General features: G+C 62.8%; 56 protein-coding genes, 2 tRNA genes and 2 riboswitches (1 of these 60 only partly in view). Of the genes, 23 read left to right on the forward strand and 35 right to left on the reverse strand.

Features of this window, described 5'->3' with window-relative positions; all coding sequences use genetic code 11:
* Positions 1-82 precede the first annotated feature (82 nt).
* The 5 genes from MRY75_RS18050 to MRY75_RS18070 form a co-directional block, all read right to left on the reverse strand.
* Positions 83-157: transfer RNA gene (locus MRY75_RS18050), tRNA-Glu, on the reverse strand.
* A gap of 141 nt (positions 158-298) precedes the next feature.
* Positions 299-2,044 carry a single-stranded-DNA-specific exonuclease RecJ gene (recJ, locus tag MRY75_RS18055; protein ID WP_292309399.1) on the reverse strand — a complete coding sequence of 582 codons (1,746 nt, stop codon included), beginning with the start codon at positions 2,042-2,044 and terminating at the stop codon, positions 299-301.
* A gap of 10 nt (positions 2,045-2,054) precedes the next feature.
* Positions 2,055-3,020: a class II fructose-bisphosphatase gene (gene glpX, locus MRY75_RS18060; RefSeq protein WP_292309400.1), complete on the reverse strand. Its 966-nt coding sequence runs from the start codon at positions 3,018-3,020 to the stop codon at positions 2,055-2,057.
* Between the two features lie 86 nt (positions 3,021-3,106).
* Complete coding sequence (locus MRY75_RS18065) at positions 3,107-4,393, reverse strand: homoserine dehydrogenase (protein WP_292309401.1); 1,287 nt, start codon at positions 4,391-4,393, stop codon at positions 3,107-3,109.
* Between the two features lie 75 nt (positions 4,394-4,468).
* Positions 4,469-4,750, reverse strand: a complete 282-nt coding sequence (locus MRY75_RS18070; RefSeq protein WP_292309402.1) for a hypothetical protein — start codon at positions 4,748-4,750, stop codon at positions 4,469-4,471.
* Positions 4,751-4,846: 96 nt separating this feature from the next.
* On the opposite strand from MRY75_RS18070, the gene MRY75_RS18075 reads away from it, so the two are divergent.
* Positions 4,847-5,431, forward strand: coding sequence for a TetR/AcrR family transcriptional regulator (locus MRY75_RS18075; protein ID WP_292309490.1), 585 nt, complete (start codon positions 4,847-4,849; stop codon positions 5,429-5,431).
* A 101-nt stretch (positions 5,432-5,532) separates the two neighbouring features.
* Here the strand turns inward: MRY75_RS18075 and MRY75_RS18080 are convergent, their stop codons facing one another.
* Genes MRY75_RS18080 through MRY75_RS18090 form a run of 3 tightly spaced genes read right to left on the reverse strand, consistent with a single transcriptional unit; the run spans position 5,533 to position 7,422 of the window.
* Entirely contained in the window at positions 5,533-5,889 is a 357-nt protein-coding gene (locus tag MRY75_RS18080; protein WP_292309403.1) for a carboxymuconolactone decarboxylase family protein, read from the reverse strand.
* An 11-nt stretch (positions 5,890-5,900) separates the two neighbouring features.
* Complete coding sequence (locus MRY75_RS18085) at positions 5,901-6,644, reverse strand: amino acid ABC transporter permease (protein WP_292309491.1); 744 nt, start codon at positions 6,642-6,644, stop codon at positions 5,901-5,903.
* Between the two features lie 37 nt (positions 6,645-6,681).
* Positions 6,682-7,422: an amino acid ABC transporter ATP-binding protein gene (locus MRY75_RS18090; protein ID WP_292309404.1), complete on the reverse strand. Its 741-nt coding sequence runs from the start codon at positions 7,420-7,422 to the stop codon at positions 6,682-6,684.
* A gap of 129 nt (positions 7,423-7,551) precedes the next feature.
* Here MRY75_RS18090 and MRY75_RS18095 point away from each other — a divergent pair, with 129 nt between their 5' ends.
* Positions 7,552-8,328 (forward strand): transporter substrate-binding domain-containing protein, encoded by a 777-nt coding sequence (locus tag MRY75_RS18095; protein WP_292309405.1) that lies wholly within the window; start codon positions 7,552-7,554, stop codon positions 8,326-8,328.
* A gap of 69 nt (positions 8,329-8,397) precedes the next feature.
* Here MRY75_RS18095 and MRY75_RS18100 read toward each other — a convergent pair whose 3' ends face one another.
* The gene (locus MRY75_RS18100; protein WP_292309406.1) at positions 8,398-8,589 is read right to left on the reverse strand and encodes a hypothetical protein; all 192 of its coding nucleotides are present in this window, start codon (positions 8,587-8,589) and stop codon (positions 8,398-8,400) included.
* 119 nt (positions 8,590-8,708) lie between these two features.
* Between MRY75_RS18100 and MRY75_RS18105 the strand changes: the two genes are divergently transcribed.
* Genes MRY75_RS18105 through MRY75_RS18115 form a run of 3 tightly spaced genes read left to right on the forward strand, consistent with a single transcriptional unit; the run spans position 8,709 to position 13,579 of the window.
* Positions 8,709-10,364 carry a hypothetical protein gene (locus MRY75_RS18105; RefSeq protein ID WP_292309407.1) on the forward strand — a complete coding sequence of 552 codons (1,656 nt, stop codon included), beginning with the start codon at positions 8,709-8,711 and terminating at the stop codon, positions 10,362-10,364.
* Positions 10,365-10,390: 26 nt separating this feature from the next.
* Positions 10,391-11,509, forward strand: a complete 1,119-nt coding sequence (locus MRY75_RS18110; RefSeq protein ID WP_292309408.1) for a phosphatase PAP2 family protein — start codon at positions 10,391-10,393, stop codon at positions 11,507-11,509.
* 3 nt (positions 11,510-11,512) lie between these two features.
* The gene (locus tag MRY75_RS18115) at positions 11,513-13,579 is read left to right on the forward strand and encodes a S8 family serine peptidase (RefSeq protein ID WP_292309409.1); all 2,067 of its coding nucleotides are present in this window, start codon (positions 11,513-11,515) and stop codon (positions 13,577-13,579) included.
* A 49-nt stretch (positions 13,580-13,628) separates the two neighbouring features.
* Here MRY75_RS18115 and MRY75_RS18120 read toward each other — a convergent pair whose 3' ends face one another.
* From MRY75_RS18120 to MRY75_RS18185, 14 genes are all read right to left on the reverse strand, one after another.
* Entirely contained in the window at positions 13,629-14,504 is an 876-nt protein-coding gene (locus MRY75_RS18120) for an ABC transporter permease (protein WP_292309410.1), read from the reverse strand.
* Positions 14,501-15,571, reverse strand: a complete 1,071-nt coding sequence (locus MRY75_RS18125; protein ID WP_292309411.1) for an ABC transporter permease — start codon at positions 15,569-15,571, stop codon at positions 14,501-14,503. Before MRY75_RS18125 ends, MRY75_RS18120 begins: the two co-directional genes overlap by 4 nt.
* Entirely contained in the window at positions 15,568-17,067 is a 1,500-nt protein-coding gene (locus MRY75_RS18130) for an ABC transporter ATP-binding protein (RefSeq protein WP_292309412.1), read from the reverse strand. The genes MRY75_RS18125 and MRY75_RS18130 overlap by 4 nt, the downstream gene beginning before the upstream one ends.
* The gene (locus MRY75_RS18135; protein ID WP_292309413.1) at positions 17,064-18,158 is read right to left on the reverse strand and encodes a BMP family ABC transporter substrate-binding protein; all 1,095 of its coding nucleotides are present in this window, start codon (positions 18,156-18,158) and stop codon (positions 17,064-17,066) included. Before MRY75_RS18135 ends, MRY75_RS18130 begins: the two co-directional genes overlap by 4 nt.
* Complete coding sequence (locus MRY75_RS18140) at positions 18,151-19,548, reverse strand: amidohydrolase (RefSeq protein WP_292309414.1); 1,398 nt, start codon at positions 19,546-19,548, stop codon at positions 18,151-18,153. The genes MRY75_RS18135 and MRY75_RS18140 overlap by 8 nt, the downstream gene beginning before the upstream one ends.
* Complete coding sequence (locus tag MRY75_RS18145) at positions 19,545-20,159, reverse strand: glutathione S-transferase N-terminal domain-containing protein (protein WP_292309415.1); 615 nt, start codon at positions 20,157-20,159, stop codon at positions 19,545-19,547. The genes MRY75_RS18140 and MRY75_RS18145 overlap by 4 nt, the downstream gene beginning before the upstream one ends.
* Positions 20,156-20,992, reverse strand: coding sequence for an aromatic ring-hydroxylating dioxygenase subunit alpha (locus tag MRY75_RS18150; protein WP_292309416.1), 837 nt, complete (start codon positions 20,990-20,992; stop codon positions 20,156-20,158). The genes MRY75_RS18145 and MRY75_RS18150 overlap by 4 nt, the downstream gene beginning before the upstream one ends.
* Positions 20,989-21,591: a Rieske (2Fe-2S) protein gene (locus MRY75_RS18155; protein WP_292309417.1), complete on the reverse strand. Its 603-nt coding sequence runs from the start codon at positions 21,589-21,591 to the stop codon at positions 20,989-20,991. The genes MRY75_RS18150 and MRY75_RS18155 overlap by 4 nt, the downstream gene beginning before the upstream one ends.
* Before the next feature lie 138 nt (positions 21,592-21,729).
* The gene (locus MRY75_RS18160; protein ID WP_292309418.1) at positions 21,730-21,981 is read right to left on the reverse strand and encodes an acylphosphatase; all 252 of its coding nucleotides are present in this window, start codon (positions 21,979-21,981) and stop codon (positions 21,730-21,732) included.
* Between the two features lie 21 nt (positions 21,982-22,002).
* The gene (locus MRY75_RS18165) at positions 22,003-22,929 is read right to left on the reverse strand and encodes an acetamidase/formamidase family protein (RefSeq protein WP_292309419.1); all 927 of its coding nucleotides are present in this window, start codon (positions 22,927-22,929) and stop codon (positions 22,003-22,005) included.
* Entirely contained in the window at positions 22,926-24,092 is a 1,167-nt protein-coding gene (locus MRY75_RS18170; RefSeq protein WP_292309420.1) for a M20 aminoacylase family protein, read from the reverse strand. Before MRY75_RS18170 ends, MRY75_RS18165 begins: the two co-directional genes overlap by 4 nt.
* An 81-nt stretch (positions 24,093-24,173) precedes the next feature.
* Positions 24,174-24,258, reverse strand: a tRNA-Leu gene (locus tag MRY75_RS18175).
* Positions 24,259-24,343: 85 nt separating this feature from the next.
* The gene (locus tag MRY75_RS18180; protein WP_292309421.1) at positions 24,344-24,889 is read right to left on the reverse strand and encodes a tetratricopeptide repeat protein; all 546 of its coding nucleotides are present in this window, start codon (positions 24,887-24,889) and stop codon (positions 24,344-24,346) included.
* A 31-nt stretch (positions 24,890-24,920) separates the two neighbouring features.
* On the reverse strand, positions 24,921-25,391 hold the full coding sequence (locus MRY75_RS18185; RefSeq protein WP_292309422.1) for an Lrp/AsnC ligand binding domain-containing protein: 471 nt from the start codon (positions 25,389-25,391) through the stop codon (positions 24,921-24,923).
* A 111-nt stretch (positions 25,392-25,502) separates the two neighbouring features.
* Between MRY75_RS18185 and putA the strand changes: the two genes are divergently transcribed.
* The 4 genes from putA to ettA all read left to right on the forward strand — a co-directional run bounded on the left by putA (position 25,503) and on the right by ettA (position 31,830).
* Positions 25,503-28,925: a bifunctional proline dehydrogenase/L-glutamate gamma-semialdehyde dehydrogenase PutA gene (gene putA / locus MRY75_RS18190; protein ID WP_292309423.1), complete on the forward strand. Its 3,423-nt coding sequence runs from the start codon at positions 25,503-25,505 to the stop codon at positions 28,923-28,925.
* Positions 28,926-28,956: 31 nt separating this feature from the next.
* Entirely contained in the window at positions 28,957-29,700 is a 744-nt protein-coding gene (locus MRY75_RS18195) for a rhomboid family intramembrane serine protease (RefSeq protein WP_292309424.1), read from the forward strand.
* Positions 29,697-30,065 carry a GFA family protein gene (locus MRY75_RS18200; RefSeq protein WP_292309425.1) on the forward strand — a complete coding sequence of 123 codons (369 nt, stop codon included), beginning with the start codon at positions 29,697-29,699 and terminating at the stop codon, positions 30,063-30,065. Before MRY75_RS18195 ends, MRY75_RS18200 begins: the two co-directional genes overlap by 4 nt.
* A gap of 109 nt (positions 30,066-30,174) precedes the next feature.
* Positions 30,175-31,830: an energy-dependent translational throttle protein EttA gene (ettA, locus tag MRY75_RS18205; protein ID WP_292309426.1), complete on the forward strand. Its 1,656-nt coding sequence runs from the start codon at positions 30,175-30,177 to the stop codon at positions 31,828-31,830.
* Positions 31,831-31,911: 81 nt separating this feature from the next.
* Here the strand turns inward: ettA and MRY75_RS18210 are convergent, their stop codons facing one another.
* Positions 31,912-32,334 (reverse strand): thioredoxin domain-containing protein, encoded by a 423-nt coding sequence (locus MRY75_RS18210; RefSeq protein ID WP_292309427.1) that lies wholly within the window; start codon positions 32,332-32,334, stop codon positions 31,912-31,914.
* 247 nt (positions 32,335-32,581) lie between these two features.
* Here MRY75_RS18210 and MRY75_RS18215 point away from each other — a divergent pair, with 247 nt between their 5' ends.
* From MRY75_RS18215 to MRY75_RS18225, 3 genes are all read left to right on the forward strand, one after another.
* Entirely contained in the window at positions 32,582-32,788 is a 207-nt protein-coding gene (locus tag MRY75_RS18215; protein ID WP_292309428.1) for a cold-shock protein, read from the forward strand.
* Positions 32,789-33,037: 249 nt separating this feature from the next.
* The gene (locus tag MRY75_RS18220) at positions 33,038-33,598 is read left to right on the forward strand and encodes a L,D-transpeptidase (protein ID WP_292309429.1); all 561 of its coding nucleotides are present in this window, start codon (positions 33,038-33,040) and stop codon (positions 33,596-33,598) included.
* A gap of 137 nt (positions 33,599-33,735) precedes the next feature.
* Positions 33,736-33,912 (forward strand): hypothetical protein, encoded by a 177-nt coding sequence (locus tag MRY75_RS18225; RefSeq protein WP_292309430.1) that lies wholly within the window; start codon positions 33,736-33,738, stop codon positions 33,910-33,912.
* Between the two features lie 53 nt (positions 33,913-33,965).
* Here MRY75_RS18225 and MRY75_RS18230 read toward each other — a convergent pair whose 3' ends face one another.
* Positions 33,966-34,229 (reverse strand): hypothetical protein, encoded by a 264-nt coding sequence (locus MRY75_RS18230; protein ID WP_292309431.1) that lies wholly within the window; start codon positions 34,227-34,229, stop codon positions 33,966-33,968.
* 248 nt (positions 34,230-34,477) lie between these two features.
* Here MRY75_RS18230 and MRY75_RS18235 point away from each other — a divergent pair, with 248 nt between their 5' ends.
* Positions 34,478-34,684 carry a cold-shock protein gene (locus tag MRY75_RS18235; protein WP_292309432.1) on the forward strand — a complete coding sequence of 69 codons (207 nt, stop codon included), beginning with the start codon at positions 34,478-34,480 and terminating at the stop codon, positions 34,682-34,684.
* A gap of 152 nt (positions 34,685-34,836) precedes the next feature.
* Here the strand turns inward: MRY75_RS18235 and MRY75_RS18240 are convergent, their stop codons facing one another.
* Positions 34,837-35,514: an arylesterase gene (locus MRY75_RS18240; RefSeq protein ID WP_292309433.1), complete on the reverse strand. Its 678-nt coding sequence runs from the start codon at positions 35,512-35,514 to the stop codon at positions 34,837-34,839.
* A gap of 18 nt (positions 35,515-35,532) precedes the next feature.
* On the opposite strand from MRY75_RS18240, the gene MRY75_RS18245 reads away from it, so the two are divergent.
* The 3 genes from MRY75_RS18245 (at position 35,533) to MRY75_RS18255 (ending at position 39,736) form a co-directional block, all read left to right on the forward strand.
* Positions 35,533-36,225 carry an ABC transporter ATP-binding protein gene (locus tag MRY75_RS18245; RefSeq protein ID WP_292309434.1) on the forward strand — a complete coding sequence of 231 codons (693 nt, stop codon included), beginning with the start codon at positions 35,533-35,535 and terminating at the stop codon, positions 36,223-36,225.
* Positions 36,225-38,753, forward strand: coding sequence for an FtsX-like permease family protein (locus MRY75_RS18250; protein ID WP_292309435.1), 2,529 nt, complete (start codon positions 36,225-36,227; stop codon positions 38,751-38,753). Before MRY75_RS18245 ends, MRY75_RS18250 begins: the two co-directional genes overlap by 1 nt.
* Positions 38,754-38,863: 110 nt before the next feature.
* The gene (locus tag MRY75_RS18255) at positions 38,864-39,736 is read left to right on the forward strand and encodes an inositol monophosphatase (protein WP_292309436.1); all 873 of its coding nucleotides are present in this window, start codon (positions 38,864-38,866) and stop codon (positions 39,734-39,736) included.
* A 4-nt stretch (positions 39,737-39,740) separates the two neighbouring features.
* On the opposite strand, the gene MRY75_RS18260 is transcribed toward MRY75_RS18255, so the two are convergent.
* From MRY75_RS18260 to MRY75_RS18285, 6 genes are all read right to left on the reverse strand, one after another.
* Positions 39,741-40,382 carry an NAD(P)-dependent oxidoreductase gene (locus MRY75_RS18260; protein WP_292309437.1) on the reverse strand — a complete coding sequence of 214 codons (642 nt, stop codon included), beginning with the start codon at positions 40,380-40,382 and terminating at the stop codon, positions 39,741-39,743.
* Positions 40,379-40,561, reverse strand: a complete 183-nt coding sequence (locus MRY75_RS18265) for a hypothetical protein (protein WP_292309438.1) — start codon at positions 40,559-40,561, stop codon at positions 40,379-40,381. The genes MRY75_RS18260 and MRY75_RS18265 overlap by 4 nt, the downstream gene beginning before the upstream one ends.
* Positions 40,562-40,687: 126 nt before the next feature.
* Complete coding sequence (gcvP, locus tag MRY75_RS18270) at positions 40,688-43,531, reverse strand: aminomethyl-transferring glycine dehydrogenase (protein WP_292309439.1); 2,844 nt, start codon at positions 43,529-43,531, stop codon at positions 40,688-40,690.
* 133 nt (positions 43,532-43,664) lie between these two features.
* The gene (gcvH, locus tag MRY75_RS18275) at positions 43,665-44,024 is read right to left on the reverse strand and encodes a glycine cleavage system protein GcvH (RefSeq protein WP_292309440.1); all 360 of its coding nucleotides are present in this window, start codon (positions 44,022-44,024) and stop codon (positions 43,665-43,667) included.
* 19 nt (positions 44,025-44,043) lie between these two features.
* Entirely contained in the window at positions 44,044-45,168 is a 1,125-nt protein-coding gene (gene gcvT, locus MRY75_RS18280) for a glycine cleavage system aminomethyltransferase GcvT (RefSeq protein WP_292309441.1), read from the reverse strand.
* Between the two features lie 89 nt (positions 45,169-45,257).
* Positions 45,258-45,324: riboswitch (glycine riboswitch) on the reverse strand.
* Positions 45,325-45,327: 3 nt separating this feature from the next.
* Positions 45,328-45,414: riboswitch (glycine riboswitch) on the reverse strand.
* Positions 45,415-45,451: 37 nt separating this feature from the next.
* Positions 45,452-45,922: an Rrf2 family transcriptional regulator gene (locus tag MRY75_RS18285; RefSeq protein ID WP_292309492.1), complete on the reverse strand. Its 471-nt coding sequence runs from the start codon at positions 45,920-45,922 to the stop codon at positions 45,452-45,454.
* Positions 45,923-46,014: 92 nt separating this feature from the next.
* On the opposite strand from MRY75_RS18285, the gene MRY75_RS18290 reads away from it, so the two are divergent.
* The gene (locus tag MRY75_RS18290) at positions 46,015-46,578 is read left to right on the forward strand and encodes a gamma-glutamylcyclotransferase family protein (RefSeq protein ID WP_292309442.1); all 564 of its coding nucleotides are present in this window, start codon (positions 46,015-46,017) and stop codon (positions 46,576-46,578) included.
* On the forward strand, positions 46,578-47,825 hold the full coding sequence (locus tag MRY75_RS18295; RefSeq protein WP_292309443.1) for a DUF2254 domain-containing protein: 1,248 nt from the start codon (positions 46,578-46,580) through the stop codon (positions 47,823-47,825). The genes MRY75_RS18290 and MRY75_RS18295 overlap by 1 nt, the downstream gene beginning before the upstream one ends.
* On the opposite strand, the gene gltX is transcribed toward MRY75_RS18295, so the two are convergent.
* Positions 47,822-49,159: a glutamate--tRNA ligase gene (gene gltX, locus MRY75_RS18300; RefSeq protein WP_292309444.1), complete on the reverse strand. Its 1,338-nt coding sequence runs from the start codon at positions 49,157-49,159 to the stop codon at positions 47,822-47,824. The genes MRY75_RS18295 and gltX overlap by 4 nt on opposite strands.
* A gap of 167 nt (positions 49,160-49,326) precedes the next feature.
* On the opposite strand from gltX, the gene MRY75_RS18305 reads away from it, so the two are divergent.
* Positions 49,327-50,253: an MBL fold metallo-hydrolase gene (locus MRY75_RS18305; RefSeq protein WP_292309445.1), complete on the forward strand. Its 927-nt coding sequence runs from the start codon at positions 49,327-49,329 to the stop codon at positions 50,251-50,253.
* A 42-nt stretch (positions 50,254-50,295) separates the two neighbouring features.
* Complete coding sequence (locus MRY75_RS18310; RefSeq protein ID WP_292309446.1) at positions 50,296-50,688, forward strand: metallopeptidase family protein; 393 nt, start codon at positions 50,296-50,298, stop codon at positions 50,686-50,688.
* Between the two features lie 48 nt (positions 50,689-50,736).
* On the opposite strand, the gene MRY75_RS18315 is transcribed toward MRY75_RS18310, so the two are convergent.
* Positions 50,737-52,134, reverse strand: coding sequence for a 2-isopropylmalate synthase (locus MRY75_RS18315; protein WP_292309447.1), 1,398 nt, complete (start codon positions 52,132-52,134; stop codon positions 50,737-50,739).
* Between the two features lie 155 nt (positions 52,135-52,289).
* On the opposite strand from MRY75_RS18315, the gene MRY75_RS18320 reads away from it, so the two are divergent.
* Entirely contained in the window at positions 52,290-53,951 is a 1,662-nt protein-coding gene (locus MRY75_RS18320; protein ID WP_292309448.1) for an NAD+ synthase, read from the forward strand.
* A gap of 74 nt (positions 53,952-54,025) precedes the next feature.
* Positions 54,026-54,406: a DUF805 domain-containing protein gene (locus MRY75_RS18325; protein WP_292309449.1), complete on the forward strand. Its 381-nt coding sequence runs from the start codon at positions 54,026-54,028 to the stop codon at positions 54,404-54,406.
* A 29-nt stretch (positions 54,407-54,435) separates the two neighbouring features.
* Here MRY75_RS18325 and hppD read toward each other — a convergent pair whose 3' ends face one another.
* Entirely contained in the window at positions 54,436-55,530 is a 1,095-nt protein-coding gene (hppD, locus tag MRY75_RS18330) for a 4-hydroxyphenylpyruvate dioxygenase (protein ID WP_292309450.1), read from the reverse strand.
* A gap of 127 nt (positions 55,531-55,657) precedes the next feature.
* On the opposite strand from hppD, the gene MRY75_RS18335 reads away from it, so the two are divergent.
* Positions 55,658-56,049, forward strand: partial view of an Lrp/AsnC family transcriptional regulator gene (locus MRY75_RS18335; protein WP_292309451.1) — the 5' portion only. It continues 76 nt past the right edge of the window; 392 of the gene's 468 nt are visible here — the first part of the coding sequence; its start codon is at positions 55,658-55,660; its stop codon lies off the right edge, out of view.

Genomic DNA, 56,049 nt, shown 5'->3' on the forward strand with positions numbered 1-56,049 from the left:
CGGCTGAGAACCGCAGGTCGATCGGGGCCAGATTGCCGCGCACACGCGTCGTAATCTGCTCAGTTTTGACTTCTTGGGAAAGTGGCAGCCCGTAGGGGAATCGAACCCCTCTTTCCAGGTTGAAAACCTGGCGTCCTAACCGATAGACGAACGGGCCACTCTTGGTGAGCGGTGTTTATGCAATGGCGCGGGGCCATGCAAGTGGAAATTCGAAGGTTTTGGGCTGTTTTTTCGTTCTTCGCCAAATATTTTTTACCGACTGGTAAAACCATTTACTTTCAAACAGTTATGCTCTTCCCTACCCGGCTAGCGCCGCATCCTCCAGGCGCAATTGTACAGATCGCCTGCCGCCCCACTCGTTAATCTCCAAACGGCCGGCCAAATGGAATCGAGCGCCGCCATGCTGTTCGAGCGCCGGCCCCAGTGGTCCATCGAAAGCACCGAAGGAAATGGCGTCGATGCGCGCTCCAAGACCGTCTCCGAAGCTGATCTTGAGATGTGCGCTGCCCACCCGCTTCGCGAATCCGATCTGCATGTCGGGAAAGACGAATCTCGGCGCGGCGGCCCCGGCACCAAAGGGTCCGGCCTCTTCCAGAAGGTCCACCAGCTCGGGTGTTGCCGCCCCCGGCATCAGGGGCCCATCGAGGCGCAGATCGGACGCGCCAAGCTGGTCGGCGCCCTGTTTGGCAAGGATTTCAGCCAAACGCGCCATGGCCGGTTCCAGTTGCGCCCGTGACAGAGACAGACCGGCAGCCATCTTGTGCCCGCCGCCTTTTTCGAGATGGCCTTCCAGAGCCAGCTTGTGAATCGCCGCGCCAAGGTCGATCCCGCTGACCGACCGCCCGGACCCTTTGCCAGCATCACCGTCAAAGCCGATCACGATGGCGGGCCGATTGGTGCGCTCCTTCAGACGCGAGGCGACAATACCGACGACACCGGGATGCCAGCCCTCCCCCGCAGCCCACACAAGCGGAGCGTCGAAGCCGCGCGCCTCGGCCTGTTCCAGGGCCTGCGCACGTACCGCTTCCTCGATCTCGCGGCGTTCGGTGTTGAGCGCATCCAGACGGTCCGCCAGCGCTTTGGCTTCTTGCGCATCGGTGGTGGCAAGAAGGCGCGCGCCAAGATCCGCCTTTCCGATCCGCCCCCCGGCATTGACACGGGGGCCAAGCACGAAGCCCAAATGGTAGGATTTCGGCGCGGTCTCCAGCCGCCCAACGTCGCAAAGCGCCACAAGACCGGGACGCGCGCGCTGTGCCATCACCTTGAGTCCCTGCCGAACGAGTGCCCGGTTCACACCTCTGAGCGGTGCCACATCCGCCACCGTGGCCAGGGCCACGAGATCGAGCATGGACATCAGGTCGGGCCCCTGATGGCCCGCCTCGCGCATCTGTCGTCCTGCCTCGACCAGCGCTAGAAAGACGACGCCTGCCGCGCAGAGATGCGCAAGGCTGCCATCCTCGTCCTGACGGTTCGGGTTCACGACGGCATAGGCCTCGGGAAGGGTCTCGCCCCCAAGATGATGGTCGAGCACGACGACATCCGCACCGATGGCTGCCGCGATGGGCCCGTGTGACAGCGTTCCGCAATCGACGCAGACGATCAGGTCATGATCCCGCGCCAACGCCGCCATCGCCGCCTCGTTCGGGCCGTAGCCCTCGTCGATGCGGTCGGGCACGTAAAGCGTTGCGCGGCGATCGAGCTGGCGCAGCCAGTCGATGAGAAGCGCGGCCGACGCACCGCCATCGACATCGTAATCGGCGAAAATCGCGATGCGCTCGCGCGTGCGGACGGCCTGAAGAATGCGCGCGGCCGCCTTTTCCATGTCCCGCAGCGATCTCGGATCGGGCAGCAGGGCGCGCAATGTCGGTTCGAGATAGGTCGAAACGTCCTCGGCCGGGACGCCCAACCGCGCCAGCGTCTGGCACAGCGCGGGCGGCATCTCCGTCTGCTGCACCAGCGCTTCGGCCTGTCGCACGATATCGGGTGCAGGACCGATCCAGCGCCGCCCGGTCAGAGACCTGTCAACGCCAAGATATGCGGTCACGCCTGCCTCATCAGTGCATCGGGTTCCGGTAGGTCATGCGGCGCACGGAGCCGGTCTTCGACCGCATCAGCAGGGTTTCCGTGGTGTAGAACCCGACCTCACGCTTGATCCCGGCGAGCAGCGATCCGGTGGTGACCCCCGTGGCGGCAAAGATCACGTCCTGCGTGACCATCTCGTCGCGGGTGTAGATCTTGTCGAGATCGGTGATCCCGGCCTTGGCGGCGCGGGCTTTCTCATCGTCGTTGCGGAACAGCAGGCGACCCTGAATCTGGCCCCCCATGCATTTCAGCGCGGCCGCCGCCAGCACACCTTCGGGCGCACCGCCGGTGCCCATGTACATGTCGATCCCGGTCTGGTTCGGTTCTGCGCAATGCATCACGCCCGCCACGTCACCATCCGTGATCAGACGGATGGCCGCCCCGGTCGAGCGGATTTCGGCGATCATGTCTTCGTGGCGCGGACGTTCGAGAACGCAGACGGTGATGTCGCGCGGGCTGCACCCCTTGACGCGGGCCAGCGCCGACACCCGTTCGCGCGGGGACATATCAAGCGTCACCAGACCCTCGGCAAAGCCCGGCCCGATGGCCAGTTTTTCCATGTAGACATCGGGGGCATGCAGCATCGACCCGCGCGGACCCATCGCGATGACGGTGAGCGCGTTCGGCATGTCCTTGGCGGTGAGCGTCGTACCTTCGAGCGGGTCGAGCGCAATGTCCACGCCGGGACCCGTGCCTGTCCCCACCTCTTCGCCAATATACAGCATCGGGGCTTCGTCCCGTTCGCCCTCGCCGATCACGACCACACCCGCAATATCGAGCATGTTCAGCTGCTGGCGCATGGCATTGACCGCTGCCTGGTCCGCCGCCTTTTCATCGCCCCGACCGATCAGGTTGACGGTGGCGATGGCGGCCTGTTCCGCCACCCGCGCCAAACCGAGGGACAACATACGGTCGTTGAAATCAGCGCGCGCGGTCATGAAACTCTCCAGTCACGAATAAAGTTGGTTGCCTAGCCTGTTAAGGCCGTGCCTCCGGGCTGACAAGGTTGATTGCGCTAAAGCGATCAGACCTGTTCGATCCGCAGGGCGACGGGTTCGCCTTCCACCACCTGCGTGCCGACCATTGCCGCCAGTGCCGTGTCCAGTGCCGCGCGCGTCGTCTTGTGCGTCACGATCAGCACCGGTGCGGTGTTCTGATCGTGGCTGCGCTGGCGCATCCGATTGATCGACACGCCCGCTTCGCCAAGCACGGCCGCGACCTTGGCAAGCGCGCCGGGTTTGTCGAGCAGCATCAGCCGCAGGTAATACGGGGCCGGGGTCGCAGTCTGCGCCGGGGTTGCCTTGTCCAGCGTCGCAGCCGGTTGACCAAAGGTGGAAATCCGCGTGCCGCGCGCAATGTCGATCACGTCGCCCATCACGGCGCTTGCGGTGGGGCCCTCGCCGGCGCCGGGACCGCGCAGGACGATCTGGCCCACCTGGTCGCCCTCGATCACCACCATGTTGGTGCCGCCATCAAGCTGACCCAGCGGCGATGTCGCCGGCACAAGGCAAGGAGACATGCGCTGTTCGAGCCCGCGACCGGTCATACGGCATACGCCCAGCAGCTTGACCTTGTACCCCATGTCAGCAGCCTGCCGGATGTCCTCGATGCTGACGCGACCGATGCCTTCCAGTTCGACCGCGTCGAAGGCGACCTGCGTGCCAAAGGCGATCGAGGCCAGAAGCGACAGCTTGTGACCGGCGTCGATGCCGCCCACGTCAAGATTGGGATCGGCTTCGAGATAGCCCAGACCATCCGCTTCGGCAAAGGCCTGATCATAGGTCAGACCGGCGGATTCCATACGCGTCAGGATGTAGTTGCAGGTGCCGTTCATCACACCCATGACACGGGTGATCTCGTTCCCGGCCAAACCTTCCGTCAAGGCCTTGACCACGGGGATGCCGCCCGCGACGGCCGCTTCGAACCGCAGGACCGCGCCGCCGGCTTCGGCGGCTTCGGCCAGTGCCTGACCATGATGCGCGAGAAGCGCCTTGTTTGCGGTCACGACATCCTTGCCCGCACGCAGCGCCGCTTCGGTGGCCGCCTTGGCCGGACCATCGCTGCCGCCCACCAGTTCGACGAAGACATCGACATCGTCACGCTGCGCCAGTGCGACCGGATCGTCTTCCCAGGCATAGCCATCGAGCGACACGCCCCGATCCTTTGCCCGATTGCGGGCGCAGACCGCCGAAATGGTGATCGGCCGTCCACCACGCGCCGCAATCAGGGCCGCTTTCTGCCGGACGATCTTGACGACACCTGCACCGACAGTGCCCAGACCCGCTATTCCAAGGCGCAGAGGTTCAGTCATTCGGGCAATCCTTTTGCAGAGGGTCGTGATTTCGCCCGCAATAGCGCCTTGCGATACGGGCTGCAACGGCCCTGATCAGGGTTGCGCAACGCCGGCGTTCATTCGGTCACGTGTGTTGGGGTCAATGACCGGAGCGCGCAGACCGTTGGCGCGATTGCGCAGGTCGGCCGCACGGGCCAAGAGGAGATCGTCATCGGCATCGGTCAGGACGGTCTGCTGATCCCCGGCCAGTTGCTCGAAGGGCAGCAAGGTGGGGTAGTCCGTCAGCGGCTCGCCCGACTGCAGCGCCGCGTCCACTTCGGGAAACTCCGCACAGGCGGACATCAAAACGCCAAGGATGATCCACGCCCGCCACATCAGGTTGCTCCTTTTCCTGCACGTGTCATGCCGCAGCGCGGAGGCCTGCGCAACCACGGGCTTGATCTGAACGGGTGTTCAGATAATCTGGCTGCCATGGCACGCACGGCTGGCTCACATTCGGATATCACGGGGCCACGGGTGCGCGAGGCGGCGCTGGCGCTGTTTGCGCAGCATGGCTATGCGGCGGTGTCGATGCGCCGGATCGCGCAGGAGGTCGGTGTTCAGGCGGGTGCGCTTTACAATTACACGCCGGACAAGCAATCGCTGCTCTTTGACCTGATGCAGGGTCACATGGACGAGTTGCTTGAGGCACGAGCGCAGGAGCCTGTGGCCGACACACCGCTGGAGCGGCTGGAGGCGTTCAGCCGCTTTCACATCCGGTTTCACCTCGAACGTCCGCTTGCGGTGTTCATTTCCTACATGGAATTGCGCAACCTTACGCCCGGGAATTTCGCGACGATCGAAGACCTGCGCCGCCGGTACGAGGGCGAGCTGGAAGCCATCCTGCGCGATGGGCGGGACGCTGGCGACTTTCACGTGGCTGATACCAAGATCACCACGCTCGCGATCATCGCCATGCTGAACGGGGTCAATACGTGGTACCGGAGCGGTGGGCGGCTGTCGCTGCCCGAGGTGGAAGCGATCTATTGGGACATGGTGCGCAAGGCGGTCACGTGACAAGAGATTTCGAAATCTCTTGTCGAAGCGCGTTCGAACGCGCTTGAGCCGCGGTTTAGAAACCGCGGCTCAAGGTCTTTCAAAAGACCTTTGGCCCCACCTCAGACCGATGTGCCTGCAGGCCCGCCCGTGAACTCGTCATAGGCCTCGAGCGCCTTGGCGCTGAACGCCACCGACGGCCCGCCACCCATATAGGCGATCATCGCCAGCGCCTCGCAGAATTCCTCGCGGGTTGTCTTGAGCCGCACCAGCGACCTTACATGGAACGCGATGCAACTGTCGCACCGCGTCGATATGGCAATGCCCAGCGCGATCAGTTCCTTGGTCTTCTCATCCAGTGCGCCGTTCGTCTTGGCCGCTCGCCCCATCTGGTTGAACCCGGCAAATGTCTCGGGCGTTTCCTTTTGCAGGGCGTCAAGACGCCCCACCGTGTCCTTCATGAAATCCGACCAACTCATCACGCTCTCCTTCAGCGGCTTTCATCTGCACCCATCTTGCGCTCCAGCCAACGCACAAAGAAGCTGATGATCAGGACGAGGACAAGATATTCCAGGATCAGCAGCGTGTAGATTTCAAGCGGCCGATATTCCGTCACCACAAGTTCGTTCGCCCGCCGTGTCAGTTCCTGCATTCCGATGACCGACGCAAAGGCCGACATCTTGACGATGTAGATGAACTGGTTGGCCAGCGGCGGCAGGATGCGCCGGATCGCCTGCGGCAGAATCACGTACCGCATCGTCTGACCATAGGTCAGGCCCACGGTGCGCGCGGCCTCGGTCTGACCTTTGGGGATCGACTGGATGCCGGAGCGGTAGATCTCGGCAGTGAAGGCGCTGTCGGAAATGGCCAGCGTGATGATCGCGCCCCAGAAAGCGTCGATGGTGATCGGAAAGCCCAGCGACCGCATCACCACCGGCAGGCCATAGAACACCCAGAAGAGCATCGGCAGCAGAGGGATCGCGCGGACGAATTCGATATAGACCCGTGACGGCAGCCGCACCCAGCGGTTCGACGACATGCCCGGCAGGGCCACCAGCAGGCCAAGCGTCATCGACAGAGCGGTGGCGATCAGAGACAGCTGGATCGTGGCCCAGAAGCCACCCACAAGAAACCGTATGTTCGACTGCCCCTGCGCCGTCGAGGGGTCGATCACGTACCAGCCCCACGTGCCATCCCCGGAACAGGCGGCAAGAAACAGGCACGCGCCCAGCATCGTCCAGATTTTAAAGAACCGTGTCATCCGAACCGCCTCAATGCTGCAGGATCTTGTCGAGGAACGCCTTGAACCGCTCGGTCTTTGGCGCTTCGAACACATCGCTTGGCGTCCCGGTCTCCACGATTTCGCCGCCATCCATGAACACCATCCGATCGGCCACCTTGCGCGCGAAGCCCATCTCGTGTGTCACCACAAGCATGGTCATGCCGTCGCGCGCCAGTTCCACCATCACGTCCAGCACTTCCGAGATCATCTCGGGATCGAGCGCGGATGTCGGCTCGTCGAACAGCATGATCTTGGGTTTCATGCAAAGCGACCGGGCAATCGCCACGCGCTGCTGCTGACCGCCGGACAACTCGCGCGGGCGCTTCCGCGCCTGTTCGGGGATCTTGACCCGTTCCAGATACTGCATCGCCAGCGCCTCGGCGTCTTTTCGGGACAGGCCACGTGCTTTCATCGGCCCCAAAGTGAGGTTTTCGATCACGCTAAGATGCGGAAAAAGATTGAACTGCTGGAACACCATCCCGACCTCGGCGCGCACCCGGTCCACGCCACCCGGTTCCGACAGAGAAATACCGTCAACCGTGATGCCGCCGGAATCATATTGTTCCAATCCGTTGACACATCGGATTAAGGTGGACTTGCCCGAGCCTGAAGGTCCGCAGATGACAATCCGTTCGCCCAGACTGACATTCAGGTCGACATCCTTGAGGACGTGGAAATCCCCAAAGGATTTGTTCAGCGACCTGATCTCTATGACGCGGTCAGCGTTCATGCCACACTCCGATCCACACTCGATGCTCTCAATGATAGCGCGCGCGCCAAAAAATCAGCGTGTCGTGATGGCCGTCGGAGCTTTCAACCTATGTAACCGCACGAAGACTTGCACGAAAAGGGAAATACCATGCGTTTTCTGAAATCACTCGGACTTGCGGCTGCCTTTGCCGCCTCCTTTCTGGCCGCTCCGGCCTCCGCGCAATCGGCGCTTCAGGACATCCTGAGCGGCGGGGTCCTGAAAGTCGGAACCACCGGCGACTGGAACCCGATGTCGGTGCGCGATCCGGCCACGAACAGCTATGTCGGTTATGACATCGACGTCATGACCGAACTCGCCACCGACCTCGGGGTGGAACTGGAATTCGTCCCGACGGACTGGAAGACCCTTGTGAACGGCGTTGTCGCCGGGAACTATCACATGACCGGGTCAGCCTCGATCAGCCCGGCACGGATGAAGGCGGCGGGGTTCTCCGACAGCTACATCTCGGTCGAGATTTTCCCGTTCACCACCGAAGACAAGGTCGATCGCTTCTCGGGATGGGACTCGATCAATTCGGGTGAGGTGAAAGTGGCAACCACGCTTGGCACCACCTTCGAGAAACTGGCGAACGAGTGGTTCCCGAACGCCGAGATCACCGTCGTCGAAGCCCCTGCACGCGGCTATCAGGAAGTGCTGTCCGGCCGGTCCGACGTGTTCATCACCTCGAACATCGAAGGCGCGACGCTGGTGTCGAAGTTCCCGAACCTGCGCCAGATCGAGACCGATGGACCGCGCGCCCCGTCGCCCATCGCAATGCTGCTGCCACAGAACGATCAGGTCTGGATCAACTACGTCAATAGCTGGATCGAACTGAAGAAGGCCCAGGGCTTCTTCGAACGCACCGCCGAGAAGTGGGGCCTCTGATCCCCATTCGCACGCGTTCCGATCAGGAAAGCCGGCCTTTGGCCGGTTTTCTTTTGTCGGGTGGATGCATCACTTATCGCGGGTGATGTCCTGCGGTCCGACCATGTCGACCACCTTGATCATCCAGCGCAGCACTTCGATCTGGTCCTCGGTCAGGGCGCAGGCGTCGATCACACCGGTGGCATGCGGTCGCAAATTCGGCCATTGTCGGTAGAAATCAACCATATCGGTGATCACGAGCGAACTGCGCTTTTCGGACATGAAACGGTCCTTTTCCCTTGTCGTTTCGACAGGTTAGCAAAAGCCTCGTGTCAGCTACCGTGAAAATAGTGTGAACGACTTGGTTCTGCGACAGAGCACCGCTAGCATCATCTTAACCAATGAAAGAGGCTGACGTGGCCGCGGGGCTTGAGATTTCCTTGTTCGGATCATGCGTGCTGCGCCGTGTCGGCGCGTCTGCGCAGGAAATCACGGGCGCCAAACACCGTGCCTTTTTCGCGCTGCTCGTCACGGCTCCGTTGAACCGGCGTTCGCGCAGCTTTCTGCAGGAAACGCTGTGGGGTTTTGCCGATTACGAAAGCGGGCACCAGAACCTGCGCCGGGCGCTGTCCGACCTGCGCAAGATCCTTGGTGACGATTTCGACAGCATCCTGACCGTCACCAACAAGGAAATCGAAATCGACATGACGCGGGTCAAGGTGATCGGGCATCCGACGGATGGGCCGTTCCTTGACGATCTGAACGTCCGCGAGCCGTCTTTCATCGCCTGGCGTGACAGCGTGCGCGCCGATCCGGGCGCCGCCAAGGTGCTGTGCTTCATGTCCTCCCGGCAGGGTCCGGCACGGATCAAGCCGCGTGTCTGTGCGCTGCCCCTGTCGGTGCCGCCCGGCGATGCCGAACTTGCCATCGCCGGCGACTGGATTGCCGAAGAGACCAGCAGGATGATGTCGCGCTCGAGCCTGCTCTCGGTCATTTCCCATCTGTCCGGACGGGCCATGACACAGCGTTTCATCGACATCGCGAATGTGCGCGACACGCTGGACGTCGATTATCTGCTCACCGGAAGCCTGCGGCGGCAGGGTGATCTTCTGGTTGCCGATCTCGACTTCATCGACATCGAGAGCGGCACGCTTCTGTGGAACCGGCACCTTGCCTGCCCGATCATCCATTTCTCGCAGGAGGCGTCAGGCTGGATGGTGAACGTGGTCCAGTCGGTGGGCCGGTCCATCGCGGAAACCGCAATCGAGGCCGGACGCGAGACCGCGCTCCCGGACCTGCCGGATCACAAGCTTCTGATCGCCGGGGCGACGTCCATGCATCACCCCCGGCTGCGCGAATTCCTGCGCGCGCGTCAGTACCTCGACGAGGCCGCAAGCCGCGCACCGTCCAACCCGCATGTCTTTGCGTGGCTGGGCAAATGGTATGTGCTGAGTGTGTTCAAGAACTACAGCGTGGACCGGCAGGGTGACACGCAAAAGGCGCTCGACTGTACCGCGCGGGCTCTGGATCTCGATCCGCATTCCAGCTTTGGTCTGACCATCGACGGCTTCGTGAACGGCAACATCCTCAAGAACATGGATGTGGCCGAACGGCGCTACAGCGCGGCGCAGGACATCAACCCGAGCGAAAGCCTCGCCTGGCTGTTGCGCGGATCGCTGATGGCCTTTCAGGACGAGGGACAATCGGCCATTCGCGCCACCACGACCGCGCGCAACCTGTCGCCCATCGACCCGTTCGGATATTATTTCGACAGTCTCGGCAGTTCGGCCCATCTTGCGGGCGGCGACTATGAAAAAGCATTGGAGCTGGCGGATCGGTCTCTTGAAGCGAACGACCGGCACATTTCAACGTTGCGCACGCGCATCGCAGCCCTTCACGCGCTGGATCGCGGCGCCGAGGCGCGCCAGACCGCTCAGGAACTGATGCGGCGCTTTCCCTATTTCCGACTGGACGATTACCGGAAAACACATCCCTCCGCCGACAGCAAGACAGGGCAATTGGTGATCGCCGCCCTTGCGTCGGCGGGGCTTTCCTAAGGCTCATTTAACAAGGAATAGATCTCATGGCTCAATACGGTGGATTTGGCGGCTTCGGTGGGTTTGGAGGCTTTGGCGGGTTCGGGGGCTTCGGCGGATTTGGCGGCTTCGGTGGCGGCACCAACTTCACCGGGCTCGGCGGTTTTCTTGGCAGCGAAGATCCGGGCGGCTACGACCCCATGACAACCCATGGTCTTCAGACCACGGCCGAAGGCTTGCGGCATCTGACCGAAGGCGGAACAACCCCGACCGACAAGGAACTGGGCTTCTCCGACCCCAACAATCTGAACGGCCTCGCCACATGGGTGCGCGGATCGCTTTATGTCAGCGAGTATCTTGCGGGTATCGGATCGACCCCAGTCGTGGGCACAGGCGGCGCGCCGGATCGCGTGACACTCACGTTTGATGGCGAGACCTGTCTCACACTCGACCGCCCGGCGACAACGCTCTTGCGGTCGCAATGCCGGCTCGTGTCGGATTACGCGGCATTGCGGGCGGAACGCACCGCCGAGATCACGTCGCAGCTTGGTTTCCCGACCGCCTATTTCGCGATGATCCTCGGTCTGCACAGCGCCCAGAACAAGAAAACCTTTGAACTGATCACGGCCACGCAGGTTGCTGCTGCCCACACGGCGATGATCGTCAAGAACCACCTCGCGATCCGTCGCCCCGATCAGTTGGACGCGCGGTTGATGCCGATGATCCCGACGCCCGGACATGGCAGCTTCCCGTCGGCCCATGCGACCGAGGCCTATGCCGTGCTGACCGTTCTGGAAGCCTTGGTGACAGCGTGGGACAGCCTTGCCGACGGCGAACAGCGGATCAAGGCGCTGCGGGGTCTGGCCGAGCGGATCGCGGTCAACCGGACGGTTGCCGGTGTGCACTATCCGATCGACAGCTGGGCAGGTGCCGCTCTTGGCCGGATCGTCGGGCAGGTCGTGCTCAGCCGGGCGGGCGCCGGAGCACCGATTGCGGAACTGGCCTACAGCGCGGGCGATCACGACTTCTACGACGAAGATCAGCGCGATCCGGCGACTGCCGCCGACAAAGGGCTGACCGCGACAGGCACCACCGTCACCCTGACAGCCAAGCCCGCCTTCTCGTGGCTCTGGTCCGGTGCCGTCGCCGAAGCGCAGAAGGTCTGAGCCATGATCCCGCACCGTCATGACGACGATCGGATCGACAAGTATACCGGTCCTTACGAGCGCTGGACATTTTCCGAAGACCTTGGTCGCCCCTTTACCTTTCCGGCCATCCGCAAGGGACCGTCGACGCATATCACCGCGTTGATGGAGGGCGAAGGCATGCTGGAAAGCACCGAGGATCTCGAGGTCCGCATCCCGCCGCTGTGGAACGACACCCCGGATGTCACGCCCTTTGCCATGTGGAACCGCTCGGTTGATCCGGACGGGCCCACCGATGCCGAGGATGCGGACCTCGCGCGGTGCCTGAATGCTCTCAGTGGCACCCGCTACCGGCTCAACATGCCCATCGACCCGGCCACCTGGCCTGCAACCTATGACCGGGACGGAACGCCTGACGGCTGGCAGCGCCCCAAGGTGCGGCCCAGCGTGATCATCGGCGTGATCGACGATGGCCTGCCCTTCCTGCACCGCGCCTTCCGCGATGCCGACGGGGACACGCGGATCAACCTGTGCTGGCTTCAGGCTGCCCGGGCAGACGACTCGGCCGCAGTGCCCTTCGGACGCGAGATCACGGGCGCGCAGATTGAACAGCTGCGCGCCCAGTACGGCAAGCACGAATTGCGCGCCTATCAGGCGGCCCATGCCATAGACCGCGACCTGCCCGAGGTGGACACGGTGCTGCGCCACCACGCCACCCACGGAGCCCATATCGCCGGGATCGCCGCAGGGAATGACCCTTATGTCGGGGCATCCGCCCTGCCCGACGATGCAGCGATCATCGCCGTGCAACTGCCCAACACCATTGCCTGGGATACATCCGGCTTTGGCAAGGAGATGATGATGCTCAGCGCGGTCGAATACATTTTCGAGCGCGCCCGCAGGATCGCACGGGCGTTCAACTGCGCCGAGATCCCGTTGGTCATCAATTTCAGCTATGGCTGGAGCGCCAATCGCCATGACGGTCAATCCAGTTTCGAACGGGCCGTCGAGGCTCTGATTACGGATCGGCGCAAGGTCCAGCCCTGCACCGAACTGGTCATGCCCACCGGCAACAATTTCGCCAACGACATGCATGCCCGCTTTTCGGGCGATGACCTTGTGGACGGGTCGGTTTCGTTCGGCTGGCAACTCAAGCCAGATGACCGCACGTCGAGCTACCTCGAGATCTGGCTGCCTCCGGACAGCACCCCCGACGGCTGGACCGTGACGGTCACCCCACCTCCGGGCAGCCCCGCCGGGATGCAGACATGCCTGCCTGTCTCGGCGGATGCGCAACTGCGCGGCGGCGACCCCCGTCGGTTCGTCGAGATAGAGGTCGGGGACAAGGTTATCGCGCAGTTGTCGGCCGACAAGCATCAGAACACCCGCTGGCGGGTCATGCTCGCGGTCATTCCGACGGCCGGCAATCTGGGCGAGGGACGCCGCGCGCCGGTGGGGATGTGGACCGTCACTGTCGATACCGGGACTGACCCGCTTTGCGACGGAGACCATATCGACATCTGGGTGCAGCGCGACGACGATCCGACGCAACTGGGCACGGGTGGACAGCAAAGCTACCTTGTGGACCTCTCCCGTCCCACTCCGCCACGCGTGCTGGCACCGCCGGTCCTGACGCCGGTGCGCGGCTTTGGCTGTCTCAACGGGATTGGCACCGCGCCGTCCGTGTTCCGCGTGGCAGGCTACATGCAGTCCACGAAAAAGCCGGTGGCCTATAGTGGCAGCGCATCGGTCGCGCTCGACAGCACCGGCACGCCGGTCGTGGAGGCCAATCTGCCCGCCGCAACAGCCACGGCGGATCAGGGCTGGTTCCTCTCTGGTCTGCCGTCCATCGGGGTTCTGTCCGGATCAGGCGCGCGGATCATCGGCACGAGCGCGGCAGCTGCCACGGCAACCCGTCTGATCGCGTTGAACTTTGCTGCCGGCAAGGCGGCGACTGACGGGTTCGAAAACCTCTATCCCGGCACGCCCCCGTCTGCGCTGACCCTGGCCCGCACCGGTCCCCTGCGTGTGCCACCCGTCTGTGCTTCGGTGCCGCCACAACCGGGCACCACTGCGGCGCGTGTGTCCTGAGCACGCGCGGCCCCGGTGTTGCTCCCGGGGCCGACACCCGCGATGGTTATCAGATCAGCCCCGACCTGCGTCTCGAGATCACGACGAGCATCAGGATCGTTACGAGATATGGCAGGCTCGACAGGACCTGCGAGGGCAGGCCGACACCCATCGCCTGCGCGGTGAGCTCGCCCAGCGACAGGATACCGAAGAGCAGCGCCCCAAAGGCGACGCGCCCGGTCTGCCATGTCCCGAACACCACCAGCGCCAGCGCGATCCAGCCCCGCCCGGCGATCATGCCATCCGCCCAGAGCGGCGTGTAGACGGTCGAGGCATAGGCGCCCGCCAACCCGCACATCGCGCCGCCGAAGGCCACGGCGCAGAGCCGGATGAGAACCACCGGGTAACCGATGGACCGCGCAGCATCTGCATTTTCGCCCACAGCCGCGATGATGAGACCCAGCTTGGTGCGGTTCAGCACCCACCAGAGCGCAATCGTGCCTAACACTGCCAACCAGACAACGATATCCTGCGTCAGCAGCGTCGGCCCGATCAGCGGGATGTCGGACAGAACTGGAATGTCGATCTTCGGCAAGCCACTGATGGTCCGGCTTTCGTACGACTTGCCAAAGAGCGCCGACAGCCCGAGGCCCAGCACCCCGATGGCGAGGCCCGAGGCCACCTCATTGGCCTTGACGCCGATCACGAGGATCGCAAACAGCATCGCAACCGCCGTGCTGATCAGTGCTGCTGCGGCAAAACCCAGAACATGCGAACCGGTATGGAAGACGCAGATGAACGCAATTGCGGCCCCGATCGCCATCATGCCTTCCAGACCGAGATTGAGCAGCCCGGTCTTTTCCACAACCATCTCACCCAGTGCCGCCAACAGAAGCGGCAGGGATGCAGCAAGCGTGCCCGCCAGCAGAAACTCCAGACCGCTCATGCCGGCACCTTGCGGTCAAACTCGATGCGGAAGCGGATCAGAGTGAAGGTCATCAGGTAGAAGAAGAGCAGCAAGCCCTGGAACACCTCGACCGCCGCCACCGGCAATCCGGCAGAGACAGTGGCACTGTCGCCGCCGATATAGATCACCGAAATCAGGAAGCTTGACGCGATGATCCCGAGCGGGTTCAGCCCGCCGACATAGGCGACGATGATCGCCGCGTAGCCGTAGCCGGACGTGACAGAGCGTTGGAGTTGACCAAGCGGCCCGGCAACCTCGCTCGCACCGGCGATGCCCGCCGCGAGACCACCCAGTCCCAAACCCAGCCAGACCATCTTCGGTGCGGAAAACCCGGCATAAAGGGCGGCGCGCGGCGCGAGGCCCGCGGTCCGCAACTGGTAGCCCCGGAAATGGTGCTGCATCATCAGGTAGGCAAAGACGCTCGCCAGCAGCGCGAAAATCAGAGAAATGTTGGTGCGCGTCCCGTCGAACAGGATCGGCAACATCGCATTGTCGGGGAACATGACCGTCTGCGGGAAATTGAACCCGCGCGGGTCTTTCCACGGCCCCAGCAGCAGGTAGTTCAGGATCTGCACTGCGATCAGCGCCATCATCAGTGTGACAAGGATCTCCGACGCGCCGAACCGCGTGCGCAAGGCTGCGGCAATCAACGCATAGACCGTCCCCCCCAAAGCGCCGAACGCGATCATCGCGGGCAGCATCATCGGGAAATCCCCGTCCGGGTAATAGACCGGCAGGGCGGAGGCGCAGAGCGCGCCGACAATGAACTGCCCCTCGGCCCCGATGTTGAACACATTGGCCCGGAAGCCGATGGCCAGCCCCTGCGCGATCAGGAGGAGTGGCGCCATTTTCAGAAGCACTTCGGAAAAGCTGTACCAACTCAGGAACGGCTTGAGGAGCAGCGCATGCAACGCCGCACCAGCGTCTTTGCCCAGCGCCGCGAACAGGATGAGGCTCGCAAGGCAGGTCAGGACCAGCGCCAACACCGGTGCCGTGAACATCGCAAGGCGCGAGGCGGAGTCGCGGCGGATCAGTCGGAGTTTCACGTCGCAGCCCCAATCATGTAGCGCCCGATTTCCTGCGGGCTTGTCTCTGCCGCGTCCAGAGCGGGCGACAGATGCCCTTTGTGCAGCACATGCAATTTGCTGCAGATCTCGAACAATTCGTCCATTTCCTCGGAAATCACGAGGATCGCACAGCCCTGATCGCGCATGTCCAGCAAACGCCTGCGGATCGCGGTCGCGGCTCCGATGTCGACACCCCATGTGGGTTGAGACACGAGCATCACGTCCGGGTTCAGCATGATCTCGCGGCCCAGAATGAATTTCTGCAGATTGCCACCCGACATCGCGCCCGCCTCGGCATCCGGTCCCGGGGTGCGCACATCGAACGCGTCGATGCACTCGCGGGTAAAGGCGCGCTCCACGCTGCGTCGGATGAATCCGCGCGACAGCATTCTGCGACTGTGGGCGGTCAGAAGGCTGTTGTCCGCCAGTGACATCTCGGGCACAGCCCCGCGCCCAAGCCGTTCCTCGGGCACAAAGGCAAAGCCCAGCTTGCGCCGCGCCATCGGGCCAAGGTGCCCGACCTTCTTGCCCGTGATCTCGATCATGCCGGGTTCCTGCGCGCGGGTCTCACCGGAAATCAGCGCCGCCAGTTCCTGCTGTCCGTTGCCGGATATCCCCGCGATCCCGACGATCTCACCACTGCGCAGCTTGAGGTCGATGCCCTCGAGCGTCGTCCCGAACCGGCTGGCGCGTGGGTGGCTCAGCGCATTGAGCCGCAGCCGCTCTTCCCCCGGCGGACGCGGCGCGGCATGCGCTACGTTCGGCATCTCGCGCCCGATCATCAACTGCGCCAGCGACCGCGCATCATGTTCGCGCGGGTCGACCCGGCCCGTCACCTCACCGCCGCGCAGAACGCTCGCGGTGTCGCAGAGTTCGCGGATCTCATCGAGCTTGTGCGAGATGAACAGGATCGCCATCCCCTCGGCCTGCAGCTTGCGCAGAGTCTCGAACAGGCGGCGCACGCTTTGCGGCGGCAGGACCGAGGTCGGCTCATCCAGGATCAACAGCTTGGGATTGAGCAGCAGGCAGCGGATGATCTCCACCCGCTGGCGTTCGCCCACCGACAGCCGATGCACCATCGCGTGCGGATCGACGGACAGGCCGAACTGGTCCCCGAGGTCGGCGATCTGCTGCGCCAGTTCCGCCGGTTTGCCGGGGATCATCAGCGACACGTTCTGCACGACGCTCAGCGTCTCGAAGAGCGAGAAATGCTGGAACACCATCCCGATGCCCAGCGCCTGCGCGTCGGACGGCCGGGCAAGATGTACCTCCTGCCCGTTCCAGTAGACATGCCCCGCATCCGGCTGCTCGACGCCGTAGATGAGCTTCATCAGGGTGGATTTGCCCGCCCCGTTTTCACCCAGAACGGCATGGATCGACCCCGAATGCACCTCGAGGTCGATCTCTTTGTTGGCCTGAACGGTGCCGTAGCGCTTGGAGACCTTCGCAAGCCTCAGCAGCGCAGGCTGGCTCACGACGGCAGCGGCGTGGTCACGCCCGCAACATGCCAATCCATGCCGATGATCTCGCCATCGGTCATCGCCACGCCATCCGCCACACGCTCGGTGCCCGCCTGATCGGTCAGCGGGCCTTTGAAGACGACGAAATCACCGGTTGCGATTTCCGCCTGCTTGGCCTCGATCTGGGCGACCATGTCGGCCGGGATGTCCGGGTTCCAGTCGGCGGTGAAGACCACATCGTCTTCCATACCAAGCCAATAGTTGGCGCTCGGGAAATTCCCGGCGACATGACCATCGACCAGACGCTTGAAATGCGGACCCCAATCGGTGCCGACGACGCCAAGATACTTGGTCGGCGCATAGCTCTTCATCGACGAGTTGAGGTTGTAGGCATAGACCCCCGCCTCTTCCGCCACAGCGATCACCGACGGCGTGTCCTGCGCGTTCGAGAAGAGGATGTCCACATCCTGCGAAATCAGCGCCTTGGCGGCTTCCTGTTCCGACGCGGGGTCGAACCAGCTGTTCACCCAGACGACGCTCATGGTGATTTCGGGATCAACCGACAACGCGCCCAGCATGAAGGCGTTGATCGAGGTGATCAGTTCCGGGATCGCAAACGCGCCAACGCAGCCGATCTTCTTGGTTTTGGTGAGCGACGCGGCGGCCATGCCCATCAGGTAGGTGCCCTGCCAGTATTTGGCAGTGAAGGGGGCAAAGTTCGGCTCGACCATGAAGCCCGAGGCGTGGATGATCGACACATCGCGGTTGCGCTTGGCGATCTGGATGCCGCCGTTCTGGTAGCCAAAGGAGCCAAGCAGGAGGACTTTGTTGCCTTCGGACACCAGCCCGTTGGCGATGCGGTCAGCATCCGGGCCTTCCATGATGTTCTCGAGAACGGTCACTTCGAGCTTGTCGCCATAGGCTTCCTTGACTGTATTCACGCCTTCCATCAGCGTGTGCGACCAGCCTACATCGGCGACTGGCGAGGGCAGCACGACGCCCATCTTGAGAACGTCCTGCGCATGGGCGCGCATCGGCAGCGCAAGGGCGGTTGTGGCGGCCAGTGAGCCCTTCAGAAAACTGCGGCGTTTGAGTGTGTCAGACATGGTCATCCCCGTTGGTTGTGTTTGGCAGAATGGTGTGAAGTGTCTCTTCGGCGGCGTCGAACAGCGCGCCTTCGTCGATCCCCGGAAACGCGCCTTTGTGCCAGACGATGCGGCCGTTGATCATGGTAAGGTCCGTGGGCGCGCCAACCCCGACCTTGGCCAGAAGGCTGATCGGATCGTGGCGCGTGCCCACGAAATCAAGCTTGCGGGTGTCGATGGCGAACAGATCCGCCGCCATGCCGGGCCGCAATGCGCCGATGTCGCTGCGCCCAAGCAGCGAAGCCCCGCCTTCGGTCGCGTAGTGCAGGAACCGTCCGGGCACCGGCACGCCGTCCTGCCGGGTCGAAGCAACGAGGCATTGCAGCATGTAGCCGGAATGGATGCAGTGCATCAGGTTCGAATTGTCGTTCGACGCCGCCCCGTCGCAACCGAGGCCCACCCGCACGCCCAGCGCGTCCATCGCCGGGATGTCGGTGACTTCGGCCCCGACGAGATAGACCGGCTCGGGGCAATGCGACACGCCGGTGCCAGAGGCCGCCAGCTTGGCCAGTTCTTCGCGGGTCAGTTCCCATCCATGGGCATAGAAGACGTCCGGCCCGGCGAAGCCGATCTCTTCGCAGTAATCGACAGTCCGCTTTCCGTGGACCTGTTCGATCACCGGGCTTTCGCCTTCGCCCACATGGCTGTGCAGGATCACGCCCTTGTCGCGGGCCAGCGCCACGGATTGCTCGAATGTCTCGCGGTAGCAGTTGACCGGTTGGCAGGGCGCAACCGCCACCTGCCGCATCGAGAACGGCGCCGGATCGTGGAACGCGTCGATGGCGCGTTCGCAGGCCCCGATGAATTCGTCGGTGGACTCCAGCATCTCGTCCGGGATCGTGCTTCCCTCAGATTTCGGCAGCGTGTTGCCCCCACGCCCAGCGTGAAAGCGCATACCCAAGAGTTCCGCCGCCTCGAATTGCCGGTCGATGATGTGCGACCCGGCATGGCGTGGGAAACAGTACTGGTGGTCGAACGCCGTGGTGCAGCCGTGTTTGATCAGCTCGGCCATCGCGACGACGGAGCTGTGGTAGAAACAGTCCTCGGTCAGGCGCGAGAAGATCGGATAGATGCGGTCAAGCCACTCGATAACCGAATAGCGCGTCCAGTCGAGTTCGGCCCGGTTGCGGACGAAGCACTGGAAGAAATGGTGATGCGTGTTGACGAGGCCGGGATAGATGAAATGCCCGGTGGCGTCGATGATGTCGGTCCCCTCGGGCGCTTGTAGTGATAGGTCCGGGCCAATCGCGGTGATTGCGCCGTTCTCACACAGGATGTCCTGGTGCCGCAGGACCGGAGCGCTGGCCGAGGTGACAATCGCCTCGCAGTTCTTGAGAAGGATCGCCGTCATGCCGGGTGCGCCAGTTCATGCAGTCGGTGGATGCCCGGCATTTCGATGAACCCCGGCAGGGACCGGATGGCGCGCATCCAAAGGCGTACAGATGGATACGGATCTAGGCTCACACCCCCATCCGGCGCCAGAGCGGTGTTGGGGAAGCAGGCGATGTCCGCGATGGTTGGTTTGGAACCGGTGAGGAAGATCAGCCCCTCAAAGCGCTGTTCCGTCAGATGCGCCTCAAGCTTGCGCAGCGCCATGACACCCGCCGCGCGGGCTTTGTCGATGTCGGCCTCGTAGCCGATCACGTCATGCAGACGGGCAAGACCGAGGCCGTCGTTCAGGTCAGATGCGAAGGCCAGCCAGCGGTCATCGTCGGCGCTCTGCCATTCCGGATGATCCGCCGTCAGGTGCCGCAGGATGTCGGCGCTGTCGGTCAGCACCGTGTCGCCATCTTGCAGGATCGGCAGCGTGCCCTTGGGGTTCAGCGCAAGCATCTCGGGCGACTTGTGTTCGCGGGCCGGGTGGAAATTCACCGCCCGCAGGGTCAGCGACTGACCCAGCAGCGCCGCCATCAGGCGGACCTTGTAGCAACTGGCGCTCAGGACGTAGTCGTAGAGGATCATGCCGCCACCAGTTGTGCGCCGTAAGTGTAGCCGATTTTCTTGAGCCAGCGGCGATAGGCGACCGAGGTCATGTCGGCCTGTGTCGGCACCTCCATCCCCGGATCGAGGGGCAGCTTGCGCGGCAACTGGTTTTCGAGGATCGAGCGGTCCTGCATGAAGATCAGTTGCTGGAAGCTGACCATCTCGGACATGGTCGACTCGTCATCATAGAGCGCCATCCATGGCCAGACCTCGCACCATTCGTCGGTCAGGGGCTGCACGAACAGCGTGATGATGTCCCACTCACCGGGGCGCGGCGGGCAGGTCTTGTAGAGCACCGAACAGGTCGGCGCGGGCACGCGGTACATGTATTCCGTAGTGATCCCGCCAGCCGCGGATTTCGCGGCTTGCGGTTGGTAGAACTTCACCTTGGTCGCCCAGACCTCGTCCACCTCTTCGCGGATCTTGACGTCGTAGCGGTCCACTTCGGTATGCGGCTCGGCGCCGAGGATGTCGGTGTGCACAAACGGGAAATGCGCGATGTCGAGGAAGTTCTCGACCGCCCGGAGCGGCGAGCATTTGACTTTGACCGACCCCACATCCACGAGGCGGCGTCCGGGGCTGTCAGCTTCGGGGATGGTGAAGAGATCGCGGTTCGGCTGGCCGGGGCTGGTCCAGAGATGGCCGAACCGTTCGACCGTGGGCAGCGCGGTTCCGGAGGCGTCCTTGACCCAGCACGCACCGCCATCCCGACCCAAAAAGATTTTTTTACCAAGCAGTAAAGTCTCGCGTGGCGCGTCGATGCCCGAGATCATGGCGACGGGATACCAGTGATTGTCGATGGCGGCATTCATGCCGGGACCCTTTCCAGAGTTGCGCGCAGCTCTTCGAGCCAGCGGGACACGGCACTGCGATCCGCGTCGGGCGCGGCGAGCGCGTGGATCATGCATTCGCCGTCCGTACACGGCTGTACGGCAAGCATAACATCGTAATCAGACACCACCGCGATCGTAGTGAAACCTGCCGCACCGAAATGCGCCGCGAGGTCCGGTGCCGACATGGACACGGGCAGCGACCTGACCGTCTGACGCCCTCCCAAAGCGGGCAACGGAGTGTCGGTTTCCGTCAACGACACCCAGATCACCCCACCGGCCTCGATACAGCGATAGGTCGGCACGCAGATCGTGTCAGGGGGTGTGAGTTTCGGATGGGCCGGGATGTAGTCACACGATCCCGCCTCATTGTATTGCCACCCGTGATAGATGCAGGCCAGAGTCTCGCCCCGGACAAACCCGTGCGAGAGGCGCATGCCACGATGGGGACAGCGGTCCGACCATGCATGGTAGTTTCCGCTGGGCGAGCACCAGACTGCCAGTTCGGTGTCAGCGATGCGGCTCGGGATGACGACGCCGGGCGGGACATCCTCTTTCAAACCAACAGCAATCCAGTTCATACTCACTCCGCCGAAGTCGGGCCGAGTAAGACAGACGGGCTCCGGTCGATCAATAAGACCGCCCTCTCAAGGCGCAGGAAAACCCGGATAATTGCACAAATATTGCACTAAGCGATGAAATTGTGATCGCACGGCCCGTCAGGCGCACGCAACGGTTGTGATGTCCATGGTGTCGACGAGCACACTTTCCGGTCCGAGACTCACACCAAGGGCCAGCGCCTGGAGCATTTCTTCGGGGCCTTGCGCCCTGACCTCCAACCCGTCGGGCACGTGCTGCGTCGTGACGTGATCAAGGCCCAGCTTGTGGGCGTGCCGGGCGATCCAGTTCGGAAAATCCGCACTCTGAACGTGACCAGTCAGGTGAATACGTGCAGACATTTTCTCGGACATCTGGATCGCCTCGGGCCTTGGTTAAGAAAGATGCGACTTGGCCATCATCATGTGAACACCTTTCGCGCGGTTCACGGTCTGGGTGATCCGCAAGTCCCCGGCCAGCGAGCAGAGCATATAGGCCTCGGCCCGGCTGATCCCGGCGCGGCCCGAGACCACGTCGATCATGCGGCGCAGCGCGATCTCGACGCAGACATCCAGATCGGGATGCATCCCCATAGTGATGAGATGCGTCGGCGTTTCTGCCTCGGGATAGGTCATGTCGAGGTCGCGGCGCACGGTCAGTCGGAACCGGCCCTGCAACGCGGTTTCGATAGCGGTGACGCAGACTTCGCCATCGCCCTGTGCGCCGTGCCCGTCCCCACAGGAGAACAGCGCGCCTTCGGTGTGAACCGGCAGGTAGAGCGTCGTCCCTGCAACCAGTTCCTTGTTGTCCAGATTGCCGCCGTGCGCGCGTGGTTCGATGGTCGAAATCCGCCCCCATTCCCGCGGCGGGGCAACTGCCATGACACCGAAGAACGGGGCAAGCGGCAGCTTCAACCCCCAAGGCAAAGTCGCCTCGTTCGCATCGGCATCAAGGCGCAGGGTCATACCCTGACGTTCGGGGAAGTCGAGCGGCAGGGTGCCGGACAGCGGGCGGATGAAGGTGAACCCCCAATCCTGACGCAGCTGGATGTCGAGGATGTCCACCTGCAGAACGTCCCCCGGCATCGCGCCGTCCACGGCAACGGGACCGGTCAGGATATGGCCCGGCACCTGCGGCACGCCGGTTTCGTGGATCGCCAGCAGTTCGGGCGGGACGTGATAGCCTGCGCCCGGCAGCACTTCGGGCCCGCCAGAAACCGTGTAGATCGTGACCTCGGCACCGCTGTCTACAGTGGCGACCGGAGTCAGCGTGGCATCGAAAAAGCCCCAGTGACAGGTTTTTGGTCCGGCTTCGATGATCATACAGGAAGCCTCTGTTCAGCCAGCGTCACCCAGTAGGAACAGCCTGTCGGGATGACCTCGTCGTTGAAATCGTATTGCGGATGGTGAAGCCCCGGTCCCGGCCCGATCCCCAACTGGATATAGGCGCCCGGGCAGGCTTGCAGCATATAGGCGAAATCCTCGCCCCCCGTCGTGCGGGGCGCGTCGGTGATGCAATCGCCCGCCACGTCGCGGGCGGCGCTGATGCAATGCTCGGTTTCCGTTTCATGGTTGGACATCACCGGATACGGCTCTTCGTCAAAGCCCAGTTCGGCCGTTGCGCCATAGCTCTGCGCCGTCAGCTCCGCGATGGCCCCGATCCGCTCCAGCGTCTTGGCGCGCACCTCCATGTCAAAGCTGCGCACCGTGCCGCGCAGGACGGCGTGTTCGGGGATCACGTTGAAGGCTTCGGATTCGGTGCGGAAGGAGGTGACGGAGACCACCACCGCCTGCTGCGGGTCGGTGTTGCGCGACACGACGGATTGCAGTGCCATCACGATGGCGGATGCGGCGAGTGTCGTGTCCACCGTGTTGTTGGGTCGTGCGGCATGCCCGCCCTTGCCGCGCACATTGATATGGAAACTGTCGACGGCGGCATAGAAGGCCCCCGGACGGATCGCGAATTGCCCAAGTGGCAGAAGCGGCGAATTGTGCAGCCCGTAGATCTCGGAAATGCCGAACCGGTCGATCAGGCCGTCCTGCACCATTGCCTCGGCCCCGGCCCCGCCTTCTTCGGCGGGCTGAAAGACAATGGCGACCGTGCCGTCGAAATTGCGGGTCTCCGCAAGGTACTGCGCGGCCCCGAGCAGCATCGCAGTGTGCCCGTCATGCCCGCAGGCATGCATCTTGCCCGGCGTTTTCGAAGCATGCGCCGCGCCTGTGGCTTCGAAGATTGGAAGGGCATCCATGTCGGCGCGAAAGGCGATGGTCTTGCCCGACCGGTTCGACTTTCCTTTTATCAGCGCCACAACCCCGGTGCGCCCGACCCCTTCGACCACGCTGTCACAGCCAAAGGCGCGCAGCTTGTCCGCCACGATCCCGGCGGTGCGCGGCAGATCGTATTGCAGCTCCGGATGCTCGTGCAGATCACGGCGCCAGGCGGTGATTTCGGGGTGCAATTCGGCAAAACGATTGCGGATGGGCATAAAGTCTCCGGTGCCTGATGTGGGTGAATGTCCATATCAGACCCGATATCTGCCAGGGTGGCAAACGGGAAAATCTGAGCGTGGTACGGGCGGTGGGACTCGAACCCACACGGCACAGGGCCTTCGGATTTTAAGTCCGATATGTCTACCATTCCATCACGCCCGCAACGGGCTATCCCTAGCCGGGCGCGGGGACGAAAACAATGGCTTGACGACAGCTTGGCTGCACTCCTGCGACACCTGATCCGGGGTCAGAGCTTTTCGCCCTCCGGCTCCTTGATCAGGAACCGTTCGCCCAGCCAGGGATTCAGGGCCACGGCATCCTTCAGGACGGGTTGTGCCTCGTCCTCGCGCCCCAGCGCGATCAGCGTCAACGCCTTGCCGGTGAGCGCACCGGTGTGGCGTGGATTCAACGCGATGGCCTGGTCAAGGTCGGGCAAGGCAGCGGGGTAGTCCCCGCGCAGGTAATTCACGAAAGCCCGTTGATTGTAGCCTTCGGCATAGAATGGACAGTACGAGACAAGCGTGTCGAGCCGGTCCGTCGCGCGCAGATAATCCCCGATGCGCATCGCGCGGAGCGCCTCGTCAAGCATCGATTGCGAAGGTTCGTCGGGTGCGTCGAGCCATAACTCCCACATCTGGTTCGAAAAGGTGCGCGCGATCATCTCGTTCGGGGCGCGCTGCACCTCGGCGTAAAGACTGTCCAGCGCTGCCTCGTGGTCGGGAGCGACGGGACAGCCGTCTGCCGACGCACCGGAGGCCGCCAAAACAGCGAGGAGGGACACCAGATACCGCATGCCTGCATTAGGACCGGCGACACCGCCTCGGTCAAGTCACGTTCCCGAAACTCTCTTCCTTGACCGCCTGCATGGCGACATAGGTCGAGGTCGCGGCGACGTGCGGCAGGGTGGAGATCTTTTCGGCCAGAACCTGACGATAGCTGCGCATGTTCGCGGTCCGCACCTTGAGCAGGTAGTCGAAATTGCCCGCGATCAGATGCGCCTGTTCGATCTCGGGGATCTTCGCAACCGCCTCGTTGAACGCGGCAAGGGCGGCTTCGCGTGTCTGGGTCATCTTCACTTCGACAAAGGCGATGTGATCGAGCCCAAGCCGGATCGGATCGAGAAGGGCCCTGTAGCCCTGGATTGCGCCCATTTCCTCGAGCCGCCGGAGGCGCGCCTGAGTGGGGGATTTCGACAGACCGATCCGTCGGGACAACTCGGTGATCGACACGCGGCCGTCCCGGGCCATTTCCTGAAGGATGGCCCTGTCGAATCTGTCGAGGTCAGAAATAATCAAATTGCCCGCCTTCCCTGCAAAAATCAGTGCGTTCGTCACGCCAAATGCCGATAATCCGGCAGTTGCCCTGCAACATCGGCGGTATCTTAGGGGATATGACTGGAGATCGCCATGCCCCGTGACGAGCAACGCACCCTGCGCCCCCTGATCGACGAGACCACCTATGCCGACGAAGCCCGTGTCGTCGCCGCCTTGCGCGACGCCGCCCGCCTGAGCGCGTCGGACCGCCAGAGCATCACCGCTGCGGCCACCCGGCTTGTTACCGCGATCCGAGAGGATTCGCGCCCCGGCCTGATGGAAGTCTTTCTGAGCGAGTACGGTCTGTCGACCGAAGAAGGCATCGCGCTCATGTGTCTGGCGGAAGCGCTGCTGCGCGTGCCGGATGCCGCCACCATCGACGCTCTGATCGAGGACAAGATCGCTCCGTCGAACTGGGCAAGCCATCTGGGCGAAAGCACCTCTCCGCTGGTGAACGCCTCCACCTGGGCGCTGATGCTGACCGGGAAAGTGCTCAAGGACGAGCGACCCGGCCCTGTGGGGCACCTGCGGGGTGCCATCAAGCGTCTGGGCGAACCGGTGATCCGGTCGGCTGTCGGACGTGCAATGAAGGAAATGGGCGCACAATTCGTGCTGGGCGAAACCATCCAATCCGCGATGAAGCGCGCAGCGAAGATGGAAGCCAAGGGCTACACCTATTCCTACGACATGCTGGGCGAGGCTGCGCGCACGGAAACGGACGCGCGCCGTTACCATCTGTCCTATTCCCGGGCCATCAGTGCGATTGCGGAAGCGGCCAAGTCGAAGGACATCCGCGAAAATCCTGGCATCTCGGTCAAGCTGTCGGCGCTGCATCCGCGCTACGAAGAGGCACAGCAGGACACCGTGATGAACGAGGTTGTGCCGCGCCTGCGCACGCTCGCGCAACTGGCGCGGTCGGCCGGAATCGGGCTGAATATCGACGCGGAAGAGGCCGACCGACTGTCCGTTTCGCTTGACGTGATCGAAACCGTGCTGTCGGAACCATCGCTAAAGGGCTGGGACGGATTTGGCGTGGTCGTGCAGGCCTACGGGCCACGTGCGGGGCATGTCATCGACTGGCTCTACAATCTGGCCGAACGGTTGGACCGCAAGATCATGGTGCGTCTGGTCAAGGGCGCCTATTGGGACACCGAGATCAAGCGCGCGCAGGTGGCGGGGCTTCCCGCGTTTCCGGTGTTTACGGCCAAGCACCACACCGACATCAGCTATATCGCCAATGCCCGCAAGCTGCTCAGCATGACGGACCGCATCTATCCGCAATTCGCCACGCATAACGCGCATACGGTGGCCGCGATCCTGCATATGGCCGCAGACCGAACGACCTTTGAATTCCAGCGTCTGCACGGAATGGGCGAGGCGCTGCATGACATCGTCAAGGATGCCGAAGGAACACGGTGTCGGATCTATGCCCCGGTCGGTGCCCATCGCGATCTGCTGGCCTATCTGGTGCGGCGGCTGCTGGAGAATGGCGCGAACAGCTCTTTCGTGAATCAGATCGTCGACACCGATGTGCCTGCGTCCGAAGTGGCCTCGGACCCGTTCGAGGTGCACGCGGTCCCCAACCTGCCCACCGGGCCGGAGTTGTTCGCCCCCGAGCGGCCGAACTCGAAGGGGTGGGACCTTACGCACCGACCGACCCGCAGCGAAATCGAAGCTGCGCGCAAACCTTTTTCCAATGTTCAATGGTCTGCCACGCCCTTGGTCGCGGTCGATGCCGAGACCGGAGAAACAAACCCGGTGAACAACCCCGCTCGCCCCGGCGACACAGTGGGATCGGTCACTTGGGCGACGTCCGGCACAGTCGCCGCCGCCTGCGCGGCAGCCCGGCCTTGGGCCGCATCGGCGGCAGAGCGTGCAACGGTCCTGAACAAGGCCGCCGACCTTTACGAGGCGCATTACGGCGAACTCTTTGCGCTACTCGCCCGAGAGGCGGGCAAATCGCTGCCCGACGCGGTGGCGGAACTGCGCGAGGCAGTGGATTTCCTGCGCTATTACGCCGCCCGCGCGGAAGGGCCAGACCCGCAGGGCGTCTTCGCCTGCATCAGCCCGTGGAACTTCCCGTTGGCGATCTTCACCGGGCAAATCGCTGCCGGATTGGCGACCGGCAATGCCGTGCTGGCTAAACCCGCCGAACAGACGCCGCTGATCGCGCATCGTGCCGCGCAACTGCTGCACGAGGCGGGTGTACCTGCAACCGTACTGCAACTCTTGCCGGGTGCGGGCGATGTGGGGGCCGCGCTGACGTCGAACCCGGCGGTCAAAGGGGTTGCCTTCACAGGCTCGACCGAGACCGCGCAGATCATCCATCGCAGCATGGCGGAACATCTCGACCCCGGCGCGCCGTTGATCGCGGAAACCGGCGGGCTCAACGCAATGATCGTCGACAGCACCGCGCTGCCGGAACAGGCGGTGCAGGCGATCGTCGAATCCGCGTTCCAATCCGCCGGTCAGCGCTGCTCGGCGCTGCGCTGTCTTTATGTGCAGGAAGACATTGCCGACAGCTTTGTGGAAATGCTGACCGGAGCGATGGACGCACTGGTGATTGGTGATCCGTGGACCTACGGCACCGATGTCGGCCCCGCCATCGATGCCGAGGCGCGCGACGGGATCATTACTTATGTCGATGCGGCCGAGGCCGAAGGTCGCGTTCTCCACCGCCTTCCCCTGCCCGGCGGTGGCACCTTCGTGCCGCCGACGCTGATCCGCGTGTCCGGAATTTCCGACCTCGAGCGTGAGATTTTTGGTCCTGTGCTGCATATCGCGACGTTCAAATCAAAAGACATCGACAAAGTGATCGACGCGATCAACGGCACGGGCTACGGCCTGACATTCGGTCTGCAAACCCGGATCGACGACCGGGTGCAGCATGTCTCGGAGCGAATCACAGCGGGCAATATCTATGTGAACCGCAACCAGATCGGTGCGATTGTCGGCAGCCAGCCGTTTGGCGGTGAAGGGCTGTCGGGCACGGGACCGAAGGCCGGTGGGCCGAACTATCTGGCACGGTTCCGAAGCCATCCGGCGACCACGGCGATCGGAGAGTGGTCCGGATCGGACAGCAAGGACCGTCTGGTCAAGGCGCTGGCCTCTGCCGGTGGCAAGACATCCCCGACCAAAACCACCCTGCCCGGCCGCACCGGAGAGTCGAACGTGCTGACTGCGAAAGCGCGAGGGCCAATTCTGTGTCTTGGACCGGGGACAGAGGCCGCCAATGCACAAGCCCGCGCCGTTGAGGCGTTGGGAGGAACGGCAGCCAAGGCCGAGGGTAGCATCGTGCCGAACTGGCTCGCCGATCTTGGTATGGAAGGGGCGATCTGGTGGGGAGATGACGACACGGCCCGCGCGCTGCGAGCGGCACTGGCCAGCCGGACGGGGCCGATCCTGCCCCTGATCACCGGGATGCCCGACAAAGGCCATGTCTGTCACGAACGGCATGTTTGCGTCGACACCACGGCCTCGGGCGGAAACGCACAACTGCTGAGCGGCGCGGCTTGACGCGCCGCCGCTTTGCGCCAACTGTCGCGGCATGTTTCCGATCCGCGATCACAACCCATCGGGCCGAACGCCCTTTGTCACCTACGCGCTGATCATCGCGAATGTGGGCATTTTCCTCAGCTACTGGCCGCTCATGCAGAGTGACCAGCAGATCATGCGCTTTTACTTCGACTACGCTCTGATCCCGGCGCTGGTGAGCGAAGGTCAGGGGTTCAGCGGGTTCCTGACCTCCATGTTCCTGCATGGCGGCTGGATGCACCTGATCGGAAACATGCTGTTCCTGTTCATCTTCGGCGACAACATGGAAGACGAGATGGGCCATGTCGGCTTTACGCTTTTCTATCTTGTCGCCGGGCTGGGTGCCGGGTTCATCCACTATATCAGCGCGCCCGGATCGCCGGTGCCCACGGTGGGTGCGTCCGGGGCCATCGCCGGGGTCATGGGCGGCTATCTCCTTCTCTTTCCAAAGGCGAAAGTCGACATCCTGATCATCATTGTCATCATTTTCCGCATCATCCCGATCCCGGCCTGGATCATGCTGGGGCTGTGGTTCGCAATGCAGATTTTCGGCGGGTTCGGCACAGCGGCGGACGAAGGAGGCGTCGCCTACTGGGCGCATGTCGGTGGCTTTGTCATTGGTCTGCTGCTGACCGTACCGATTTGGCTGCGTCTGGGCGGTCCACAGTTCTGGTCACGGACAGAAGGCCATCCGCCCCATCCCGAAGCCAAGTACAGGCTGTCCAGCACGCGAATCCCGCAAGTGCGCCGAAAATGAAGGAGCGGCGCACAGTCACCTGCCATTGCGGTGCAGTCGAATTGGCCGTTCTTCTGAAAGACGGGCTTGGCGCAGCGCGGCGGTGTGACTGTTCCTATTGCCGCCGGCGGGGGACCCCGACTGCCAGCGTGGCGCGCGCGGATCTTCAGATCGTCAAAGGTGCTGAGAACCTGACGCTCTACACATTCGGCACGCACACGGCGAAACACTATTTCTGCCGGACCTGCGGAATATACACGCATCACCAGCGTCGCTCCGATCCCGAAGAATACGGCGTGAACATGGGGTGTATCGAGGGCGTGAACCCCAAGGATTACGAACCAATCGGCTGGCATGACGGCGTGAATCACCCTTCGGATCAATGATCCGCAGAGGCTAGACGCCAAATCCAAACAAAGCCTGAAGACGCGCGATTGCACGGACCTGCCTGCGCGTGTATCCCTCGGCAAAACCGAAATTCAAAGGAACGCGATCATGGCCTCCTACCAGTTTGTCTACCACATGAGCGGGGTCTCCAAGACCTATCCCGGCGGCAAGAAGACGTTCGAAAACATCCACCTGAATTTCCTGCCCGGCGTGAAGATCGGTGTGGTCGGCGTCAACGGCGCAGGTAAATCGACACTGCTCAAGATCATGGCCGGTCTCGACACCGATTTCTCGGGCGAAGCCTGGGCTGCCGAGGGCGCCAAGGTGGGTTACCTGCCGCAGGAGCCGCAGCTCGACCCGGCTTTGACGGTCCGCGAGAACGTGATGCTGGGTGTTGCCGGCAAGAAAGCGAAACTCGACCGTTTCAACGAACTGGCAATGAACTACAGCGACGACACCGCTGATGAAATGGCCGCGCTGCAGGATGAGATCGACGCAAACAACCTGTGGGATCTGGACAGCCAGATCGACGTCGCGATGGAAGCCCTGCGTTGTCCGCCGGATGATGCGGATGTGACCACGCTGTCGGGCGGTGAAAAGCGCCGCGTGGCACTGTGCAAGCTGCTGCTCGAAGCGCCGGACATGCTGCTGCTCGACGAACCGACCAACCACCTCGATGCGGAAACGATCGCGTGGCTACAGAACCACCTGATCGAGTACAAAGGCACGATCCTGATCGTCACCCACGACCGCTATTTCCTCGATGACATCACCGGCTGGATCCTCGAACTCGACCGCGGTCGCGGCATTCCTTATGAGGGCAATTATTCCAGCTGGCTGGAACAGAAGGCCAAGCGGCTTGAGCAGGAAGCGCGCGAGGACAAGGCCAAGCAGAAAACGCTGGAGCGCGAACTTGCATGGATGCGGCAGGGCCAGAAAGCCCGTCAGGCCAAATCCAAGGCGCGTATTCAGGCCTATGAAGAGATGGCGGGACAGTCCGAACGCGAACGCGTTGGCCGGGCGCAGATCATCATTCCGAACGGGCCCCGGCTTGGCGGAAAGGTCATTGAAGTCAATGGCTTGAAAAAGGCGATGGGCGACAAGCTCCTGATCGAGGACCTGACCTTCAGCCTGCCGCCCGGTGGCATTGTCGGCGTGATCGGCCCCAACGGCGCGGGTAAATCGACGCTGTTCAAGATGCTCACCGGACAGGAAAAGCCGGATGCGGGTGACGTGTCCTACGGGGACACCGTGCAACTGGCCTATGTTGACCAGTCGCGCGATGATCTGAACCCGAACGACACCGTCTGGGAGGCGATTTCGGGCGGGGCCGAGATCATCAAGCTGGGCGACGCCGAGGTCAATTCCCGCGCCTATTGCGGGTCCTTCAACTTCAAGGGAGGCGACCAGCAGAAGAAGGTCGGCCTGCTGTCGGGTGGCGAACGCAACCGCGTGCACATGGCGCGTCTGCTCAAGGAGGGCGGGAACGTCCTTCTGCTCGACGAACCGACCAACGATCTCGACGTCGAAACGCTCCGCGCTCTGGAAGACGCCATCGAAGATTTCGCCGGCTGCGCCGTGGTCATCAGCCACGACCGTTTCTTCCTCGACCGTCTGTGTACGCATATCCTCGCCTTCGAGGGAGATGCCCATGTCGAATGGTTCGAGGGCAACTTCGAGGACTATGAGGAAGACAAGAAGCGGCGCTTGGGCGCGGATGCGCTTGAGCCGAAGCGGGTGAAGTTCAAGAAGTTCGTGCGGTAATTTCCCGGTGCAAAATCGGTCGGGCTTTTGCCCGGCCGCCCCGCAACTGGATCACGGAATGTACGTTGGTGTGGAGGCTCCTCAGCCCACCCATCCAACAATCTGATCAGACCGCATCGCGCCTGACTGCCGCGCGCTTTCGCGGCCGCCGACGAAGCGGATCATCGTCGGAATGCCGCGGATGCCGTAGGTCTGGCCGGATTGCGGGAAGTCCTCGGTGTTGAGCTTGACCAGTCGCGCGCGGGCGCGCAGGGTGCCGGCGGCCTTGGAAAACTCCGGTCCCATCATCTTGCACGGCCCGCACCACGGCGCCCAGAAATCGACCACGAGAGGCACCTCGTCATTGCGCGCCGCTTTCTGGAGCGTGGTCCAGTCGATCTCGACCGCCTTGCCGGGCATCAGCGCCGCGCCGCAGGTGCCGCATTTGGGGCCTGCATCCAGACGATCCTCCGGCACGCGATTGATCTGACCGCAGTCGAGACAGGTTATTTTCTTGCCGGACATGGGACGTGCTCCAAAACATGCGGACATCGACATATGATCAAAGTGACCTATGGGCAAGTCCTTGCCGAGCCCTGCTCTCCAAAGAGATTCCCCTTGTCTGAACTGCGTCAACCTGTCATAGGAGCGGTGCTAACGATCTTCTACTCGACCTTCTGTTTTCCGACACCGGCACGCAGCTCTCGATCCAGACGTGACTTTGCCGGGTTGCCGCATACTGCGGGCAACGGACAACACAAGGATACTTCACATGGCCACTGGCACAGTGAAATGGTTCAACACCACCAAAGGCTACGGCTTCATCGCTCCCGATGGCGGTTCCAAAGACGTTTTCGTCCACATCTCTGCTGTCGAGCGTTCGGGCCTCACCGGTCTGCGTGACGACCAGAAGGTAAGCTTCGACATCGAAGCCGGCCGTGACGGCCGCGAAAGCGCGATCAATCTCGCCCTCGCATAAGCCAAAGCGAATCTCGACGCGGCGCCGTCCGAAGCTCAGGGCTTCGGGCGGCGTTTTCATGTCCGCCCCCGGCTTGCTTGCCGCCTCAGACGCGCGCTGACGCGAAGTTTCGTGTCCTTTATGCCGCAATTCCCCAGGAGCGATGCGCAGGATCCGTGCAATGACGCTTGTTTTCGCCCATTGCGCTGGCAACATCCGATCCGGGATGTCGAATTTGCGCATTCAGAACAACAAGGAACCGTGCTGCCCATGTTTTCCAGACGTCATTTCCTGGCTGCCACCGCTGCAGGACTGGCCGCCCCGAGCATTGCAACCTCCCAAGGTTTTCAGATCGACCCGATCTATCGCCCGCAGAACGTGCGTATCAAAAGCGATGTGGGTCCCGGCCAGATCCTGATCCTGCCGCGCGCGCATTTCCTCTACCACGTGACCCAGCCGGGTGTCGCGCGCCGATATGGCGTGGGCGTCGGTCGTGCCGGGCTTGAATTCACCGGCACCGCCGAGATCGCGGTCAAGAAGGAATGGCCGACCTGGCGTCCGACCGACGAGATGATCGAGCGCGAGCCCAAGACCTATGCCAAGTTCGTCGACAACGATTACGTCCAGCCGGGCGGGCCGGGCAATCCGCTTGGCGCGCGCGCGCTCTATCTGTTCCAGAACGGTCGGGACACGTTCTTCCGGATTCACGGGACGACTGCGCCGCGGTCCATCGGCCAGTCCGTGTCGAACGGTTGCATCCGCATGCTGAACGAACATGTCGAGGACCTGTATGATCGCGTGCCGATCGGCACCGTCGTGACTGTCCTCTGACCTGAACCCTTCGATCGGAGGCGGTTTCTGCACCCGCCTCCGGTTTGCCCCTCTGCTGCCATAAATCGTGCGTTTTTCCCGACCATTCACCGGTTGTTAGGGAATGACGCGCAAGCTGACGACGACAGGTGATCACAATGGCAGCAGTAACTCTGATCGCAGGAAGCATTCTGGGCTGGATCGCAGCAGCCCTGGCGCTTGTCGCCGGCGCGTTGGCGTCTACTGCGATGCTGGTGTTTCTTGCCACCAGTCTCGTTTTTTCTGCCATCGTCATCATGGCAGCTGCGCTTCGACCGACGACCGAAGCGCACTGAATTTCTAACTCTGACCGACCGCCGCGCGAAAACCCGCCGATCGCGACCGCGTGTTACAGCAGGACGTGGATCACAAGCAGGTTCGGGATGATGAACAGGGCCGCAATGCAAAACAGCTTGGCCGCGTGGGACGCCGTCTTGAACAGCGAATTTTCCTCGAGCGCATCACCGTAAGCCATCGCGGCGAACATCAAGGCACCGGATTGTCCGTTTTCGATCAGACGGTTACGCTCGATTTCCGCGCGAGCCTCGGCATAGCGCTTGTCCAGCATTTGTTGTTCGGCTTTCGCGGCAACGCGTACGTCCATGCCTGACATGATCACTCTCCCTGAAGTCTAAGACCGACTAAAGATGGTGCATCCACGGCCCAAGGCAACCCGCATTCACAGGAAAGAGACAGTTCGGCTTTTTTCTTGCGTCCTATTCGGAATCACCCGAAAACTTGCGATGCAAAGTTACCATTTTCGACCACTGCTCCGACCCGGCTCAGTTAAGCGAATGTGACTGACCGCGCCCGTCGTGCCGACTTGCCCGGCGGAAGACATGACAGACAGGAGTAGAACGGATGGCCACTGGCACCGTCAAATGGTTCAACACGACAAAAGGCTACGGCTTCATCGCGCCGGAAAGCGGCGGCAAGGATGTTTTTGTGCACATCTCCGCAGTGGAACGGTCCGGACTGACCGGCCTCGCGGACAATCAGAAAGTGACCTACGATCTTGAAGCAGGTCGCGATGGTCGCGAAGCAGCGGTGAACATCTCGCTCGCCTGACCGCGCCTATGGCCGGACGTCAGGTCCGGCCGCCGTCCTGACGCGCGCCAGTCAGCGCACAGGACGACTTTCACGCCCCAAGCGGGCGGCTCTGTGGCCGCCCGTCCCTGACTGGTCTGCGCCATCAAGACGGACAGCAGCCCCGTTCCTGATCATTCCGCAGACGCGCGCTCCACAAGCTTGGCCACTGCGGGGCCCATCGCCTCCACGATCAGATCGACACCCTCGGCATTGGGATGGATCCCGTCCATCTGCATCACGCTGCGCAGCTCCGCGGGTGTTTCACCAACGCTGTAGAGCCCTTCGAAAAATCTCGGAAAATAAAGTGCGTCATACGCATCGGCCAGTTCGGGATACATCGCGTCGAATTCCGCCTTGTACTCGGGGCCGTAATTTCCCGGCGCTTCCATACCGACGACGAGAACGTCCAGTTCCTTTTCCTTGGCGATCCTGAGGATGCCTTCGAGGTTCGCCCGAGACACAGCCGGGTCGATCCCCCGCAAAAGATCATTGCCTCCGAGCGCCACGATCAGCCCTTCCGTCGCCGGGGTCAGGGACCATTCGATCCGTGACAGGCCACCAGCGGTCGTATCACCGGACACACCGGCATTCACGAGGCGCACCTCAAGCCCTTGCGCGTCAAGCCATTCCCGCATTTGGGGCACAAAGCCCTCGTGATCCATCAGACCATAGCCAGCGGTCAAGCTGTCCCCCAGAGCAAGGATTTCGACGGGGTCCGCCTGCGCCGCCGTCACTGTGCACAGACACACAACGCCCACGCGCACCTTGCTCAGCACCCAGGTCGCCCCATATGTGAAAGAGTGAAACATAGCAAAGCTCCTTACCCGATGACCCAGCCCGTTCTCGATCTCAAAGATGTCACGCTCAGCCTCAGGGGCAATGCCGGAATGGTCGAGATCCTACATGGGATCAGCCTTTCCGTTCACAAGGGCGAGACCTTGGGCCTGATCGGTCCGTCGGGATCGGGCAAGTCTTCGCTCTTGATGGTGATGGGCGGGCTTGAGAATGCCACATCGGGCAGCGTCGTTGCGCTCGGGCAAGACCTAACCGCGATGGACGAGGACAAGATGGCCCGATTCCGCCGGGATCACATGGGTGTGGTGTTCCAGTCCTTCCACCTGATCCCGACAATGACGGCATTGGAAAACGTCGCCACCCCGCTCGAGCTTTCTGGCGCCAAGGATGCCTACGCCCGCGCCGAGGCCGAGCTTGAGGCTGTGGGCCTGGCCCATCGCGCCGATCACTATCCGGCGCAGATGTCAGGGGGCGAACAGCAGCGCGTCGCACTGGCCCGTGCATCGGTCACGCGGCCGGAGATCCTGCTGGCCGACGAACCCACCGGCAACCTTGATGGCGTGAACGGGCAGGCGATCATCGACCTGCTCTTCGGTCTGCGTGACCGTCACGGCGCTACGCTGGTTCTGGTCACGCACAGCCGTGAACTGGCTGCAAAATGCGACCGCGTGATCCGGCTGACCGATGGCCATATCGCGGACAACCAGTTGAAGGCGGCTGAGTAATGGCGCTTGGCACCGCTGCCCGTTTCGCCCGCCGGGAATTGCGCGGCGGCCTCAAGGGATTTCGCATCTTCCTGGCCTGTCTCGCACTTGGCGTGGCGGCAATCGCAGGCGTCGGCTCGGTACGCTCGGCCATCCAGTCCGGGCTGGAGGCGCAGGGGTCGATCCTGCTGGGCGGCGATGCCTCGGTGGAATTCACCTACCGCTTTGCCGAACCCGAAGAACGCGCTTACCTCGAAAGCATCTCGACCGGCATTTCCGAAATCACCGATTTCCGGTCGATGGTCGTCAAGGACCCCGATGGCGTCGCGGAACGCGCGCTCACGCAGGTCAAGTCTGTGGATGCCGCCTATCCGCTCACAGGCGCGGTTGTGCTGGACCCGGCGATGCCTTTGGCCGATGCCTTGGCCGGGAATGGCACGCAACCCGGCGCGGTCATGGCGCCCTTGCTGGCGGATCGGCTGGGCCTTGAACCGGGCGACAGTTTCCGTCTTGGCACACAGGATTTCACCCTATCGGCGATCCTTGTGACCGAACCCGACAGCTCCGCCTCGGGCTTTTCGCTTGGTCCTCGGACGATGGTCACGACCGAGGCGCTGCGCGATGCCGGGCTGTTGCAACCGGGAACTCTCTATGAAACCGAATACCGCCTGCTTCTGCCCGAGGGCAGCGATCTCGACGCGCTGGAAACTGCCACCGGGGCCGCCTTTCCCAGCAGTGGATTGCGCTGGCGCGACTCCCGCAACGGCGCGCCGGGTGTGGCGCGGTTCGTCGAACGACTGGGCGCGTTCCTGATTCTTGTCGGTCTGTCGGGCCTCGCCGTGGGCGGCATCGGCGTCTCTGCCGCCGTGCGCGCCTACCTTGCCCGCAAGACCAGCGTGATTGCCACGCTGCGCACGCTTGGTGCCACCCGCGCGACGATCTTTCAGACCTATTTCCTTCAGATCGGCGCACTCAGCCTGCTTGGCATCTGTATCGGTCTGGTCTTGGGCGCTCTCGTACCCATCCTCTTCGGCCCACTGATCAGCGCCTCGCTTCCGGTGCCTGCGATCTTCACCATTCACCCCGCCCCCCTGATCGAGGCCGCGCTTTACGGCATCCTGACCGCGCTTGTGTTCACCCTCTGGCCGCTCGCCCGAACCGAAGACATCCGCCCCGCGATGCTGTTCCGCGATGCGCTGGACGGCGGCAAGGCGCTGCCCGCGTGGCGCTATGTGATCGCAACGCTGGTGCTTTTGGGCCTGCTCGTCGGGGTCGCATCGCTGTTTTCCGGCAGCCCGTTCCTGACACTCTGGACGGCGGGTGGCCTGATCGGCGCGCTGATCGTACTGGTGCTGGCCGCCATCGCCATCCGCTGGATCGCCAAACGCTCGACCCGCGCGGTGCGCGGGCACCCGGTCTGGCGATGGGCTCTGGCCTCCATCGGCGGCCCGCGTGACGCGGCGGCCCCTGTCGTGCTGTCGCTGGGCCTTGGCCTGTCGGTGCTGGCCGCTGTCGGTCAGATCGACGGCAACCTGCGCACCGCCATTGACCGCGACCTGCCCGAGGTCGCCCCCGCCTATTTCTTTGTCGACATCCAGCCCGACCAGATCGACCAATATACCCAGATGCTGGAAAATGACCCCGTCGTCGCGCGCATCGACACAGCCCCCATGCTGCGCGGCGTGCTGACCCAGATCAACGGTCGCCCCGCGCGCGAGGTGGCGGGCGATCACTGGGTCGTCACCGGGGATCGGGGCATCACCTATGCCGTGCAACCCGACGCCAATACCCGCGTCGTGGCAGGCGAATGGTGGGCACCCGACCATGACGGCCCGGCCGAAGTCAGCTTTGCCATCGAAGAGGCCGAGGAAATGGGCCTCTCGCTGGGCGACACGCTGACCGTCAACGTATTGGGCCGGGACATCACCGCGACAATCACCAGCTTCCGCGACGTGGATTTCTCGACCGCCGGGATGGGATTCGTCATGACCCTCACCCCCAATGCCCTGCGCGGCGCGCCGCACACGTTCATTTCCACCGTCTACGCTCCGGCAGAAGACGAGGCCCGCATCCTGCGAGAGTTGGCCACTGCCTTTCCGAACATCACCGCCATCAGCGTCCGTGACGCCATCGACCGGGTGAGTGTGCTGCTCGAAGGCATCGGGGCTGCCGTCCGCTGGGGCGCTGCGGCCACCCTGCTCACCGGCTTCCTCGTCCTGATCGGCGCGGCAGCCGCAGGTGAAAGCGCGCGGACCTACGAGGCGGCAGTGCTCAAGACGCTGGGCGCAAGCCGCGCCCGCATTCTGCAGAGCTTTGCCCTGCGGTCTGCTTTGCTTGGAGGCGGGGCCGGACTTGTGGCCTTGGGCGCAGGGATCCTCGGCAGTTGGGCGGTGACGACCTTCATCATGGACAGCAGCTTTGCCGTGGTCTGGCCCTCTGCCTTCGGCGTTGTGGTCGGCGGAATTCTGGCAACGCTCCTTGCAGGCCTGATCTTCGCATGGCGACCACTGGCCGCCCGCCCGGCCCAGGTGCTGCGGGCCCGAGAGTAATCGGCGTGACTTGGGCCGAAAGGCCCAATGAACGGCAATATACCACCTTGCCCCCCGGCCAATCCCTTGGCATGCCCCCAACAACGCACCGCAAGAAATCGAGTCGCCCCATGTCCGACAGCCTTCCTATGACGATCCCGGCACCGCTCACCCCGGCGCAGCGCACCCAGATCATCAACCTCGTCCGCCGTACCGCCCGAGCTGAGATCCTGCCGCGCTTTCGCACGCTGGGCACCGGTGACATCGACCAGAAATCCGGTCCGATGGATGTGGTGACGGCAGCGGACCGCGAGGCTGAAAAGATGATCGTGCGGGGCTTGCTTGCGATGTTCCCGAACGCGCATATCGTTGGCGAGGAAACGGTGACCGACGAAAAGGTTGCGGCGCTGGCCGAGGCCGAGATGGGCTTCACCATCGACCCGGTGGATGGCACCTGGAACTTTGCGCATGGTCTGGCCACCTTCGGCGTGATCCTGTCGATGACGCGCTTCGGCGTGCCCGTTTTCGGCCTGATCTATGACCCCATCACCGATGAAGTCCTGATCGCCGACGAAACCGGCCCGGCTCAGGTGATCGCGCCGCGCCGCCCGGCACGGACAGTGTCGGTGTCAAAGGGCGGTCCGGTGGAGAACCTGAGCGGCTTTGCGTCGGTCTACAACGTGCCGGACGCCAAACGGGCCGATCTGATCGGGCTGATGACCCGCTTTCAGCGCCTCTACATGCTGCGCTGTGCGGCGCATGAGTTCCGCATGGTCGCGTTGGGGCATGTGGACTTCGTGCTGTGCTCGAACCTTACCCCGTGGGATCACGCCGCAGGGGCCCTGATCGTTCAGCGCGCCGGTGGTCATGTCGCCTGTCTGGATGGGTCCGAGTACCGCGCACAGATGCGCGACGGTTACCTGCTTTGCGCGTCAGACGCCGCCACATGGGGCCGGGTGCGCGATGCGATGTCGTTCCTGCTGGACGAGCCGGCGCAGGACTGACCAACTACCGCGACAGTACCACATCGGCGCAAATGTCTCGGCCCTCTTCGACCGCGTCCAAGAGATAATGCGCCACGCTGGCCCGCGAGATGAGCCCGTTGCGCCACGTTTCGGGGTCCCGAAGCACGCGGTAATCTTCGGACCGTGCCCCCTTGGTCAGGATCACCGGCCGAACAATCGTCCACTCCAGCGATGAGGCCTCAATCAGGGCCTCCTGTCGGTCCTTGTCGGCGTAAGGCTTGCCCAGAATCGCGCGATGACCGGTCTTTTCGACCCAACTCATCGCCGTCTTGCTCCGCCCCGCGCCAAAACCCGTCACGACCACAAGGCGTGACACACCTGCCGCGCTCATGGCGTCGATCAAAACGCGCGTGGTTTCTGAAAACAGCGTTTCCTCTTCCCAGAGCATGGCCAGTCGCTCGGTGATACCCAGCGCATAGATCACGGCCCGCGTCCCTTCCAGGGCGCGTGCCACATCTTCGGGCGCGGTGGCATCCCCCTTGAACGGCTCGACAAACTCGGTGGCAGTCAGGCTGTCGGCGCTGCGGGCCATGGCGCGCACAGAGAGCCCTCGGCGCACCGCTTCATCCAGAGCGCAACGCCCGATGCCCGAGGTCGCGCCCATGATCAGGATCGGTTGGGTCAATTCTGCAAATCCTCGAAATGCGCCGTATACCGGCGGTGCTGCGCCCGGTCATGCTTGAGCGCCAGATCGCCGCGATAGGCCGCAACGGTCACAACCGGGATCGCCGTCTGTTCATCGGCGTGGGTTTTATTGCCACGTCCCCGCCACCAGTGCCTGAGTTCTCGCAATAGATGTCTCATGTTCGGGAAACGTAGCGCGGCAGGACAGGTTGCAACGCCCGACGCAGTTTTTTCGCTGGGTCGCCCGGATGCGCAAAGGCCGGGCATGACGCCCGGCCCTGCATCCTTTGGTGAGAACAATGGCGTTCATTCCGCCGCTTCGGCGTAATCCTCCATCGGCGGGCAGGTGCAGACCAGATGGCGGTCGCCATAGGCATTGTCGACCCGGTTGACCGGCGGCCAATATTTATCCACCCGGAAGGCGCCCGGCGGAAAACAGCCCTGTTCGCGGGTGTAGGGCCGATCCCAGTCCCGCACGAGGTCCTCCATTGTGTGTGGCGCAAGCTTGAGCGGATTGACCTCGCGGTCGATCTTGCCCTCCTCGATGGCGCGGATTTCCTCGCGGATCGCCAGCATCGCATCGCAGAACCGGTCCAGCTCTGCCTTGGTCTCCGACTCCGTCGGTTCGACCATCAGCGTACCCGCCACCGGCCAGCTCATCGTCGGCGCGTGGAACCCGGCGTCGATCAAACGCTTCGCGATGTCCTCGACCGTGACACCGGCCGATTTCTCGAACGGCCGCACGTCGAGGATGCACTCATGCGCCACACGCCCTTTTTCGCCGCGATAGAGCACGTCGAACGCCCCTTCGAGTCGCGTCGCGATGTAGTTCGCGTTCAGGATCGCCACGCGTGTCGCCTGTGTCAGCCCCTCGCCTCCCATCATCAGACAATAGGCCCAGGAGATCGGCAGCAGTGACGGCGACCCGAACGGAGCCGCACTGACCGCGCCCTCGCCCGAGACCGGATGCCCCGGCAGATGCGGGATCAGATGCGCCTTGACGCCAATCGGCCCCATGCCCGGCCCGCCGCCGCCATGCGGGATGCAGAAGGTCTTGTGCAGGTTGAGGTGGCTCACATCGCCGCCCAGATCGCCGGGCCGCGACAGACCCACCATCGCGTTCATATTGGCCCCGTCGATATAGACCTGCCCGCCATGCTGATGCGTGATCGCGCAGACATCCTTGACTGTGCCTTCGAACACACCGTGGGTCGACGGGTAGGTGATCATCGTCCCGGCAAGGTTCTCGGAATGCTGCTCGGCCTTGGCGCGGAAATCCTCAAGGTCGATGGAGCCGTTGTCGTCGCACTTCACCGGCACCACTTTCCAGCCCACCATCTGCGCCGAGGCCGGATTGGTGCCATGCGCGTTGACCGGGATCAGGCAGATATTGCGATGCCCCTGCCCATTGGCCCGGTGATAGCCCGCAATCGCCAGAAGCCCCGCATATTCGCCCTGCGCGCCGGAATTGGGCTGCATCGAGATCGCGTCATACCCCGTGATCGTGCACAGCTTCGCGTTCAGGTCGCCGATCAGAGTGTGATAGCCGCGCACCTGATCGTCGGGCACATAGGGGTGAATGTCCGCAAATTCGCGCCAGCTCACCGGCATCATTTCCGCAGCCGAGTTCAGCTTCATCGTGCACGAGCCAAGCGGGATCATCGCACGGTCCAGCGCAAGGTCCCGATCCGCCAGACGGCGCATGTAGCGCATCATCTCGGTCTCTGCCCGGTTCATGTGGAACACGTCGTGCTGTAGATACTCGGACGTACGGATCAACGCATCCGGCAGACGGTATTCCGGAGTGAGGTCATCGTCCGACTTGACCAGCCCAAAGGCCCGCCACACGGCTTCGATGGTGGCCGGGCGCGACTTCTCGTCCAGCGTGATGCCCACCTTGGTCTTGCCCACCGCCCGCAGGTTCAGCCCTTCGCGCACCGCCGCCTGCAACACGCCGCGCTGCAAAAGCCCCACATCGACAGTGATCGTGTCGAAGAACGCCTTGGGCTCCACCTTGAAGCCTGCCGCTTCCAGCCCCTTGGCCAGTCGCACCGTCTTGCGATGAATGCGCTGCGCAATCGCGCGCAGCCCTTTCGGCCCGTGGAAGACCGCATAGAAGCCCGCCATCACCGCCAGAAGCGCCTGCGCCGTGCAGACATTCGACGTCGCCTTTTCCCGACGGATGTGCTGCTCGCGCGTCTGCAGCGCGAGGCGGTAGGCCTTGTTTCCGTGGCTGTCGATGGAGATCCCCACGATCCGCCCCGGCATCGCGCGCTTGTAGTCGTCCTTGGTCGCCATATAGGCGGCATGCGGGCCACCATAACCCAGCGGCATCCCGAAACGCTGGGTCGATCCCACAGCAATGTCCGCCCCCATTGCACCCGGCTCTTTCAACAGGCACAGCGCCATCGGATCGGCAGACATGATCGCAATCGCCTTGGCCTCATGCAGCCGCGCGATGTCATCGGTGAAATCGCGCAGATGGCCATAGGTGCCCGGATACTGGAAGATCGCGCCAAACACCGCCTCGGGGTCCATCCCGGCAACATCGCCGACAATGATCTCGATCCCCAACGGCTCGGCACGGGTTTTCATGACCGAAATGTTCTGCGGATGGCAGTTCTCATCCACAAAGAACGCCTTGGCCTTCGATTTCGCCACCCGCTGCGCCATCGTCATCGCCTCGGCACAGGCCGTCGCTTCATCGAGCAGCGACGCGTTGGCGATCTCCAGCCCGGTCAGGTCGCTGACCATGGTCTGGTAGTTCAGCAATGCCTCAAGCCGCCCTTGGCTGATCTCTGGCTGATAGGGCGTGTAGGCGGTGTACCATGCCGGGTTCTCGAAGATGTTGCGCTGGATCGCGGGCGGCGTGACCGTGCCGTGATACCCCATCCCGATAAGCGAGGTCAGAACCTCGTTCTGCGACGCGGTTTCCCGCATGTGGTAAAGCAGTTCCCGTTCGGACAGCGCCTTGCCGAAATCCAAAGGCGCGGCTTGACGGATGCTCTCCGGCACGGTCTGCGCGATCAGATCGTCAAGCTTGGACACACCGACCGTGGCCAGCATCTCGGCCATTTCGGCAGGCGACGGACCGATATGGCGCCGGTTGGCGAAATCATACGGCAGATAGTCGATGGCATCATAACCCATGTCGGTCTCCTTGCGGTTGGGAACGGCGCGCCGTCCCCTGCTTCTTCTCTTCAAAAATACGCCACGCGACGGGGCCACCGGGCACGCCGTCGGGCAAGGGTCGGGCAGACCAAGTGTGGCCTGCCCCGCCGGATCAGCCGATGTATTTCTTGTACGCGGCTTCATCCATCATGTCGTCCAGAGCCGACATGTCTTCGATCTTCATCTTGAAGAACCAAGCCTCACCCTCGGGGTCTTCGTTGACCTTGCCTGGCTCATCGACCAGCACCTCGTTCACTTCGGTGATCTCGCCATCGAGCGGCGCGAGGATGTCCGACGCCGCCTTGACCGACTCGATCACCACGATCTCGTCATCCTTGCTGACGGTCTGCCCCTCTTCCGGCAGTTCGATGAACACCACATCGCCCAACTGCTCGGCCGCATGTGCGGTGATCCCCACGACCACTTCGTCGCCCTCGACGCGCAGCCACTCATGTTCTTCAGTGAATTTCATAAGGTCCCTCTTGGAGTGATTATCGTTTGAAGCCTGACGCCACGAAGGGCAGTTTGGCAACAGAAACAGGAAGCCGCTTGCCGCGAACCTCGCCAAAAAGTGTGGTCTGCTCGCCAGCGTGGGCGGTCTCGACATACCCCATCGCGACCGGGGCGCCGACGGTGGGGCCAAATCCACCAGACGTCACGGCTCCGACGGGAGCCGCAGACTCGGCGCTGGCGAACAGCAGCGTGCCTTCGCGCATCGGCGCGCGGCCTTCAGGCAGAAGGCCAACGCGTTGGCGCGCCGCGCCGCCCGTGATCTCGGACAGGATACGCGCGGCTCCGGGGAATCCGCCTTCGCGGTCGCCCCCGGCGCGTCGGACCTTCTGGATGCCCCAGGTCAACCCGCCTTCGACTGGCGATGTGGTCGCGTCGATGTCATGACCATAAAGGCACAGCCCCGCCTCGAGCCGCAGCGAATCCCGGGCGCCAAGCCCGATGGCCTCCACATCCTCGTGCGCCAGCAACGCCTGCGCCACACCCGTGGCGGCGGCCACGGGGACGGATATCTCATATCCGTCCTCGCCGGTGTAGCCGGACCGAGAGACCCAGCATTCCGCACCGGCGATCGGCACGGTCGCCACGTCCATGAACCGCATGTCCGCCACCATCGGGTGATGCTCGGCCAGCACTGCTTCCGCCTTGGGCCCCTGCAATGCCAGCAGCGCCCGGTTTTCCAACAGCTTGACCGTCACATCCGGTTCCAATGCCGCGCGCATCCGGGCGACATCGGCGTCCTTGCAGGCAGCGTTGACCACAACAAACAGGTGATCGCCGCGATTGGCGAACATCAGATCGTCTTCGATCCCGCCTGCGTCATTGGTGAAGAACCCATAGCGCTGGCGGTCTTCGCCCAGACCCAGCACATCCTGCGGGATCAGCCGCTCCAACGCGGCTTTGGCCACCTCCGGGTCTTCGGACCGCAGGATGACCTGCCCCATATGGCTGACATCGAACAGCCCCGCCGCCGCGCGGCAGTGCAGGTGCTCTTTCATCACGCCAAGGCTGTATTGCACCGGCATCTCGTAGCCCGCGAAGGGCACCATCTTGGCGCCAAGGCCGACATGCAGATCGTATAGCGGTGTGCGTTTCAAGTCGCTCACGCGGCATCCCTCTGTCTGTGACCGGATGCAAGAGTAAGCGGCAACCGGCATATTCCACACCGCGCCTTTGCGCGGATGTCCTATGCCCCCTCTGTCCTTTCGCCTGAGATCGTTATCCCTTCGGCGTTCCGGGTCAGGCCCGAAATCTCTCCAGAGTCTATGTCCGCGACGGTCCTTCGGCCTGAGAGTTTCCGGGGGCGGTTGCTCCTTCGGCACCGGTCGAACCGGTTCTCCCATCGTGGATGTATGCTGTGGTAGACCGTTTTCCGAACGGCCTCAAGTGTCAAACTGCAAGCGCGGCCTCCCGGGCCGCGCAGGCGCGCTCCGGGTTCAGAATGTCCAGCAGATCGGCATTGGTGCAGACCAGCGCATCCAGCGTGATCGGATCCAGCGACTGGTAGAACGCCTCAACGGCATCCGTCAGCGCCGTGCGCAGAAGACAGGCTTCGGTCAGGGGGCAGGTGTTGTCGACATCGGCAAAACACTCTGCCAGGGGCACGGGGGCCTCCAGCACGCGAAACACGTCCCCGATCCGGATCTGGTCGGCAGGGCGTCCAAGTTCCAACCCGCCATTCCGGCCGCGCTGCGTGTGCAGGAACCCCAGCTGCGCCAGTTGGTTGATCACCTGAGCAAGGTGGTTTTCCGATGCGTTGCAGCGGTCCGCGATTTCCGATTTGGTCACGAGCCGCCCGGTATTCGCCGCACAGAACATGAGGACACGCATCGCGATGTTGGTTCGTTTGGTGACACGCAAGGCAGTCATCCTTTCAGGTCGGTTGGCCAAACCTACCGGTTCGTGCAAAGTTGTCTTTGATATACATCAACCCTTCTTGAGCAGATACCCCTGTGAAGCACCCCCATTTTTTCGGCTACGGATCGCTGGTCAACCGCAACACGCACAGTTTCACACCGATCCACGCCTCGCAGATCACCGGCTGGCGGCGGGTCTGGCGGCGCGCGCCGAACCGGCCTGCCGCGTTCCTGTCGGTGATTGCCGAACCGGGGGCGTTGATCGACGGTGTGATCGCGCCGGTGCCCAATGACGATTGGGTGGCGCTGGATGCGCGCGAGTTTTCCTATTCCCGGATCGCCGTGACCGAGTCCGTCACCCATCCGGCGCAGGATGTCCGGGATATATCCATCTACGCGATTCCACCGGACGACGCCGCCCCGCCGGACAAGGATCATCCGATCCTGCTCAGCTATGTCGATGCCGTCCTTCAGGGCTATCTGCGCGAGTTTGGCGAGTCTGGGGCCGAGCGGTTCTGCGCCACAACGGACGGCTGGGACACACCGGTGCGCAATGACCGCGACGATCCGGTCTATCCGCGCGCACAAGTGCTTACGCCGGCCGAAAAAGGCTTTGTCGATGACATGTTGCTGACGATGCGCGCCAAGGTGTTTGCCTGATGCGGGAACGACTTTGGCTCTGGCTCAAGCGACTCTGGCGGCGTCCCGGCATCAGGATTTCCGCCTTCGGCAGCGCGGCGCTGCTGGTGGCTCTGATCGCGCCGCTGCTCGACCAGTCTCTGCCGGAGTCGCTGGTCGACCGTTTCTCGCGGGACGCGGTGCTGCCGATCCTGAACATCCTCGCGTCGTCCATGCTTGCGGTGACCACCTTTTCACTGGGGATCATGGTTCAGGCCTTCCGGTCCGCCGCGGGACAGGCCACCCCAAGGGTTTACCGTCTGCTGATGCAGGACATGACCACGCTCAACGTGATGTCCGTCTTTGTCGGGGCCTTCCTGTTTTCACTCGCCTCAATCGTGCTGTTCCGTGCCGGGTTCTACGGCGACTCGGCGGCGGTGATCGTGTTCGGCATGACGATGATCTGCATCCTAATGATCGTCGTCGCGATCCTGCGCTGGATCGCCCATCTCAGCCAGCTCGGCAGCCTGCACCACACGCTGACGCTGGTCGAAAACGCGGCGACGCAACCGCTCAAACAGCTTGTAAAGACGCCCAATCTGGGCGCGCGCGCCGCCAGCGATGCACCCCGCGCTCCGGACGGGTCCGAGGCGCTGCGCTCGCCACGGTCGGGCTATGTTCAGTTCATCAGCCTTGCCGAACTGAACACCCAGCTCGAAGAACAGGACGCCACGCTCTGGGTCTATACCCCGCCCGGCAGTTGGGTGCTCAAGGATACGCCGCTCGCCTATGTCGAGGGTGCAAGCGATCTGGACGCGCTTCTCGAGAACTTCACCTTGGGAGATGAGCGCACCGTCGAACAGGACGCGCGCTTCGGCCTTGTGATCCTTGCCGAGGTGGCTAGCCGCGCCCTGTCACCCGGCGTGAACGATCCCGGCACCGCGATCGACGTGATCCACCGGATCGAACGCATCCTTTGGCAATTCGGGCAGGGGATGAGCGATACGGAGCGCACGCGCGACCCTGATTTCGAGCGCGTGATCCTGGGCACTGTTTCGGCAGATGACCTGTTGCATGACGGCTATGCCAGCCTGATGCAGGATGGCGGAGACCGGTTCGACGTGATGGCTCAGATGCTGAAAGCGGCCAACCGCCTGAGCAAGAGCGATTGGCCGGAACTGGCCAAATCCGCACAGCAGACCCGCGAGTCGGCGCTTGGCATCATTGACCGCCGGATCGACGATCCCGACGCGGTCAAGGCACTGCATCAGAAGGCGAAGGAAACCTAGCCTTTCGCCAGTTTGCGGGCCGGGATGGTCTGCAACAGCGGCAGCAGGTCCGCCATTTCCGGCCCCCGCTCCTGCCCGGTCAGCGCCTTTCGCAGCGGCATGAACAGACCCTTGCCCTTGCGCCCCGTCGCCTCCTTGACCGCGTTGGTCCAGTTCCCCCACGCATCCGGACCCAGCGGGCCTTCGGGCAGAAGCGCCATCGCTTCGGCAATGAACGCGGCATCCTCGTCCGCAACAAGCGGATCGGCACCGTTTGCACACAAGTCCCACCATTTGGCGATGTCGCGCCGCGTGGTGATGTTCTCGCGCGCCACAGTCCAGAACGCCTCGGCCTTGTCCGCAGGCACACCCAGCGCATCCAGATCGGCTTTGACAGCGGTCACGTCCAAAGCGTGCAGCTTGCGCGCAGTCAGCGGAAACAGGTCTTCGTGATCGAACTTGGTCGGGGCCGCGCCGAACTGGCTCAGATCGAAACCTTCCGCGATCTCTTCCAGCGACATCCGCAATTCCACCGGCTGCGACGACCCGAGCCGCGCCATCAGGCTGAGCAGCGCCTCGGGCTCCACGCCCTGTTCGCGCAGATCACGCAGCGCCAGCGTGCCAAGACGCTTGGACAGAGACTCGCCCTGCGGGCCGGTCAGCAGCGAATGGTGGGCAAAGGACGGCACAGTCCCGCCCAGCGCACGGATGATCTGGATCTGCGTCGCGGTGTTCGTCACGTGGTCCGACCCGCGCACCACATGGGTCACACCCATTTCGGTGTCATCCACCACAGAGGCCAGCGTATAGAGGATCTGCTTGTCCGCCCGGATCAGCACCGGATCACTGACGCTGGCAGCATCGATCGAGATGTCGCCAAGAATACCATCGGTCCACTCGATGCGCTCCTGATCCAGCTTGAACCGCCAGACGCCATCGCCCCGCTCGGCGCGCAGCTTTTCCTTGTCCTCGTCCGACAGCGCCAGAGCCGCGCGATCATAGACCGGCGGCTTGCCCATGTTGAGCTGCTTCTTGCGCTTCAGGTCCAGCTCGGTCGGCGTTTCGAACGCCTCGTAGAACCGTCCCATCTCGCGCAGCGTGTCAGCCGCGTCGTGATACCGATCCAACCGCTCCGACTGCCGCTCCACACGGTCCCATGTCAGGCCCAGCCACTCCAGATCGTACTTCAGCGCATCGACATATTCTTCCTTCGACCGCTCCGGATCGGTGTCGTCGATCCGCAGAATGAACGTGCCGCCCGACTTGCGGGCGATCAGGTGGTTGAACAAGGCGGTGCGCAGGTTGCCGACATGGATGTAACCGGTGGGCGACGGCGCGAAACGGGTGGTTGTCATGGACTGTGTCTCCTGTTGCCCGCGCTGTCTCACAAAGGGATGCTTTTGTCCAGAAAGCCCCGCACCAATGCTCTGCACCATTGCACAGTCACGAAGGCGTGAATGCACAAGCTTTGGTCAAATTTGCCGCTAAACTCTTCTTCATTCCAATCAGGGGAGCGATCATTATGTCTGAATATTCCATGTCACGCCGCAGCCTGCTTGCCGGGGCAGCCGCCCTTCCGATGGCGGCCGGTCTTGGCATCAGCAAGGCGAGCGCCGCTGGTCACATGCAGGGCCCGCAAATCCCGCGCGTGAACCGCTATGGCGTCGGTGATTTCGAAGTCACAACCATGCTCGTCGGCAGCCGCACGGTCGAAGAACCGCAGACCATCTTCGGCATGAACGTGAGCGCCGAGGAATTCGCCGCCGCCTCCGCCGAGGCACGCATCCCGGTTGACAAGGCGCAGTTCTTCTTCACGCCGACACTGGTAAACACCGGGTCCGAACTGATCCTCTTCGATACCGGCCTCAACGGGGCCGCCACCGCGCAGGCGGTCGAGATGGCGGGCTATTCCGCCGACGCCGTGACCCATGTGGTTCTGACCCACATGCATGGCGACCATATCGGCGGCTTAATGACCGATGGCGCCGAGACCTTCTCCAACGCCGCCTACATCACGGGTCAGGCGGAATTCGACCACTGGTCCGGCACCGACAATGAAGGCTTTGCCAACAACGTGAAACCGCTGGCCGAGAAGATGTCATTCCTTGGCGATGGCGACAGCGTGACCTCGGGCATCACGGCCATGGCGGCGTTCGGGCACACACCGGGTCACATGACCTACATGCTCGACAGCAACGACCAGCAGCTTCTGATCCTCGCGGACCTGACCAACCACTATGTCTGGTCGCTGGCGCATCCCGATTGGGAAGTCCGCTTCGACATGGACAAGGCCGCTGCCGCTGCATCACGCCGGAACGTGCTGGGGATGCTGGCCACCGATGCCGTGCCGTTCATCGGCTACCACATGCCCTTCCCGGGTGTGGGCTATGTCGAGACCCGCGGCGATGGCTTCCACTACGTGCCGCACAGCTACCAGCTTCTGCTCTGATCCTGGCTTGACGCGGTCGCCCAGCGCGGTGCTGATACGCGCATGACCGCGCAAGATGACATCGACGACATCACACGCTATGCCGAGGCAGCCCTGAACGGGCTGCCTTTGCCGTTTCGCGATCTGTGCAGGGACGTTCTGCTGCAGGTCACCGACTGGCCACCGCAGGACATTCTGGACGAGCTGGAGATCGACGACCCGCTGGAATTGACCGGGCTCTATGACGGCATCCCCCTCACCGAGAAATCCGCAGGCGATCCGTCACCCTTTCCCGATCAGGTCTGGCTTTACGCCGAACCGATCCTTGCCGAATGGCGCGACCGGAAATCCGTCACGCTGCAGGAGCTGGTGACGCATATCGTCGTGCATGAAATCGCGCATCATTTCGGCTGGACCGATGACGAGATCGCGGAAGTGGACCGTTGGTGGGAATGACCCGTCAAGAGTTTGCAAACCCGAGTCCGGGGTTTGCAAACTCCGGACTCACCCGTCCGTCAGCGCCCCGTTGACCCACTCGCCCGTCGCGGTTTCCCCCGACGCATAACGCATCGTGCCGGTGCCCTGACGTTTGCCGTCAAGGAACGCGCCCTCGTAGACATCGCCATTGGCATAGGTCGCGGTCCCCTGCCCGCTGATCTCGCCGTTCTGCCACTCGCCGACATATTTGAACCCGTCCGCCATGGTGATCTCGCCCTGACCGTGACGCTGCCCATCTGCGAACTGGCCAACATAGACCGTCCCATCCGTATAGGTCGCGGTCCCCTGCCCGTGGCGCTGCCCGTCCTGCCACTCGCCCTCGTACTTGTAGCCGTCGGGATAGGTCATCACGCCAACACCGTGGTTGCGCGCGTTCTTGAACTCGCCCTCGTAGACCAAACCGTTGGCATAGACCGCACGGCCCTTGCCGTCGATCACCCCATCGACCCAAGCCCCTTCATAAGTCGAGCCATCGGGATAGGTGATCTTGCCCTCGCCATTCGCCAGATCACCCCGGAACTGGCCTTCATAGACCGACCCGTCGGGATAGGTGACCTTGCCGACACCCTCGATCTGCCCGGCGACCCAGGCACCTTCATAGCGATAGCCATCGGTGCCGATGAACGTGCCCTGTCCATGGCGCAGGTCGTCCTTGAACTCGCCTTCGTAGACATCGCCATTGGCATAACGCACAGTGCCTTGCCCATCGCGACGTCCCGAAACAAGCTCACCTTCGTAGACATCACCGTTGGACTGCGTCAGCGTTCCGATCCCGTCGATCTGGCCGTCTTTCCACATGCCCACATAGACCAGCCCGTCCGGCATGGTCAGCTTGCCCTGCCCCTCACTGTCGCCATCTGCAACGCGGCCTTCGTAGATCGACCCGTCCGGGTAGGTGATCGTCCCGTTGCCTTCCTTGACGCCGTTGATCCAGTCGCCCTCGTAGACATAGCCGCCTGGGCTTTGCATCGTGCCGCGCCCGTGGTGCAGCGCATTGCGGAAACTGCCTTCGTAGCGCACGCCATTGGCATAGAGCGCCACGCCCTGCCCGGTGATTTTGCCGTCCAGCCATGACCCTTCATAGGTCGACCCGTCTGCAAACACGATCTTGCCGATTCCTTCGGGTTTGCCCTTGGCGAACTGGCCTTCATAGACCGACCCGTTGGGAAAACGGGCGACACCGTTGCCCCGGATTTCGCCCTCGACCCAATCGCCGGTGTATTCGTACCCGTTCGGCAGACGGTACGTGCCGGTGCCGTGCTGCAACCCGTTGAGGAACGTGCCTTCATAGACACCGCCATCGTCGTATTGCTTGGTCTGAACCTCTCCGTCCTGCGCCAGCGCGCCCTGTGCGAGGACGAGTGCAAGAACCGCACCCGGAATGACTTTGCTGCCCGGTCTCATTTGTCTGGTATCCCACTCATGTCCGTTGCCATGACCCTGTGCCCGAAACCTAAGCGACCGGGCCCGGTCAGACAATGTCTTATCCCACAAGGTGCTTTCCCTCGCGCGGTGTTCTGCTATGTCACCCGCGATATCGGGAAAGGAAGGACCGCCCCATGTCGGACCGGTTTCGCATCACTCTGGCGCAGTTGAACCCCACGGTGGGTGATCTTTCCGGCAATGCCGCAAAGGCCCGCGCCGCGTGGGAGGCGGGCAAGGCGGCGGGTGCCGATCTGGTCGCCCTGCCCGAGATGTTCCTCACCGGGTATCAGGCACAGGACCTGATCATGAAACCCGCCTTTGTCGCCCATGTCCAAGCCGAACTGGCCGCACTGGCCGAAGCCTGCGCCGACGGTCCGGCGCTGGCCATTGGTGGGCCGTCTGTGGGCGAAGACCTCAAGCTGCACAACAGCTATTTCGTTCTTCAGAGTGGCAAGATCGCGTCGACCGTCCACAAGTATTTCCTGCCGAATTTCAACGTCTTCGACGAGGTGCGCCTGTTCTCGCGCGACATGATGCAGGGGCCGGTCGCCGTAAATGGCGTGCGCATCGGCATGCCGATCTGCGAGGACGCGTGGTATCCCGACGTTGTCGAAGCGCTTGAGGAAAGCGGCGCTGAATTCATTCTCGTGACCAACGGATCGCCCTATTTCCGCAACAAGTTCGAAACCCGCCTCAACCACATGGTCGCCCGTGTCGTGGAAAGCGGCTTGCCGCTGATTTACCTGAACATGGTGGGTGGTCAGGACGATCAGGTTTTCGACGGCGGATCGTTTGCCCTCAATCGCGGCGGGGTGCCTGCGGTGCAGTTGCCGATCTTCGACGAGGTCATCAGCCATGTCGATCTGGAACGGAAAGACGACGGATGGCACGTTCTCGATGGGGATTTCACAACCCATCCCGATCCGATGGAGCAGGATTATCGCGTCATGGTCACCGCGTTGCGGGATTACATGGTCAAGACCGGGTTCAAGAAGGTGCTGCTGGGTCTGTCCGGCGGGATCGACTCGGCCATCGTGGCGACGATCGCGGTCGATGCCTTGGGTGCCGAGAACGTGCGCTGCGTGATGCTGCCGTCGGAATACACGTCTCAGGGATCGCTGGACGACGCCAAGGCGGTGGCAGAGAACCTTGGCTGCCGGTACGATTTTTTACCAATTGGTAAAACCCGTGACGCCGTGACCGAAACGCTGGCCCCCCTGTTCGAAGGCACCCAGCCCGATCTGACCGAAGAGAACATCCAGTCCCGCATCCGGGGTCTGCTGCTGATGGCGCTGTCGAACAAGTTCGGCGAGATGCTTTTGACCACCGGCAACAAGTCCGAGGTCGCCGTGGGCTATGCCACGATCTATGGCGACATGGCGGGTGGCTACAATCCGATCAAGGACATGTACAAGACCCGAGTGTTCGACTGCTGCCGCTGGCGCAATGCGCACCACCGCGACTGGATGATGGGGCCGGACGGGGCCGTGATCCCCGAGGCGATCATCACCAAACCGCCCTCGGCCGAATTGCGCGCGGATCAGAAAGACAGCGACTCCCTGCCTGATTATCCGGTACTGGACGGTATCCTGGAGATCCTCGTCGACGAAGACGGCTCCATCGCCGATTGCGTGGCCGCCGGGTATGACCGCGCCGATGCCAAGAAGATCGAACACCTGCTTTACATCAGCGAATACAAGCGCTTCCAGTCCGCCCCCGGCGCGCGCCTTTCGAAACGCGCCTTCTGGCTGGACCGGCGCTATCCCATCGTGAACCGCTGGCGCGACCCAAGCTAGGGATCGCGAACGGTTGACTGACCTACATTGTGGCTCAATCATGGGGTTGAAGCCATTTTCAGGGAGTCATTCATATGGAAAACATCAAAACCGCCGTGAACACGGTGCTGTCGAAATACGCCACGTTCACCGGCCGGGCCTCTCGGTCCGAATTCTGGTGGTGGATCCTCGCTGTATTCCTGACGTTGATTGTTGTCGGGATTGTCGATGCCATCCTATTCGGGACCGGGCCCGAGGCAGGACAGCCGATTTCCGCACTGGTGTCTCTGGGGCTCTTGCTGCCCAACATCGCCGTTGGCGCGCGGCGCATGCATGACATCGGCAAATCCGGATGGTGGCTTCTGATCGGGTTGATCCCGGTCATCGGATTCTTCGTGTTGCTTTATTTCTACGTTCAGCCCAGCGAGCCTGAAACAAATCAGTACGGTGCACCCGAACCCTTCCGCGCGGGCTGATCGCCCGCACGGATAGAAGGTCGACTCGATCAGCTTGCCTTGAGCACGCCGCGTTCGATCTGGTCGGCTTCGATGCTTTCGAACAGGGCTTTGAAATTGCCCTCGCCGAAGCCGTCATCGCCCTTGCGCTGGATGAACTCGAAAAAGATCGGACCGATCACGGTCTTCGAGAAGATCTGCAGCAGGATACGGGTTTCGCCGCCGCCGACCACACCTTCGCCGTCGATCAGGATGCCGTGTTTCTTCATCCGGTCGAGCGGCTCTTCATGGCCCACAACGCGGGTCTTGCTGAGGTCGTAATAGGCGTCAGGCGGTGCAGGCATGAACTTGAGGCCACGCTCCGCGATCTCGTCCACCGCATCGTAGATGTCGCGCGCACCAACCGCGATGTGCTGGATGCCTTCGCCCTTGTAGCGCTTGAGGTATTCGACGATCTGCCCGGTCTCGCCCCGGTCTTCGTTGATCGGGATGCGGATGCGCCCACAGGGCGACGTCAAAGCGCGGCTCAGAAGTCCGGTGTATTTGCCTTCGATGTCGAAGAAGCGGATTTCCTTGAAGTTGAAGAGCTTGCCATAGAAGGTGAACCACGTGTCCATGTTGCCCTTGTGGACATTGTGCGTGAGGTGGTCGAGGTAATGGAAGCCCACACCTTCGGGGTTCGCGGTGCCGACCCAGTTGAATTCGTCGTTATACGGGTTCTGTCCGTAGTATTTGTCGATGAAGTAGATGAGCGACCCACCGATGCCGACAATCGCGGGCACGTCCATCGCCTTGTCGTCGCCGTCATAGGGCGTGGCCCCGAGCATCACCGCACGGTCATAGGCGTGTTTGGCATCCACAACGCGCCAGCCCATCGACGGGGCGCAGGGGCCGTGTTCCTCGACAAAGCGCATGGCATGGCTGCCGGATTCATTGTTCAGGATGTAGGTGATGTCCCCCTGCTGCCACAGCTCGATCTGCCTGGTCTTGTGCGTGGCAGTATGGGTGTAGCCCATCTTGGTGAACAGCTCGCGCAGCGCGTCCGGATCGGGATGGGCGAATTCGACAAATTCGAACCCGTCGGTCCCGGCGGGGTTGTCGGTGGTTATTGTCGATTTCGGTGCATCGTGCGGAAACGGACCCATGGCATCCTCCTTGTTTGGGACAGAGGATACCGCAAGCGCTGTGCGCGCTGTGGGCATAGTTGGGCATGTTCAGATGGAATAATGCGTGTATCTTGCATGTTTTTTGGAAAAGATGCACATTCCGCGCATGTCATCGCTCGACCCCAAGGACATCAGGCTGCTCGCCCGGCTTCAGAAAGACGGACAGGTCTCTGCGCAGGATCTGGTGGATGAGCTTGGCATGTCGGCCTCGCAGATCAGCCGCAGGCGACAGCGGCTTGAGGCCGAAGGCTACATCACCGGAACGCCCTGTCGGCTGAACCCGGATCGGCTGGGCCTGACGGTGCAGGCCTTCATTCAGGTCGAGACCCGCGCCCAGAGCAACGGCACCCATCAGTCGATCAAACGACTGGTCAGCACGACCCCCGAGATCGTCGCGGCGTGGACGCTCACCGGAGAGGCGGACTACATCTTCCGGGTCTACTGCGCCGATCTGAAGGCGCTCAATCATCTGGTGCAGGACGTGCTTCTGCCGCACGA

Origin of the sequence: Marivita sp. (assembly GCF_022763305.1) — a bacterium.
Lineage (GTDB): Bacteria > Pseudomonadota > Alphaproteobacteria > Rhodobacterales > Rhodobacteraceae > Marivita.

Excerpts from the sequence above, each read along its gene's own strand:
- glpX (WP_292309400.1), bottom strand. The coding sequence starts at position 3,020 with ATGACCGCGCGCGCTGATTTCAACGACCGTATGTTGTCCCTCGGTTTG.
- MRY75_RS18065 (WP_292309401.1), bottom strand. The coding sequence starts at position 4,393 with ATGACTGAACCTCTGCGCCTTGGAATAGCGGGTCTGGGCACTGTCGGT.
- MRY75_RS18070 (WP_292309402.1), bottom strand. The coding sequence starts at position 4,750 with ATGTGGCGGGCGTGGATCATCCTTGGCGTTTTGATGTCCGCCTGTGCG.
- MRY75_RS18075 (WP_292309490.1), top strand. The coding sequence starts at position 4,847 with ATGGCACGCACGGCTGGCTCACATTCGGATATCACGGGGCCACGGGTG.
- MRY75_RS18080 (WP_292309403.1), bottom strand. The coding sequence starts at position 5,889 with ATGAGTTGGTCGGATTTCATGAAGGACACGGTGGGGCGTCTTGACGCC.
- MRY75_RS18085 (WP_292309491.1), bottom strand. The coding sequence starts at position 6,644 with ATGCTGGGCGCGTGCCTGTTTCTTGCCGCCTGTTCCGGGGATGGCACG.
- MRY75_RS18090 (WP_292309404.1), bottom strand. The coding sequence starts at position 7,422 with ATGAACGCTGACCGCGTCATAGAGATCAGGTCGCTGAACAAATCCTTT.
- MRY75_RS18095 (WP_292309405.1), top strand. The coding sequence starts at position 7,552 with ATGCGTTTTCTGAAATCACTCGGACTTGCGGCTGCCTTTGCCGCCTCC.
- MRY75_RS18100 (WP_292309406.1), bottom strand. The coding sequence starts at position 8,589 with ATGTCCGAAAAGCGCAGTTCGCTCGTGATCACCGATATGGTTGATTTC.
- MRY75_RS18105 (WP_292309407.1), top strand. The coding sequence starts at position 8,709 with ATGAAAGAGGCTGACGTGGCCGCGGGGCTTGAGATTTCCTTGTTCGGA.
- MRY75_RS18110 (WP_292309408.1), top strand. The coding sequence starts at position 10,391 with ATGGCTCAATACGGTGGATTTGGCGGCTTCGGTGGGTTTGGAGGCTTT.
- MRY75_RS18115 (WP_292309409.1), top strand. The coding sequence starts at position 11,513 with ATGATCCCGCACCGTCATGACGACGATCGGATCGACAAGTATACCGGT.
- MRY75_RS18120 (WP_292309410.1), bottom strand. The coding sequence starts at position 14,504 with ATGAGCGGTCTGGAGTTTCTGCTGGCGGGCACGCTTGCTGCATCCCTG.
- MRY75_RS18135 (WP_292309413.1), bottom strand. The coding sequence starts at position 18,158 with ATGTCTGACACACTCAAACGCCGCAGTTTTCTGAAGGGCTCACTGGCC.
- MRY75_RS18140 (WP_292309414.1), bottom strand. The coding sequence starts at position 19,548 with ATGACGGCGATCCTTCTCAAGAACTGCGAGGCGATTGTCACCTCGGCC.
- MRY75_RS18145 (WP_292309415.1), bottom strand. The coding sequence starts at position 20,159 with ATGATCCTCTACGACTACGTCCTGAGCGCCAGTTGCTACAAGGTCCGC.
- MRY75_RS18150 (WP_292309416.1), bottom strand. The coding sequence starts at position 20,992 with ATGAATGCCGCCATCGACAATCACTGGTATCCCGTCGCCATGATCTCG.
- MRY75_RS18155 (WP_292309417.1), bottom strand. The coding sequence starts at position 21,591 with ATGAACTGGATTGCTGTTGGTTTGAAAGAGGATGTCCCGCCCGGCGTC.
- MRY75_RS18160 (WP_292309418.1), bottom strand. The coding sequence starts at position 21,981 with ATGTCCGAGAAAATGTCTGCACGTATTCACCTGACTGGTCACGTTCAG.
- MRY75_RS18165 (WP_292309419.1), bottom strand. The coding sequence starts at position 22,929 with ATGATCATCGAAGCCGGACCAAAAACCTGTCACTGGGGCTTTTTCGAT.
- MRY75_RS18170 (WP_292309420.1), bottom strand. The coding sequence starts at position 24,092 with ATGCCCATCCGCAATCGTTTTGCCGAATTGCACCCCGAAATCACCGCC.
- MRY75_RS18180 (WP_292309421.1), bottom strand. The coding sequence starts at position 24,889 with ATGCGGTATCTGGTGTCCCTCCTCGCTGTTTTGGCGGCCTCCGGTGCG.
- putA (WP_292309423.1), top strand. The coding sequence starts at position 25,503 with ATGCCCCGTGACGAGCAACGCACCCTGCGCCCCCTGATCGACGAGACC.
- MRY75_RS18195 (WP_292309424.1), top strand. The coding sequence starts at position 28,957 with ATGTTTCCGATCCGCGATCACAACCCATCGGGCCGAACGCCCTTTGTC.
- MRY75_RS18200 (WP_292309425.1), top strand. The coding sequence starts at position 29,697 with ATGAAGGAGCGGCGCACAGTCACCTGCCATTGCGGTGCAGTCGAATTG.
- ettA (WP_292309426.1), top strand. The coding sequence starts at position 30,175 with ATGGCCTCCTACCAGTTTGTCTACCACATGAGCGGGGTCTCCAAGACC.
- MRY75_RS18210 (WP_292309427.1), bottom strand. The coding sequence starts at position 32,334 with ATGTCCGGCAAGAAAATAACCTGTCTCGACTGCGGTCAGATCAATCGC.
- MRY75_RS18215 (WP_292309428.1), top strand. The coding sequence starts at position 32,582 with ATGGCCACTGGCACAGTGAAATGGTTCAACACCACCAAAGGCTACGGC.
- MRY75_RS18220 (WP_292309429.1), top strand. The coding sequence starts at position 33,038 with ATGTTTTCCAGACGTCATTTCCTGGCTGCCACCGCTGCAGGACTGGCC.
- MRY75_RS18225 (WP_292309430.1), top strand. The coding sequence starts at position 33,736 with ATGGCAGCAGTAACTCTGATCGCAGGAAGCATTCTGGGCTGGATCGCA.
- MRY75_RS18230 (WP_292309431.1), bottom strand. The coding sequence starts at position 34,229 with ATGTCAGGCATGGACGTACGCGTTGCCGCGAAAGCCGAACAACAAATG.
- MRY75_RS18235 (WP_292309432.1), top strand. The coding sequence starts at position 34,478 with ATGGCCACTGGCACCGTCAAATGGTTCAACACGACAAAAGGCTACGGC.
- MRY75_RS18240 (WP_292309433.1), bottom strand. The coding sequence starts at position 35,514 with ATGTTTCACTCTTTCACATATGGGGCGACCTGGGTGCTGAGCAAGGTG.
- MRY75_RS18245 (WP_292309434.1), top strand. The coding sequence starts at position 35,533 with ATGACCCAGCCCGTTCTCGATCTCAAAGATGTCACGCTCAGCCTCAGG.
- MRY75_RS18250 (WP_292309435.1), top strand. The coding sequence starts at position 36,225 with ATGGCGCTTGGCACCGCTGCCCGTTTCGCCCGCCGGGAATTGCGCGGC.
- MRY75_RS18255 (WP_292309436.1), top strand. The coding sequence starts at position 38,864 with ATGTCCGACAGCCTTCCTATGACGATCCCGGCACCGCTCACCCCGGCG.
- MRY75_RS18265 (WP_292309438.1), bottom strand. The coding sequence starts at position 40,561 with ATGAGACATCTATTGCGAGAACTCAGGCACTGGTGGCGGGGACGTGGC.
- gcvP (WP_292309439.1), bottom strand. The coding sequence starts at position 43,531 with ATGGGTTATGATGCCATCGACTATCTGCCGTATGATTTCGCCAACCGG.
- gcvH (WP_292309440.1), bottom strand. The coding sequence starts at position 44,024 with ATGAAATTCACTGAAGAACATGAGTGGCTGCGCGTCGAGGGCGACGAA.
- MRY75_RS18295 (WP_292309443.1), top strand. The coding sequence starts at position 46,578 with ATGCGGGAACGACTTTGGCTCTGGCTCAAGCGACTCTGGCGGCGTCCC.
- gltX (WP_292309444.1), bottom strand. The coding sequence starts at position 49,159 with ATGACAACCACCCGTTTCGCGCCGTCGCCCACCGGTTACATCCATGTC.
- MRY75_RS18305 (WP_292309445.1), top strand. The coding sequence starts at position 49,327 with ATGTCTGAATATTCCATGTCACGCCGCAGCCTGCTTGCCGGGGCAGCC.
- MRY75_RS18310 (WP_292309446.1), top strand. The coding sequence starts at position 50,296 with ATGACCGCGCAAGATGACATCGACGACATCACACGCTATGCCGAGGCA.
- MRY75_RS18315 (WP_292309447.1), bottom strand. The coding sequence starts at position 52,134 with ATGAGACCGGGCAGCAAAGTCATTCCGGGTGCGGTTCTTGCACTCGTC.
- MRY75_RS18320 (WP_292309448.1), top strand. The coding sequence starts at position 52,290 with ATGTCGGACCGGTTTCGCATCACTCTGGCGCAGTTGAACCCCACGGTG.
- MRY75_RS18325 (WP_292309449.1), top strand. The coding sequence starts at position 54,026 with ATGGAAAACATCAAAACCGCCGTGAACACGGTGCTGTCGAAATACGCC.
- hppD (WP_292309450.1), bottom strand. The coding sequence starts at position 55,530 with ATGGGTCCGTTTCCGCACGATGCACCGAAATCGACAATAACCACCGAC.